Raw genomic sequence first — 55,797 nt, forward strand, 5'->3', positions numbered from 1 at the left:
CAGCGGCTTTGCGTTCGGTGCGCCGCCGGAGGACGTTGTTTCCGAACTGGACGCATTGCGTATCGACTGCGTCGTTGTCGCGTCCGCCTCCTTCTTCATCGCGCTTGTCCTGTGGGTCTTTAAGCGTTTTGGCGGAAGTCTCTGAATATGGCCATCTTGGTGGAAGGTCAGTGCCTCGACGACCAAGCCGGCCGCGTACTGATGGCGGCTTCCGCGCCTCGTGTTTCCTCGGTGTCTGCGTCTGGTGACTTGGTTCAGTGGGAACTGCGGCACGAGGACCCGGACGGCTTTTCCGGCGAGCAGTGGCTATATGTCAAGACCATAAACGGCGATTTCGATGCCTTTGTCTATGCCAATGTGCTCGAGGTGCCGTGTGATCCGGCGGAGTCCGTGGCGGATGGTGTAGCCCTCGGCTGGCTGGTCGGCTCGGCGCTTATCGGAGCCGCGATTTTCAAACTCATGCAAAGGGCAATGTCATGACACCCGATCCTTATTTCGTCGCCGGCTTTTTCGCCGTCGTCGGCGCTATCTGGCTGATCGTCTCATGATTCGCCGGCTCTTTTTTTTTGCGTTCGGTCTGCTCTTGGGGTCTTGGTGCGTGATCTCGTTCGCAGCGCCTACCGCCGCGGGTAGCCGCATCAATCTGAATCTCACGCCTTCCGCTCCTTCTGGCGTCACCCTTTCCGGCGCGTGGGATGCCGTCGTGCCCGGCCTCGAAGATACCGGTTATGGCGGATATCGCCCAGGCACTGCCGGGGCTGGCAGCGCCGAGATATACCGAGGTGTCGCGACGCGTGTAGATGGCATCCCGCTGGCGCTTGAAGCCAAGCGAGGCATCACAGCGCGAAATCTAGCGAAGGGCGCTCTCAATTTCGCAAAGCGTGGCGGCCCGGCGGGTTTGATTCGGGGCGCTCTGGTTGGCGCTGGCCTTCAGTGGGCGTCTGAGCAGTGGCTTAAAGAGATACCCGCGCCGGGTTCGCCGATTTCTGTTCCCGAGAATACGATCACACTCGCTAACGTATGTCAGATCGTTGGTCTTGGTCAGACAGTTGTCGAACAAAATGACGTTGATTTATGGACTTACTGGACTGTCGTGCCGGGGGCTCAGAATCTGGTGCCTAGTGGATGGTTCGGCGAGCACTCATGCACGAATTATCCGGCCGTCCAAGGTGCCTATCCGCGAGCTTGGCGTCGCACAGTCGGTGTCCCGCCCGACTTTCAGACTCAGACTGTACCCGCGACAGATCAGGACATCGAAGACCTTCTAACTGATAACCTCGTCGATGGCGACTTGACGCCAGAACAAGCGCTGCAGGAACTCATCGAGCAGGGCAACGCTGCTGACGGTGATGCGTTGAACGGCTATCTAGAGCCGGTGCAGGGTTCTGGTCCGTCTTCGCTTCCGGGTGGCACCTCGACCAGCGTCAGCAGTTCGCCAGCCGGTCAGACCACGACAACCACGTCCACCGGGTATGACATCGCATACGGCCCAGCCGGGGCGGTTGGCATCACGAAGAACCAGACCACGACCACGACCACGCCGGACGGGCAGACCACTACCACGGAGAACACCGAAACGCCCGCCAACGGCCAGAACAATAAGCCCGCCGACGAGAAGCCGTTCTGTGAGTTGTATCCCGATGCCATGGCGTGCCAGCCGCTCGGCACACCGTCGCCCGTTGAACTTCCGACCGGGACAATCAACGTGCCCGGCCTCAGCTATGAATCCGTGACTGCCGCGTGTCCTGCGCCCTATACCTTCACGCCGGCCGCAGGCGGCAGCTACGAAATCTCTTGGCAGCCAGTCTGCGACGGTGCGGAAGCTGTCCGGCCGGTCGTGATCGTCATCGGCCTGTTGACTGCCGGTGTGTTCGTGTTCGTTGGCATGCGCAGGGGGCAATCATGAGTCTTGCGGCCTTGATCGGTGCCGGTGTCGGGATGTGGGCACGTCAGGTGCTCGTTTCGCTCGGGGTCGGCGTGATTACTCTCGTGGGCCTGACGGCGTTGCGTGACCAGCTGGATGCACTCGTTCGCGGTGCGCTCGGCGGCTTGACCGGAGACCTGTATGCCATCGTTGCGATGGCTGGTTTCATCGACCTAGTCAACATCTGGCTGAGTGCCTTCGCCATCGTCGTGACCATGATGGCCGTCAAGCGCTTCGGTTTCACGTCATGAGCGACGGCGCACAGATCACGCTTTTCACTGGCCTTCCCGGTGCCGGAAAGACCGCGCTCGTTGTGTCCATGCTTCGCAAGGAAGTAGAGCGGGGCAGGCTGGTCTATTGCCTCGGCATTCCGGGCTTGAAGCTGGAACACCTGCAGCCGCCGCCGGTCGCCGAGTGGTGCCACTCTGTGCCGTTGCCGGAAGATCCGGCCTTGAAGGAATGGCGCCTTACGCTGCCGGACGGCTGCTTGCTGCTGATCGACGAGGCTCAGAAGATTTTCCGGCCTCGGCCGACTGGCTCTCAAGTCCCGCCGCTTGTTCAGTCGCTGGAAACGCACCGTCATAAAGGGATTGACATCTGGCTGATCACGCAAAGTCCTACGTTCGTTGATTCGAACGTCCGCAAGCTGGTCAATCGTCATATCCACGTGCGCAACCACTGGTCCGGGCGTTCGCTCTTCGAAATGCCGCGCGCATTCGATCCAGATTCGAAGGCCGAGCGCGACATATCCGCCAAGCGCAAATATCGGCTCCCTAAGGATGCGTTTGCGCTCTACACGTCGAGCAGCAAGCATGTCAAGAACGATCGGCGCATTCCGACTTTCGTCTATGCGGCGCCGCTGATTCTGTTCGTCGTGGCTTACCTCGGATGGACTTTCTACTCTTCGAGGTTCGCGGAACAGTCGGAACCTGTCGTCGCATCCGTAGAGAAGGGCGCGCCCGCCAATCGAGCGACGGCGCAGCCGGCGCTGATGGGGGGCGAGTCCCGCACCTCACCCGGACAAGCTGACCCTTTGGCCGACTGGCTCCCGCGCATCACGACAAGACCGGAGTCCGCTCCGATGTACGACAAGCTTCGACAGGTCAAGGCGCTGCCATACGTCGCCGGGTGCGCTGCCATTCGAGACCGCTGCACTTGCTACACGCCCCAGGGCACCGACGCTTTCTTGACGGCCGATCAGTGCCGGGAGTGGATGCGCAAGCCGCCCTTCAATCCGTGGTTGGAGGCTCCCGCCCCGACTTCGATTCCTGCCAGCCAGAAAACAGCCTAGTCCGGAAGGGCACCGAAGGGCACCGCCCCGGACGGACACCACTCGACTCACGTTATACGGGCGGCCCGAGGCTGAGGGGGGACCCGCGAATTGATCCGTCTTGCACGCTCATGAGGACCGGGCTACATTGCGCGCCCGGCTCGTGACGCGGGGTGAGAAAGGGCCGCTCCGCTCACGCACCGATGCAACCATGTGCGCCCGCAGCAAAAAATGACGGACGCAAGCGCGAAATATTCCGCGAAACGCTCTTGACAATCGACGAGAGCAGCGCCAGCGCTCGCAATCCAACTTCTGAAAACAGTAATTTTCAGAACTATCGATATCGGGTGTATCCGTGCGTCCGATTCGTCTGAAGCAGCTATACCGCCTCGATCGAGTGCCGTTCCCGTCCGGTCCTTGCGGCCTCGCGACTACGGCCGGAACGGCTGGATTCCGCTGCCGACGTAGATCTGCGTGACCTGTCCGTCCTCACCAGCCGAAAAGCTGACCGGCACATTGGGCGGAATGTCGGCCAGCTTCAGCGCCTTGCGCACGTTGCCGCGACCGTCGTCGATGAAGATGACGGTGTTGGCGTTCGCCTTGTAGCGCTTGCCGCCGATCATCAGCGTGCCGGACGCGCTGTCCACGGTGCCGACCGTGCCGCGCGATTCGTACAGCGACGGATTGGCGATCGGCGACAAGGGTTCGGCGGCGTACGCGCCGCCCGCGGCCACGCACATCAGTCCGGCAATCAAGGCTCTCATCGTCAGTCCCTCAGTATCTCTTTCCACGACACGCGCCCGGAGCGCAGTCCGTCCGACACGCGGCGTGTCTGCGAATTGCCGTCAGATCCACCGACGACCTGCTGCTTGCCCAGTTGCAGCGGACTGCCCGGCAGGCTGTCCGTGCTGTAGCCGCTGCCGACCACCTTGCGGTTGGTGCCGTTGCCACCGGTCAGATTGACCTGGTCGCCGGCATCCACGCCGCCATCGCGGTTGAAGTCGAACACATCGAACTCCTGGCGACCGCCGGTGAATGGATTGACGCCCAGCACCCAGCCGCGGCCACCCGGTTCGCAGGGGTCGCTGCTTGGAATGAGGGTACTGGCGAACAGCGTGGTCGCGCCCAGCACCGGCGCGAAAACGATGCGCTCGCCCTCGGGGCCACCGGTCGGTGAAGTCAGGTCGATGTACCAGCCCCGCTTGTTGGTCATCGTGCTGCCGCCGGTCGGGTCGCCGGGCTTGGAAATGACACGGTAACGGTCGCCCTGCCCCGTCGCCCCCTCTTGCAGAATGATGCGCTGGGCCAGATCGCTGCGGCTGGCGATGGTGCTGCCGGTGTCGTTCAGCCCGTACCAGGTCTGTGTTGCCGTGGTGGACAGGTCGCCGGTCGACAGATAGCGGCCGGTGCCGAAGAACACCCACAGCTTGCGGTCGGCCGGATTGAAACCGACGCTCACGCCGCCGGTGATCGGCTGCACCACGTTGCTCGCGCTGCGCGCAGTGAAGAGTGGATCCGGGGCCGCGGTGGTTCCGTAGGCGATCCGCCACTGCGCCGGGGCGGCGTTGCTCAGGTCGAACTTCCACAGATTGCCGAGCAGATCGCCGCCATAGACGAAATCGGTGTCGCCATCCCGATCGACATCTACACCCTCCACGGTCGCCAGACCGTTCGGCGCGGTGCCCGAGCCGCGCAGCGTGTCGATGCGTGCGATCAGCGCACCATTCGAGATATTCAGCACGAAAAGCTCGGCGCGCTCGTTGCTGCTGTTGTAGCCGTTGCCGACGACCACCGCCCAGTTGCCATCGTTGAGCCGCGTGATGACGGGTGTGCCGGTCGTCTGGCCAAGGCTGGTGTGCGTGTATTCCCACAGCACCTTGTTCGCGGCGAAACCGTCCGGGTTGGTGATATCCAGCGCGTACACGCTTTTGCCGCCACGCCCCTGAGTGCCGACCAGTACCGTGCGCCAGGCGCCGCCGAAATACACCTCCCCCACGACGACTGAGCCGTCGTTGATGAACTTGTGTGCGTAATCGGTATTGGCCAGCGTTCTCATTGTTGCCAGCGCACCGCTGGGCACGAAGGCGAAACGTTCGTCGCCGGTGCGCGCGTCGAAGGCATGCAGCATGCCGTCGTTGGCCGCGACATAGACCATCTCGCGCCGCGCGGCGACGGCCGCCCGGTGGTCCTGATAGGTGCTGGCGCCAGTCCAGCTGAAGCGGTCAAGCCGCAGATCGGTGACCGCGCCAACATAGAGCGGCGCCGAATTCACGATGTCGCCCAGTACCGATGACCGGTTGCGATAGCTGCCGCCATTGCGCGCTTCGCCACTGGTGACGCCGCGCAGGTAGCTGACGATGGCCGACGATCCGAGGGTGGTGCGCTGCGCAGCCGTCAGATTGGCCCACTGGAAAGGGATGCCGGCCGTGCCTGACCACGTGTAGATCGAACGATTGGCAGGCGTCGGCAGGTGTTCGGACGCTTTCCAGCTCGGCGTGGTCGCCAGCGTGCCGTCGGTCAGGATGCGCGTGGCCCACAGGTCGCCGGTCCAGTCGCCGCCAACGAAACGGGCCTGGAACAGCAGGGTGTTAGAGGTGATCGATGTGCTGGTCGCCGCCACCGTGCCGCTGGACGCCACCCGCTCGCCGATGTCGGTCAGCATCGCCGACAGGCCATCGACGAACTGCGTCGGATTGGTCGCATTCACGAAGCCGCCGCGGCCGTTCAGGCTGGCGTGCCAGAGGTCGTCCAGCTTGGCGGGCGAGCTCAGCGTCGGATTCGGCCAGCTCTTGGTGCCCGCGGTCAGCGCCGGCAGATCGGTGGCCGGGTCCAGCGTGCCGCTGGTGCCGAGCGACAGGCCGAAGGTGACCATGTGCTGCCAGTCCGCCGGGTCGCGGCTGCTGGTCGGCACGTTGTTGGCGATGCCGGTACGCAGATCGCGCTTGTAGTAGTGCATCGCCACGTCCGCCAGCGTGTTGCTGTGCGTGTCACGGTATGGCCGCGCTTCATTGCCGTCAGCGTTCTGGCTGCCCACCGGCAGCGAAAAAGTGTCACCCCAGTAGCCGTCGGTGGTCAGGATGGTGAAGGACTGCCGGCAGGCCAGCGGATTGGTGTAGGCCGCGTCCTTCCACGGGTCGTCGGTTCCCGTCTTGGTCTCGAAGTAGTTGCCGGCCCAGTTCAGCGCGGTGCGCAGCGGCGTGCCGCTGGTGCCGATGTCGGTTTCGAGCAGGCGCTGGAACCAGGTTTCGCGATTGCTGCCGCTGAAGGTTCCACTGGTCGGTATCAGCAGCTGCCCGTCGCCGTTGATGGTGCGGAAACCAACCCGGTAATTGGTACCGAGCTGGCCAAAGGCGATCGACGCGCCAGCGCGCGCCGCGAGGATGCGACTGCGGTAGTAGCTGAACCAGTTGGCGAAGTTCTGCGTTTCCTGCGCAACCGTGCGGGTGACACCATTGGGCCAGCTGAAGCTGGTGATCTCGACCTCTGCCGTGGTGACCGGGTCGCGCTTGTAGGCCCGCGTGCCGCGGATCTGGTACTTCGTGTAATTCGCCGCACTGACCCGCGAGCCGCTGCCCCGATAGATGAAGAAGGTGATCGGCTGGAAGGTCTGGTTGCACGGCGGACCGCAGGCGTAGCTCGCGGAATTCTGGTTGGTGTTCGACGTGTTGGTAAACCAGTACGCCGATTGCGTCTGCGACGCAGTGAGGTTGAGCGTGCCGCGAGAGGTGTCGGACGGGTTGTAAGGTGCCGCCGTCGGCGACACGTCGCCGAAGCTGACGCCGGTGTGGCGTATCCAGGGCTTGTAGGTTGTCTGCGGGTTGTAGAACACCGCGTTGTTGTCCGGCGACCGGCTGAAGAAGTTGTGGATGTTGTTGTCCTGAAAGGTCGGCACCTGCGAGGTATAGGTGCTGCCGCCATACAGCCCGAAAGGGACCGGGAACAGGTAGTAGGCGGAATAGAGGTTTTCGTCCGGCATGACCTCCCACTGCATGGAGCCGGAATCGTCGAGCAGGAACATCAGGTTGGGCGCGACCGCGCTGCCCACCATGATCGGTGCGTCAGCGATATCGACCGCCGCGCGCAAAGGCTGCCCTGCAAGGCAGGCCAGCAGCAGCGCAGCGAGGAAGCGGTAGAGGGCGGGAAGCGGGTGCATGGTCATGGCCGGTAAGTGGTCTGCAGCAACACCGAAGGTCGACCGGACACCGGTGCGCTGCGCGCCGTGATGCGATAGCGCGGTTTCAGGCAATCGGCGGCGATGGTGGTGACCGTATCGCAGTCGGGCGTGGACGGCCAGATGCCGAGATCCTCGATGATGTATTGCGGCGCCCCGGCCGCCTTGGCGCGCGTGTCGGCGTCGGCCCCCTCCCACCACACCGAGGCGTTGGCCCACACGGTGGCAGCCGCCTCCCAGCGATTGGCGAAATCCTCGGCACCCGGCGCCGGCTTCGGATAGAGGCCGCTGACCGTGCCGTCGAAGGGCCCGGCGGTGCCGGTGGCGAGCAGCGCCTCCGCTTCGCGCAGCGCCGATTCGGCGGCCTGGAAGGCGATCGCGCGGTCGTAAAGATTGGCGCTCATGCGCTCCTGCATGCCGGTGCCGCGCATGCTGGCCAGACCGAGCAGCGTGATGGCGATCAGCAGCATCAGCGCCACCACCAGGGTGACGCCACGTTGCGCATGCGGTAGATGGACGCTCATGACATCCGGTTCCTGAGCGTGACGACGTGCGTCATCGTCCGGCGCACGCGGTCGGTCACTGCTGCGGGGCGATCCGGTTCCTCTATCGTCAGACGCATGCGGACACCGGTGACCGCATTCCAGTCGGTGACCGCCGATGCGGCGACGTAGGCGCTGCCGCCTTCGATCAGGTAGTCGAGCTGCAGGTCGATCACGCCGTCGAGCACCTCTTCGGTCACCAGCGACAGCGTGCCGGCCTCGTTCTGCGGGGCCACGCGATAGAGCGAACGCGATGTCGTCGATGTGCGGCCGGTGTTTCCCACGTACCAGGCCAGGGACTCCAGCCGCATCACCACGGCATTCGCCTCGAAGCGGTAGGTCTGACCGGTTTCGCTGCAGTCGGGCGGATTGGCGAAGCCGAGACCGCGCGAGCAATTGCCCGGTGTGCCGCCGGTGCCGTGCGACACCGTGCTTGCGTCGGCCGCCGACACCTGGAAAAGGCTGGCCTGGCTGAAATTGCAGACAATGGCCAGATCGCCGGCCGACAGCGCGCTGTTGCGCGGACTCAGCGTCAGCAGCTGGCTGCCGGTATCGTGACTGGCCACCGTCTGCGGCTGGCTGCCGCTGCGCATGATGTGCAGCGCCGCAGTACCGGCCACGCGCTGACCGACGCCCGAGCCGAAGGTGGCGCCAGCGAAGGCGTCGCTGCCGCCGTAGCCGCGTACGCCGCCGTTCCACTGCGTCCACCACAGCGACGACGAATTGGTCAGCACATTGACGAACTGCAGCGCGCCGCCGCAGGAATTGAGCCCGGCTTCGCGGATGTCGCGCGCGAGCAGCTCGAACGCAGTGCGTGTCGATTCCTGGATGCGCGACAGACCTTCGGTCGTGTCGTAGGTCTGCCGGTTGCTCAGCATCAGCGCGATGGCGGCACCGATGATGAACAGCCCGAGCGTGAGCGCGATCATCAGTTCGATCAGCGTGCTGCCGCCCTGCCCCCGCGTACTCACAGCCGCGCCTCGATGCTGAAGGTCTGATTGCTCAGGCCACCCTGCACCCGGCTGTCGTCCCAGCGCACGCTGATGACGCAGCTTGCGGCCGCCCCTGCGCTGCAGGTCACGCCACCACAGGCGGACGGTCCCATGCTGGTCTGCAGATCGGCCAGCCAGGCGGCGAGCTGGACTTCCGGAAAAGTGGAGCCGCCCGGCGACGCGCAGTCGTCGTCGAGGGCGAGGTTGTAGCTGCCGGCGCGCGCCGCGGTGACGTCGGCGCGCAGGCGATCGATCATCGTATAGGCGGCCATGACGGCCGCACTGCGCTCGTAGGAACTCTGATTGGAACGCAGCGAGGCCATCTGCAGCGCAGCCATGCCCAGCATGCCGATGGCCAGCACGAAAATGGCGACCAGCACCTCGATCAGCGAAATGCCGGACTGCCCGGAAGGCGCGCGCATCAGACGTCCTCCGGCGCCGCACAGGCGGCCGAGGTCGCGCGCGCCACGCTGACGCGGCTGCCACCGCCCAGCCTGACGTCGCGCGCGTTCTGCTGGATTGTCGCCGACGCCTCGCACAGCCGCAGCGTGGCCGTCTGCAGCAGGGTCTGGCCGGGCGCGCGGGCCAGGCCGTCCGGCCGAAAAACGATGCGGTTGCCGGCGCCGGCCAGCGCATTACCGGCTACGGTCTGAAGAAGGTTGCCGTGAAAGGCGTGCGTGCGGATGAGCACCTCGTCCGGGTTGCTCGCCGCGTTCGGGTTGTAGGTGCCACTGGCGTCGGCGTCGACGAATACCATCCAGCCGGCCCAGCGCCCGGCGCCGGCCACGCAGCCGGTGGCCGCGGCGACCGTGCCGCCGTCGGTCGCTGCGCGGCAGAGGATGACGCGCCGGTTCACGCGTATCGCTTCGGTGCGCGTCTGCCCGAGTGCGGCGACCAGTTCGTTCGCCTCGCTGGCCAGACGGTTGAGCATGATCAGCGACTGGAAAGACGGCACCGCAAAAGCAGCGATCACGGCCAGGATGGCGACCGTGATCATCAGTTCAAGCAGCGAAAAGCCCGTCTGTGGATGGGGGCCGGACATGAGGGACGCAATGAGGGACGATCAGTCGTCTACGGCCTTTCCACCTTGCAGCTTGAGCGCCCCCTGGCCGGCGGCACGCCGTTCCGTGTCAATTTCGGTGTCTGCCACTCACTTCCAGCAGGCCGACACACCAGCCGCGGTCGAACAGCGCGCAGCCGAACCGGACGCGCCCTTGGTGCCGGTCTGGTTCAGCGTCAGCACGCACCCGCACTTGCTGTCGTTGTTCAACTGGGCGTTGAGCGGCGTCGCCGTGATACCGAATGCGCGTGGCGTGTCCTCGTCGATGTTGGATGCGAAGGTGTAGAAGCCGGCCAGGTCGGTAACACACTGCCGCGTGTTCAGGTTGGTGCCGCCGCCGGTATACCTCAGATTGGTGGTGAAAAAGCGCTCGAGCGCCTGCGCCTGTTCGGAAAGACACGCCGCCGCCGTCGCGCGCCGGCTGTCTATCACGTACTGCGTGTAGTTCGGGTAGGCGATCGCGGCGAGGATGCCGATGATGGCGACCACGATCATCAGTTCGATCAGCGTGAAACCGCGCTGCAGGCGAGTGTTGTGTGCAGTGTTCATCTGTGTGTATTCCGTGTCAGTCGGCGATCAGTTCGCGCCAGGAAATCCGGCCGAAGCGGTCGGGCAGGTTCAGGCGCTCGCGCAGGATACCGAGATCGGACGTATTGACCAGTGCGTCCGAACGCCCGACCGTTGTGCCGCCGGTCGAGCCACCGCTCTGGTTGCCGGACCCTCCCTCGTTGCGAACCAGGATGGGGCTGGACGGCATCGATCCGGTGCCCACCGCGCTGACGTAGTAATTGACGCTCGAATCGCCCGAGGTGACGGTCACCTGGGTACGGTTGGCGAACAGGTCAGCGTCGAGGCGACCACCGGTGTAGGGGTCGATCGCCATCAGCCAGCCAGAGCCGCCCGGCGTGCAGGGATCGTCGGCGGGAATTGCACTGGTCGCGAACAATGCGCCACCGAAGGCCTGCACGCCATAGATCATGCGTTCGCCCGCCGCCGTTCCGGTGGGAGGAACCAGATCGAGATACCAGCCCTTGCGGATGTAGGTGCCATCCGCATCGATGACCCGGTCGCCACCTGTCGTGTCGCCCTGGGCGGAGATGACCCGCACCTTGACGCTTTCGCTGGTCGTTTCGGTCTCGCCTTCGGCGTTCTCTGTCTCCGTGGTCGTCGTCTGTGTGGTTTCGACAAGCACCACGCGCTGCGCAAGATCTGAGCGGCCGCTCACCGGAGAGGTGGCCGCATTCGCGTAGTTGTCGTAAAGACCGTACCAGGTCTGCAGCGCGGTACTGGAGCGATCGGTATCGCCAAGGAACTGGCCAGTACCGAAGGACACCCAGCGCGTGCCGGTGGAGGGGTCGAGCAGCACTTCGACCTTGGAGGTGATCGGCTGCGGCGTACCCGACCCATTGCGCGCCCGGAACAGCGGCAGCGGCGATGTGTCGGTGCCGAACGACACCTTCCACTGGGACGGCGTGCTTGAGGTGACATCGAAACGCCACAGATTGCCGCGCAGATCACCGGCATAGACGTAGTCGATGTCGCCATCGCTGTCCTCGTCCCAGGTCGTCACTTCGGCCAGACCATTGCTGACGCAGGGGTCATCGGTTTCCGGGCAGGCGCCGGTGTCGATCTTCTGGATGAGCGCACCGGTCGTTGCATTGACGACGAACAGGAAGCCTTTGTACTCGTTGCTGTTGTAGCCATTGCCCACCAGCACCGCCCAGTCGCCGTTGTTCATCCGGCCGACGACCGGCTTGCCGGTGAACTTGCCGAAATCGGCGTCCGAGAACTCCCACATCACGCGCCGACCGGCCGGGTTGTCCGCCGGGATGGTCGGGTCGCTGACATCGAGCGCATAGAGCTGACGCCCGCCGCGACCGGTGGAACCCACCAGAAGCGTGCGCCACGCGTTCGCGGTACCGGCGTCATAGACGTCGGCCACGGTCAGTGCGCCGTCGTTGATGAACTGGTGGGTGTAGCTGGGCCGCGTCAGCTGATACATCTGCGCCAGCGACGATGACGGCACGTAGGCGAAGCGCTCCGCACCCGTACTCGCGACGAAACCGTGCAGCATGCCGTCGTTCGCTGCGACATAGAGCATCGGTGTGCGGTCCGCACGCAGCGTCCGGTGTGTCTGGTAGGTCGACGCGCCGGGCCAGGAAAAACGTTCGTAGGCAAAGTCGTCTGGTTCCGCCACATAGACCGGTGACGAATGCACGATGTCGCCGATCAGCGACGAGCGGTTGCGGAAGGTGCCACCTTCGCTCGACTCGCCGCTGCGCACGCCGCGCAGGTAGTCGAGCACGGCGCTGTTGTTGCCCAGCGTGGTCTTCTGCGTGTCACTGAGTTGGTCCCATACGAAAGGGACCGCAGTGCTGCCGTTACGCGTATAGATGTTCCGGCTGGCCGGCGCCGGCACCCGCTCCGAGGCCCGCCATTCTGGATCCGTCGGGATCTGTCCGTCGCTGCCGATCAGGAAGGACCAGATGTCGCCGGTCCACACTTCGCTGGTGAATCGCGCCTGGAACACCCGGCTGCCCTGCCGCAGCTGGGCCGACGAAACGCCCAGGTTTGACGACGACGCGGTGCGCGCGACGATGGAGTCCAGCGCGCCCTTCAGGCCATCGGCAAATTCCTGCGGGTCACCCGCATTGACGAACTGGCCGCGGCCATTGATCGTCGCGTGCCACAGATCGTCGAGCTTGCCGGCATCAGTCGAGATGCTCGGCCAGGAAATTTCGCCGGAGGTCAGGCGTGGCAGATCGGTTGCGGTGTTCAGCGACCCCGTCAGGCCGAACGAAACCCCGAACGTGTTCATGTGCTGCCTGTTGTTGCCGTCCTCCGGGGTGGTCGGCACGTTGTTCTCGATGTCGGGCTGCAGATCGGTGTCGTAGTAGTACATCGCAATGTCTGCGAGCGTGACCGACTGCGTATCCGCGTAGGGCCGGCCCTTGGTGCCGTCGGCATTGCCCGCGGTGGAGTACACCGTGCTGTTGTCGTTGTAGTAGCCATCGGTGGTCAGGATGGCAAAACTCTGACGACAGCTGAGCGGCGCGCCGCCCACGTTCGGCCCCCAGGGCGCAGCCGTCGAGAAGTAGGCGCCGGCATTCCACAGCGAAGTACGCAGCGGCGTATTGCCGTCGGCGACGGCATCGAACAGGCTGGTGAAGAAGTTGCTGCGATTCGTGTCCGAGAAGGTGCCGTCGGTCGGGATATCCAGCCATCCCGTCGTGCTGTTGATGGTACGGAAGCCGACCCGGTAATTCTGTCCGAGGGTCGAGAATGCGTAGCTCACCCCCCCCTTGGCTGCATTGATGCGGCTGCGGTTGTAGGTGTACCAGTTGGCGAAATTCTGCTTTTCCTGGTCCAGCGTGCGCGTAATTCCGCCCGCCCAGCTGAAGCTGGTTACCGCGGTTTCGGTGCCATCCGCCAAGTCCTTGCGCGTGGCGGCAGCGCCGACGATGCGGTAGCGGTAATAGTTCGCCCGCTCGTAGATCGATCCCGTGCCCTTATGAACAAAGAAGGTCATCGGCGCGTAGGTCTGGGCGCAGGTGTCGTCGGGTTGCGTATTGCCGTCCGGGCCGTCCGGGCAGGAGAAGGTACGCGGGACCGAGGAAGAGCTCGCGGAAAACGTCGTGGCCGTCGTGTTTGTCCGCCAGCGGAAGGTGTGCGTCTTTTCCGTGGTCAGATCTATCGTCGTGGTCGAGCCTGGACGGATCGGCGCGGCTGTCGGCGAAGACTGGGCATAGCCGGTTCCGTCCGCGTTCGTCCAGGTGCGGTAGGTGACGTTGGGGTTGTAGTAGATGCGGTTCAGCGACGACGACCGGAGCGCCAGATTGAAAATGTTCAGGTCGTCGTAATCCGGCATGTAAATGCTGGTGCTGCCGGTGTGGCGCATCGCCAGTTCGAAATCCCAGATGTCCCGGAAGTAGTCCGGCAGCGACTCGTAAAGCATCGACCCCGAGTTGTCGAGAATCATCATTACATTCGGCGCAGCGGTGACGTTGAGCACCAGCGGCAGATTCGACATCTCGGTCTGCGCCTTCACCGGCGCCGACGCAAACGCAGCCAGCAATGCGGCACTCAGTGCGCTTTTGCGCCAGCCGAAGCGGGAGGGGATTGCGCTCATGATGCGTACTCCGAGTGAATTCACGGCCGGTAGTTGGTCTGAAGAACAACGTTGGGCAGGCCGTCGATAGGCGGCATGCGTGCGGTCACGCGATAGCGCGGTCCGCGGCAGCTGGTGTCTCCGCGCTGGCCGCAGCCGGTGCCGTCTTCCGACATGCCCATGTATTCGATGATGTATTGCGGCTGCCGGTTGGTTCCGCCCAGCCGCGCTTTCATGTCGTCGTCGACGCTGCCCCACCAGGTGGTGGCGCTTGCCCAGGTCGTGGTCGGATCCTTCCAGCGTTCGACATAGGTTGCACTGGAGGCCGAGGGCGTCTCGCTCTCTGTGGCCGACTCGGTTGCGGACGGCCCGGGAGCCGCGCAACTGGGCGGCACACCGTTGGGCGGGCAATACAATCCAGTGCTGTTGGTGACCGCGGTATTGATGCTGATCCGTGCTTCCGCCTCACGCAGCGCCGACTCGACGGCCTGGAAGGCAAGACTGCGGTCATACAGATTGGCGCCCATGCGCTCCTGCATGCTGGTGCTGCGTATGCTGGCAAGGCCGAGCAGCGTCATCACGACCAGCATGACCAGCGCGATCAGCAGGGTCGCACCACGCTGACGGGCCCTGGAATGAATATGGAATGTCATGGCACACGATTCCTCAGATTGACCACGTGCGTGAGCGTGCGCGTCAGCCGCGGCTGCGTCGTGCTGGTGGTCGTGCCGGATTCAGGTGATTCGATGGTTAGAGTGATCTCGACGCCGGTGACGAGGCGCCAGTCCGCCACCGTACCGGCGAGCCGGTACTCGTCATCGCGGTCGTACATGTAGCGGAGCTGCATGTCGCGCACCCCTTCGACCACCTCCTCGACGACTGGACCCGCGTTACCGGCGCCATCATTGACGACGCGGATGCGGTACAGAGAGGTGGGGCTGCTCTCGCTGCCGGTGCGACCGTTGTTGCCGACAAACCAGGCGACAGGCTCAAAACGCATCAGCTGCGAGCCCGGCTGGAAGGACCGCGTGACCACGGAAGCGCAGCTCGGACGGAAACCCAATGTGTTGGCGCAATTGCCGGGCGTCCCGGGCGAATCGGTCACCGATGCGTGCGCGACGGAGTTGGCATCGGCATTGACGCCGGTGGCCTGGAATATCGTCGTATCTTCGTAATCGCAGACCACGAGCAGGTCTCCGGCCACGAAGCTGTGTCCCTGGCCACCCGGCTTCTCCAGTGCGATCGATCGCGCCGGCACGGTCAGGCCGGCGAGCGTCGCATCCGCCGCAGATGCGTTGTGCACCTTGACGGGCAGCGCATTGGTCGAGCCGTGCATCAGTTCGATCATGTCGGTGTTGGCGACCCGCGAGCCTGTTCCCGAGCCAATGGCCACGGCCCCGGAGACGTCGGTGTTGTCGAAGCCGCGCAGGCCGCCACTCCAGTCGGTCCACCAGCGCGTCGTCGGGTTGGTGAGCAGGTTCATCACCCGCACACCGCCACTGCAGGCGTTGATGCCGGACGCCCTCAGATCGCGCGACATCAGGTCGAAGGTGATGCGCGTTGCCTCCTGCACCCGAGCCAGTGCCTCGGTCGTTCGGTAGGACTGCCGGTTGCCCAGCATCAGTGACAGTGCGCCGACCGACACGATCAGCCCCAGCGCCAGGGCGACCATCACCTCGACCAGCGAGATACCGCGCTGCGTGTTTGTGAGCCGCCTCATATGCGTACGTCCACCTCGAAAACCTGCGCCGCTGCGCCCCCCTGCACCCGGCTGTCGTCCCAGCGGACCGAGATGCGGCAGAAGACGGGGCTGCCCGCACAGTTGATGCCACCGCAGGCTGCGTCACCGAGGTTGTTCCTCAATTCGGTCAGCCAGGCATTGATATCCCGCGACACCCGATCCAGCCCTTCGGGGGCGGTACACGCGCCAGTTGGCAGTGCGCGGTTATAGCTGCCGTCGCGCGTCCATTGCTGGTTGCTGCGTATGCGTTCGACGATGGAATTGGCGGAGATCACCGCAGCATTCCGTTCGAACGCACTCTGGTTCGCTTTCATCGCCATGGTCTGCATGCCGGCAATGCCGAGCATGCCGAACGCGAGAACGAACAGCGCAACCAGCACTTCGATCAGCGAAACACCGGATTGCCGATGTGTTCCGACGGGCCCGTTCATGCTCCTTCCTCCGTTGCTTCCGCCGGCGCAGTCACACCGCAGCTCGCATTGCCTGCACGCGTGACCGCCACACGGCTGCCCGACAGCAGCGTCACGTTGCGCGCATTGGCGGTCACCTCGAGCGCACCGCTGCTGTCGCAGACGCTGATCACCGCACCCTGCAGCGCAAGCGAGCCGGGCGCCCGCGCCAGACCATCCGGCCGGAACGCGATGCGGTTGCCCGCTGTGCGCAGCGCCTCATCGGACACCAGGTTCAGGGAACTGCCGGTGATCACCTGCTCCCGGAGCACGACTTCCGACGCGTCGAACACTCCATCGGCGTCCTCATCGACAAAGACGAACCAACCCTGCCAGGGCTGAGTGTCGGCGGTCGTGACGCAGCCGGACGCAGTGGCCACCGTTCCGTTCGACGTCGTGGCGCGGCAGAGTACGCTGCGGCGCTGCGTGCGTACCGCCTCGGAGCGCGCCAGATTCAGTCCGGCGAGCAGTTCGTTTGCCTGCGACGTCAGCCGGTTCGACGCAATGAAGCTCTGGAACGCAGGCAGCGCGAACGCTGAAATGATGGCCAGCAGCAACACCACGATCATCAGTTCGATCAAGGTGAAGCCGTGCTGGGCTGACCTGGCAGGAATCATGAGCTGCACGTCCATGCGGAGAATTTGTGACTTGAGGTTAAATCAGCGCGGCGGCAATCTCGACCCGACGATGACGAACGGCAGAAGTCATCACCCGAACGGCGCGGCGCCGACCGCTTGCGTGAAATGCGTCACGCGCCCGCACCGCCCTGCTCTGCTGCACAATGCGCACCGGACATCACACGCTCCCTCTTCATGACGACGCCCGACCACGCCACCGCCGGCAAGCTGACCGAACATCCGCTGCGCTACAAGCTGAACAACGAACTGCACGCGCGACCACCGGTGCCGGTCGCGCATCCGCAGCTGGTGTCCTATGTGGCGCTGATGCATGACGGCGTGCGCGAGGACGACGAACTTCGTCACCTGCAGGCGCTGGCCGACGCCTACGCCCGCCCGCTGCCGCTCGCCGAGGGGGGGCACCTTCAACTCGATCTCGGCGACTTCAAGCTGAAGTGGGAGCGCCACAACGAGTTCTCCAGTTACGCCTTCTTCCGCACGCCATCGGAAGGTGAGGACTGCGCCCGCGGCGCACTGGCATCCGTGCCGGCGCACTGGTTCGACGGCCTGCCGGGCTCGCTGATGGTGGCCACCCATATTGAATTGCGCTCCACCGCCGAACTGCCGCCGCGCAGCGTGATGGACAGGCTGATCGCCAGCGGGCGGCAGGCGGTCGGCGCCCAGGTGTCGGACGGTGCCGCCTGGGTGTTCACCGATTTCATGCTGACCGACGGCTGGTCGCGCTACACGGTGCTCGACGAGCGGCTGACGCCGCGGCAGGCCGGGCGCACCGTGCAGCGGCTGCTGGAGATCGAGACCTACCGCATCATCGCCCTGCTCGCCTTTCCGGTGGCCAAGGACGTCGGTCGACTGCTCGGTCGCGCCGAGGGCGAACTGGCCAATCTGATGGACGGCATGGGCAGCGCATCCAGTGCCGAGGACGAACGCAGCGTGCTGTCGCACCTGACGCGCCTCGCGGCGGAAGTCGAGCACTCGGTCGCCCGCACCACCTTCCGCTTCGGCGCTGCCCAGGCCTACTACCGGCTGGTACGGAGCCGCATCGCCGAACTGCGCGAACAGCGCATCGAAGGCTTCCCGACCATAGGCGAGTTCATGGACCGCCGCCTTGCGCCGGCGATCTCCACCTGTGAGGCGATTGCCCGGCGCCAGGACGATCTGTCCGGCCGCGTCGCGCGCAATTCGCAACTGCTGCGCACCCGGGTCGACATCGAACTGCAGCGGCAGAACCAGGAACTGCTGGCGCAGATGAACCGGCGCGCGCGTCTGCAGTTGCGTCTGCAGGAGACGGTCGAAGGGCTGTCGATCGTCGCCATCACCTACTACGCCTCGCAGCTGGTGCAGTACCTGGCCAAGGGTGTGAAGCATCTGCTGCCGCTGAGTCCGGAGGCAATCACCGCGATCTCGATTCCGGTCATCGCCGGTCTTGTCGCGCTCGGCCTGCGGCGCATGCGCCGCAAGCTCGCGGCGGAAGAAGGCGCGCACTGAGCGACCGCCCCCGGGTCGTCGAACGCTAGCCGAGCCGGCGGCGGCACCATGCCGACGATGCGCTCGGCATCGGTGCGCGCGCACCGACGGTGTGCGTCGCGCCACGGGCGGCGCAACATTTCCCGCGCGGGAATGCGGAGGCGGCGGGTGGCCTGCCTCTTGCATGAGCGCGGGCATGAATATGCTTACGCTCCCAGACACGAGCTCGCAGACGACCGTCCGTCTGCGTCTTCCGCTCTCGACTTCGCTGCACGGCGCGCTTGCCATCGTGCTGGCCTTTGCCGCCGGCTGGCTCGCCAGCCTGTCGGGCTGGGCGGCGTCCGCTGCGCTGCCAGCGCTCGCTGCAAGCGTGTTCTGCCTGGCACTGCAACGCCGACGCGAAGCGCGCGCCCAACAGGCCCTCACCTACTTCGCCATGGCACTCGAAGGCGGTGAACTGACCGCCCGTCTGCAGCCCGGCAGCATCGACGCGCCTGCGTTGCTGGAGAGCATGAACAGCATGGCGCGCTCGTTCGTCCGTCTGATGACTCGCCTGTCGCGCGCGGTACGCGAGCTGGAGCACTCGGCGCGTGAGAGCAGCGCCAACGCCGAGGCCGGCGACAGCGGCGTGCGCTCGCAGCGCGAAGTCACCGTCGGATCGGCCGCCACGCTGGAACAGCTGTCGACCAGTCTCGCCCTCAGTTCCGAACAGGCCGGCGACGCCGCCGCAATGGCGCGCGCCGCGCACGAGGCAGCTGGCGACGGCATGCGCACAGGCAGACAGCTGGGCCTGCGCATGGACGACATCGCCGCCGACATGCAGACAGCCGGTGAACGCATGGCCCAGCTTGATACCTGTTCGATCGACATCGGCGGCATCGTCGGCACCATCGCCTCGATCGCCGAGAAGACCAATCTGTTGGCACTCAACGCAGCGATCGAGGCGGCGCGCGCCGGTGAGGCCGGGCGTGGCTTCGCCGTGGTCGCCGACGAAGTGGGCAAGCTGGCCGGCCTGACCCGGCAGGCCACTGACGAGGTTCAGGCGCTGATCGAGCGCCTGCAGGGTGAAGTGTCGGCCGCCAGCCAGGCATTGCGCGCTGCCGGTGACGAAGTCGCGCTGGGCTCCGCTGACACGGCCACTGTGCTCGCCGGCCTGCAGCATATCGCGGCACAGATCGACACCACGCTGCACGCGGTGACCGAAATCGCCCAGGCCAGCATCGAACAGAGCCGTGCCGCCGAAGCTTTGGCGCGCGACGTCGAACAGGTCGCCGGCCTTGCCGAACGGAACGAGCATCTGGTGCATGACAACCAGGAACTGTCGGGCTATCTCGAACAGATGGCCGGACAGCTCGGCGACACACTCAAAACCTACCGCTTCGAGCCGACATGCTGAATGCAATTTTCATCTCCACCGCGCTGATAGTGGCCCTGGCGCTGCTGTCCTGGCACCGGCGCAGAACGGCCTCGCAGACTGCGCACACGGCACTGCGCGCGCTCGACGACTGTGCGCTGCTGCTGCAGCTGGTGCGCACGCTGCAACAGCACCGTGGCATGAGCGTCGCATGGCTGGCGGGCGATGCCAGCTTCGCCCCGCAGATGCGGCAACGGCAGCTGGAGATCGATCGCTGCATCGCGACACTCGACGGCACCGTGCGCGCCGAGGAGGCGATGCCGCGTGCCTGCCTCACTCACAACGAACTGATGGTGTTCCGCTTCCAGTGGCGCGAACTGACCGAGCTGCTCGGCAATGGCGGACTGTTGCCCGAACAGAGCCTGAGCCGCCACGGCCAACTGGTGTCGCGTGCGCTTGAGTGGCTGGACGCGCTGGGCGAAAGTCGGGTCGAACTGGGCGCGGCCGGTCGCGTCGACGCGGGCCGCGTACGCAACCACGTCGCCAGTCTGCCGGCGCTGGCCGAATACCTCGGTCAGGCCCGCGCCATCGGCACCGGCGTCGCGTCGCGCGGTCAGTGCGCACCGGTGGCGCGCGTACGCCTGATGTTCCTCGCCGCACGCATCGATGCGCTGGTCCGGCAGGCACTGGCTGCGGCCGACGGCAGCCGCGCCGCGATCGAGGCTGGACGCAATGTCGGCGGCATGATGACGACGCTGCGCCGCAATCTGCTGGGCGAGACAGGCGGCATCACTGCCCAGGCCTGGTTCGCCGAAGCGACCCGCGCCATCGACAGCGTGTATGCGTGGGTCGATGAATGCGGTGTCGAACTGCGACGGGAACTGCAGGCGCCGACTGCGCTGCTGCAGCCCGCCATGGCGGCGCACTGAGCGTTCGTGCGCGTGGACAGGCCGCGGATGTGCTCGAAGTCGTCCCTCGGCAGCTAGATCAGGCGCGATTATTGTGGGAGCGGCCTTGGCCGCGACTTGGCTGCCGTCGTCCGCAGGCTTCGATGCAGGCTGCCGTCGGGGTCAAGACCCCTCCCACAGAACCCTTGCCAAGCCTCCTGCTGCGAGTCTGGCGCCCTCCCTGTGGGAGCGGCCTTGGCCGCGACGCGGCGTATGCAGGTCGCCGGTTTCGTTTCAGGTCTCAGTCGCGGGCAGGAGACCGCTTCCGCAACCTTCGTCAATCCAGCTCGCGCAGCCGCGCGAATGCTTCCTCCAGCCGTTCCACGGGTATGACGGTCAGCCCGTCGATCGCCTGCTTCGGTGCGTTGGCGCGCGGAATAAGGGCATGGGTGAAGCCAAGCTTGGCCGCCTCGCGCAGACGTTCCTGACCACGCGGGGCTGGCCGGATCTCGCCGGCAAGACCGACTTCGCCGAAGGCGATCAGCTTGGCTGGCAGGGGCCGGTTCTTCAGCGACGACACGATGGCCAGCAGCACGGCCAGATCGCCGGCCGGCTCGCCGATCTTGACGCCACCCACCGCATTGACGAACACGTCCTGGTCGGCGCAGGTGACGCCGGCGTGCCGGTGCAGCACCGCCAGCAGCATCGCCAGGCGCGCGCTGTCGAGCCCGACGGTGAGCCGGCGCGGATTGCCGTGCGCGCTGTCTACCAGCGCCTGTATCTCGACCAGCAGCGGTCGCGTACCTTCCTGCGTCACCAGTACGCAGGAACCCGGCACCGGCTGCGCGTGCTGCGACAGGAACAGCGCCGACGGATTCGACACGCCGCGCAGCCCGCGCTCGGTCATGGCGAACACGCCCAGTTCATTGACCGCGCCGTAGCGGTTCTTGAAGGCGCGGACCAGACGGAAGCTCGATCCGGTTTCGCCCTCGAAATAGAGCACCGTATCGACGATGTGCTCGAGCACGCGCGGCCCCGCCAGCGTGCCTTCCTTGGTCACGTGACCAACCAGGATGAGGCTGTGCCCGGCCTGCTTGGCCGCACGCGTGAGCTGAGCCGCGCATTCGCGCACCTGAGCGACTGAACCGGGCGCCGACGTGAGCTGTTCGGAATAGACGGTCTGGATCGAGTCGATCACCACGACGCGCGGTCGCGTATCGTTCAGCGCGGCGCCGATCTTCTCCAGATTGATTTCGGCCAGCAGCTGCATGCCGGCCGGGTCGAGCGCCAGCCGCTGCGCGCGCAGCGCCACCTGTTCGCCCGATTCCTCGCCGGTCACGTAAAGCGCCGGCACGCGCGGCGCGAGCTGGGCTAGCGCCTGAAGCAGCAGCGTCGACTTGCCGATGCCGGGGTCACCACCGATCAACACCACGCCGCCCGGCACCAGGCCGCCGCCCAGCACACGGTCGAATTCGTCGAGCCCGGTGGGCAGGCGCGGTTCCTCGCGCGGCCGGATGTCGGCCAGCGCCTGTACCTTTGCGGTGCCGGCCAGCGAGGCGAAGCGGTGCGCGCCGGTGCCCTGCTCCGGCACCGTTTCGACCAGTGAATTCCAGGCCTTGCAGTCGGCGCACTGGCCAGCCCATTTCGGGCTGACCGCACCACATTCATTGCAGACGTAACTGGTTTTCGGCTTTGCCATCGATGTCAGCGGGCGAGCGCGACAGTCGGCTGCGGCTCGGTCAGTTCGGCCGCACCGATCTCGACCGCCGGCACGCGCAGCGCCAGCGCGCACACCAGCTCGTAATTGACCGTGCCCGCGCGCAGCGCCACTTCGTCCAGCGACACATGCTCGCCCCACAGTTCGACCACGCTGCCGAGGCCGGCCTGCGAGATGTCGGTCAGGTCGACGGCGATCATGTCCATCGACACCCGGCCAACCAGCCGGCTGCGCACACCATCGACCGCCACCGGCGTGCCGCTCGGCGCGTGACGCGGGTAGCCGTCGGCGTAACCGCAGGCCACGGTGCCGACGCGCATCGAGCGCTCGGCAGTGAACATGCCGCCGTAGCCGACGCGGTCACCCGGTTGCAGGTGCTGCACCGCGATGACCCGCGCCTCGAAGCGCATGACCGGCTTCAGGCCGATGTCGGCTGCCGTGGCGTGGGCAGTGGCCGGACTGGCGCCGTACAGCAGGATGCCGGGGCGCACCCAGTCGGCGTGCGTCTGCGGGAAGCGCAGCAAGGCGGCGGAATTGGCCATCGACACCGGACCGTCGAACTGGGCGGCCAGCGGCGCGAAACGCGCGAACTGGGCATCGACACCGCGCTCGCCGTCGGCGTCGGCAAAATGGGTCATCAGGCCGATCTGACCGGCGTGCGGCCAGGCGCGCAGGCGCGCCAGCGCCGCGGGCACCTGGGCCGGCGTAATGCCGAGCCGGTTCATGCCAGTGTTCACCTTGAGGAAGAGCGGAATGCGCGCGCCGGCCGGCAGTTGCGCCGATTCGAGCCAGTCGAGTTGCTCCAGCGTGTGCACCACAGTGGACAACCTGCGCGCGGCGATTTCAGGCAGGTCCTTGGCGCCGAAGAAACCTTCGAGCAGCAGGATGGGCTGCGTGATGCCGGCTTCGCGCAGACGGACGGCGTCCTCGAGGTCGAGCAGTGCGAAGCCGTCGGCCAGCGTCGCCAGGCCGCGCGCAATGCGCATGATGCCGTGACCGTAGGCGTTGGCCTTGATCACCGCCCACATCTTCGCGCCGCCGGCGAGTTCGCGTGTGCGCAGGTAGTTGTGGCGCAGCGCATCGAAATCGATGCAGGCGTGGATGGGTCGGAAAAGCGGAAAGGGTTCGGTGTAGTGCGGGCGCGACATGAGGGGCGTTCGGCGGGAACGGCGAGCTGCGAAGCCCCGGATTGTACTATCGGCGCTGGGACAGCCGGGTTGCAGCGAACTCGCCAAACTGTTTCGCCATATAGGTGCGGAAGCGTTCCGACGGGTACAGCAGCGTCATGTGCCGCACCAGCCGAGGGCGCAGCGGTATCGCCACCAGAAGCCCGAGGCTGGTTTCGTGGCGGATGGCCGCCTGTGACAGGATGGCGTAGGCCAGTCCGCGCTCGAGCACGCCCTTGACCGAAGACAGTCGATCGAGCTCGAACGCCAGCGGCAGCTTGGCCGGATCGACGCCACCGCGCGACAGGTAGTTCTCGAGCAGCGCACGCACGCTGCCCGCGTCGCGCCCGGCACAGGGGTGCAGCAGCAGGTGTTCGGGCGTTACTTCCTTCAGCTTGGCGAGCGGAAAATCGGGTGAACAGACCACCACCAGTTCGTCCTCGGCACAGGGCTCGACCATCACCTGCGAGCCGCCGCGTCCGAGGCCTTCAACGATGCCGATATCGAGCACGCGCTGATCCACCATGTCCTCGATCACGTCCGGATTGTCGACGGTCAGGCGCGGCACCACGTTCGGATGGGCGATACGGAATTCCGCCAGCACCGGCGGCAGGTGGTACTCGGCGACGGTGGGCGTGGCACCGATCAGCAGGTGGCCGCGCAGGTCGGTGGCCATCGCCTGCAACTCGTTCTCGAGACTGGCGAACAGATCGAGGATGCGGTCGGCGTAGTCCTTCACCTTGACGCCTTCGGGCGTCAGCGACACGCGGCCGTGGGCGCGCTCGAACAGGCGGGTGCCGAAATGCTCCTCCAGCTGCTTGATCTGGAAAGTGACCGCAGGCTGGGTCATCTGCAGCAGTTCCGCCGCGCGCGTGAACGACATCTGGCTCGCTGCTGCGTGAAAGACTTCCAGCCTTCTATCGGGCATTTTTCCCTCTATATAAGTGACGCCTGCCCTCGTGGTTATAGACCAAGTCGGGGTTGGCGGGTAAACCAAAATGCGTCAGTGGACGCGATGCGACAGCAGCGCTGCGGATGCCGAAATCGTGTTGCGGCGCGACAGGATACGCTTTGTGACACGAAGCGCGGGGGCGGCAAGGGCGTCAAGGGGTTCATGGTATAAAGGCGCACTTTTTTCGCCCGGCCGGCGGCCTGATCCGGCCGCAGACGTTCGATGCCTTTTGGCTTCTACATCATCATGGCGGCGCAGTTTTTCTCCGCGCTCGCCGACAATGCCCTGCTGGTCGTTGCCATCTATCTGCTGAAGGACATGCAGGCCCCGGGCTGGCAGATTCCGCTGCTCAAGCTGTTCTTCACGATTTCCTACGTGGCGCTGGCCGCTTTCGTCGGCGCCTTTGCCGACTCGATGCCGAAGCGACGGGTCATGTTCATCAGCAACATGATCAAGGTGGGTGGCTGTGCGCTGATGTTCGGCTGGGTGCACCCGCTGTTTGCCTATGCTGTCGTCGGTCTTGGCGCGGCCGCCTATTCACCGGCCAAGTACGGCATCCTGACCGAATACCTGCCACACCGTCTGCTGGTCGTCGCCAACGGCTGGATCGAAGGCCTGACGGTCGGCGCCATCATCCTCGGTGTGCTGATGGGCGGACTGCTGATCGATCCCTCGCTGAGCGCGCGCCTGCTTGCCATCGACCTGCCGCTGATCGACACCGGTCTGGACACCACGGTCGAGGTCAGCCTGATCATCGTCGGCGGACTGTATGCACTTGCAGCATTCTTCAACCTCTACATTCCGGATACCGGCGTACCGATGAAGCCGCTGCACGCCAGCCCGCTCGCACTGCTCGTCGACTTCGGCCGCTGTTTCACCGGTCTGTGGCGGGACAAGCTGGGGCAGATTTCGCTGGCGGTCACCACGCTGTTCTGGGGAGCGGGCGCCACGCTGCAGTTCATCGTGATCGACTGGGCCGACCGCGCCCTCGGCATGGGGCTATCCCAGGCATCCAAGCTGCAGGGCGTGGTGGCGGTGGGCATCGCCATCGGCGCGGTGATGGCGGCACGCCGCATTTCCCTGCGCGCCTCGGTACGGGTGATTCCGCTCGGCATCGCGATGGGCGTACTGGTGCCGCTGATGGTGCTGGTGAGCAATCTGTGGCTGGCGGTACCGCTGCTGGTGCTGATCGGCGCCTGTGCAGGTTTCTTCGTGGTGCCGATGAATGCGCTGCTGCAGCACCGCGGCCACATGCTGATGGGTGCCGGCAATTCGATCGCCGTGCAGAACTTCAACGAAAACCTGTCCATCCTGATCATGACCGGGCTCTACGCCGCCCTGCTGGCGGCCGGCCTGTCGGTCTACATCGTCATGATCCTGTTCGGCGCTTTCGTCGCGGCGACCATGTACGCGGTGCGCAAATGGCACCACGCCAATCAACGCCGGCACGACGACGTCGCGCAGCTGGACGACGGCGCGATCCACTGACCGGCGCCGTCGGATCGCCGTCTAGGGTCCGTTGCCTGTGATTATTCGCGCCCTTCGCGTTCCAATGGCAAGAGACCCTAGCCGCGCGGCACCCAGGCGCCGTCATCACGGCGACAGGCCGTCCCTTTCGACGTGTCGCTGCGGCCGTTCGCCTCGCCGCGCAGCGTGTAGCTGCGGCAGCCATCCCCGCTTGCCTTGCCCGGTGTCAGCGTGTAGCTGACGCCTTCCGACATCCAGTGCACCGGCTTGCCGTTGTCGGCCAGTTCAAGTGCGTGACCGATGCAGGCGCGGTCCGCCTCGTCGAGGTCACGACCGATGCGGGCACCAATCAGCGCGCCTATCGTGGTGCCGAGCACGATGGCAACGAGGCGGCTGTCACGGTCCGACACCGCCGATCCGACCAGACCGCCCACCGTCCCGCCCAGTGCCGCGCCGACCGCTTCGCGGTTGCAACGGCCGGAGCGGATGCCGTAGTCGTCGTTCCACTTGTAGCCGGTATAGCCGACGTAGTGCGGATCGTTCTTCTTGCGCCAGCCGTGCGCCGGCGCATGGGCCGGCGGCTGGGCAAGAAGCGGCGCCGCAAACGCGGTCAGACTGAGGGCGATTGCGAAGTTTCTGAGGGTGTACACGTAGGGACTCCGGATGAAAGTGGCGCGATGCTAGCGCCGGTCAGACACCGGCGCTGTCAGACGACGCTGGCACGCGCGAAACACAGATCTTCCCAGGCCCGCGCCTTGTCCTGCGGGTTACGCAGCAGATAGGCGGGATGATAGGTCACCACCACCGGAACGCCCTTGCGCTGGAACAGACGGCCACGCGCAGCGGCAATCTTGATCTCGCCGCCGAGCAGCGTCTGTGCGGCAGGCCGGCCGAGCGCGACGATGATGCGCGGCCGGATCAGTTCGATCTGACGATCCAGATAGGGGTGACAGGTCGCGATCTCATCCGCCTCGGGCGTGCGATTGCCTGGCGGCCGGCATTTCACCGCGTTGGCGATGTAGACCTTGTGGCCGCGCGCCAGCCCGAGCGAGGCCAGCATCGCATCGAGCAGCTTGCCGGCCTGGCCAACGAAGGGCTCGCCGCGCGCGTCCTCTTCTGCGCCCGGTCCTTCTCCGACGAACAGCCAGTCCGCTTCGCGGTCGCCCACGCCGGGCACCGCCTGCGTGCGACGCTCGCCCAGACGGCAAGCCTGACAGGCGCGGATGCACTGTTCCAGTTCGTCCCAACCCAACCCCTCGGCTGACACGGTGGAGGACGGCGCAGCGATTGGCGTCACCTTTGGCGTCACCACTCGCGTGACAGCTCGTGCAGGTGCAGCTTCGACGCGCACCGGTGCAGCCGGACGCGACGCCTCGGCCGGTGCCTGCGCATCCGGCAGCGCCTCGACCGTGGCCTGCTGCGGCGACGGCGAAGCGCGATCGCGCCACAGCGGCGCGATACCCATTTCGCGCAGCATCGAATCGCGGCGGCTCATCGCGGTGACCTCATTGCATCCATGTGTCGTCCAGTTCAGCGCTCATCACGATGGCATCCTCTCGACCGTCCAGCGCCGGGTAATAGCGTGGGCGCCGCCCTATCGGCTGAAAGCCGGTACGCTCGTACAACGCACGCGCGGCCACGTTGGACGGCCGGACCTCAAGAAACATGCGTGCCGCACCATGATTCTTCGCCTCGCGGCCGAGGTGGGCGAGCAATCGCCGGCCGAGTCCGTGGCATTGATATTCGCGCGCCACGCTGAGATTCAGCAGGTGAGCCTCGTCGAGCACGCACATCATGACCGCGTAACCCGCCATCGAGCGTCCCTGCCACATGGTGCGGCAGCAGTACCCGGCACTGAGGGAGTCGGCGAAATTGACGCGCGTCCATGGGAAATCGAACAGCGTGCGCTCGATGCGTGCCACCTCGTCGAGGTCTTCGTCGCGCATCGGCGCGAACGAGGTGACCGTGCCGAAGCTGACGCCGGCCGCCGCCATCAAGCGCGGCCTCCCGCGGCCAGTCGTTCGGCCGTGGTCTGCGCCACCTTGTCGCGCACATACAGCGGCGCCGCCAGCGCTGCATCGACGGACAGGCCCGCGGCCAGCCGGATCGCACCGAGCCGGGCGATATCGCGCGCATGCACCGCGGCGGCGGCATCGATCGAAGCGAGATGTGCCGTCCACGCCAGTTGAGCGAGCGGCGCCAGTGCGAAACCGCTGCCGCAACCGTGCCAGTGCGCCGGGCCGTCCGGCGGTGGCGGCAGGCTGTCGGGCGGTCCGACCCGGATGTCGGTGCGCGCCTCGACCTGCCCGTCCCGCACCTCGCAGGCCACACTATAGACCTCGCTCATGCGCGCATCGACGCAACACAGATGCAGCCCGTCGCCACGTCCCAGCGCGAGTGCATCCAGTGTCGGCACCGGCACCAGCGGCAGCCCGGCACCGAGCGCCAGTCCCTGCGCCACCGACACGGCCAGCCGCAGGCCGGTGAAGCTGCCCGGGCCGGCGCTGAACGCGATCGCATCGAGCTGGTTCAGCGTCAGGCCCGCCTCGTCCAGCAGTTCGCCCACCCAGCCGAGGATGAACTGCGCATGGGTGCCCGGTGTTCCCCCTTCCCTCGACAACATGCGGTCATCGAGGCACAGCGCGACGGAGGCGGTTTCAGCGGACGTTTCGAGAGCAAGCAGCTTCATGCAGTGCAGCAACAGGGGACAAAGGCGAATTGTAGGGGCTTCTGTTGCCCGCCGCGCGGGCGGATACTTCAAGTTCGACGCGGGTACCGCCGTTACACCTGACTGTGCCCCAGTGTCCGGAGTCCGTCACACCTCATGTTCCTGCCGACCGAAGTCCTCGACAAGATGCGCGTGGTCATCGCCGACGCGAATCAGGTCGTGCGTACCTGGGTGCGCACGCAGCTGTCGCAGGCGGGCGTCAAGCACGTGGGCATGGCCGGCAGCTCGGCCGACCTGCTGAGGCAATGCTCGGCAGCTACCCCCGACGTCGTGCTGTGCGACTACAACTTCGGTGAGAAGCAGGACGGACTGCGAGTACTTGAAGAACTGCGCCTGAACGACATCCTGCCGCTGTCCTCGGTCTTCATGATCGTGACCGGAGAGCGCGTCCGCAAGCGCGTCGTCGCGGCCGCCGAGTTCGCGCCCGACGACTATCTGCTCAAGCCTTTCACGTCCGGTCAGCTCGGCGAACGCCTGGTCAAGGCAGTCGAGAAGAAGCACGCACTGAAGTCGATCTACGAACAGATGGCCGCGCGCAATCTCGAAGCGCTGATAGAAGAGTGCGACAAGGTGCTCGCCAGCCAGCCGCGCTACTCAATGGACGCGCTGCGAATCCGGGCCGAGGCCTTGATCGCCCTCGGTCGCCTCGACGAGGCCACCGAGATCTACAAGGCAGTGATGGCCCGCAACACCGTGCCCTGGGCGCGCATCGGTTATGCGATGGTGCTGCGCGAACGTGGAGACGTGGCCGAGGCCGCACGCCACGCTGCCGAGATCAACGAGGAATTTCCCGAGTTCATGGGCGTGTACGACTTCCTCGGTGAGCTGCATGAGCGCAATGGCGAACTCGAACAGGCGCGCACCTATTACGAACGCGCCGACTCGATCGCGCCGGACAATCTGCGTCGGCTGCGCAGCATCGGCGAGATCTGTCTCGAGTCAGGTGACGTCGAGCGTGCGGCAAGCGTGATGCGCCGCGTGGTCGAGCGTACCGAAGGGACGTCACTGGCCAGCGCCGAGGACCATCTGACGCTGATCAAGAGTCTGATTGAACTGCCCGAAGCGGCGGAAGAACTGAATGCCCGCTTCGAATCGATGCGTGGTCTGCTCGGCGGCAGCGATACGGCGGCGGTGCTGTCGGACGTGGTCGAGGCGCGCATGCTGTCGCAGCGCGGAGACGAGGGCGGCGCGCGCGAAGCGATCAACCGGGCACTGCAGGCGCACGCGCGGCTCAGCAAGCCGGACACGCTGGCGACCAGCGAACTGGCCGAAGCCTGTTTCGCCACCAATAACGAGGACGCCGCAGCCGGTCTGGTCGACAAGATCCAAGCCGCCGGCGGTACGGTGTCCAACCGCCTGAAACGCCAGAACGCGCGCTCGGCCCGCGAGCGCGCGCAGGCAGCCGCAGCAAATCTTGCCGAGGAAAGCGCAGCCGGTCCCGACCTCGACCACGTCGACGCCGAACTGGCTCGACTGGCCGAACTGATCAGGCAGCTCGACCCGCGCTGGGACGACGCCGTCGCCGAGGACGCGCGCAACATCCTGATCGACGTGTTTACGCTCGCGCCGCGCGAGCGCCGCGTGATCGACGCGCACATCCAGTACAACCGCGTCGCGCAGAAGCACGGCTACGACCGCCACAAGCCGACCGCCCGCGCCGTCTGATCGCGCCTCAGGCGTGCAGCAATCCGGGCAGCGGCGGCGTTGCCGCCAAGGCGGCAACCGGGCTGACACCGAGCCAGTCGCGCGAGATCGATGCATAGACCGACCGGAAGTCGACCGCCGGCACGAAGGCGCCGCGTGCATCGAGCGCATCGAAGCTCAATGCGCGGCCATGCAGTCCGCCGACGACGCGACCGCCGGTGAGCAGCTGGATGCCGGCATTGCCGTGGTCGGTGCCAGCGCTCAGATTTTCGTGCGCCAGTCGCCCGAACTCGCTGCGCGTGAGGACCAGCGTATCGCGCCAGCGCCCCATGGCGCTCAGCGCGCTGCGCAGCGCCGTCATCGACGCGGCGAGCGAAGCCAGCAAAGGGGCGTGGGCCGAAGGCTGGTTCTCGTGCGTATCGAAGCCATCGAGCGCCACCCGCACCACCGCGGCATCCGAGCCGGACAGCAGTTCGGCGCAGGCCTGCGCCAGTGCGCATCCGAGCACGTCCTGCGGAAAGCCGAAGCGCCCGGCGACATTCTCCGGATACTCGTCGGCCAGTCGGCGGCAGCGCGGCAAGCCGTGTACAGGTCCCGGCAGGTCGGACGACACCGTCAAGGCCTGCGTCGCCGCGTGGCGGATGCCGTCGTGCAGCGACAGGCAGCGCGCCAGCCAGCCGGTCTGCAGCGGCGCGTCTTCGAGCAAGGCACTGTCGAGAATTTCGGTGGCACGGTGATGCGACACGCTGCCGCCCGTACAGCCCACCCCCTGCACCAGCGCAAGCTCACCGGCATCCCACAGCGGCATCAACGGACGCAGTGACGGATGCAGGGCCTGACCCGGTGCGATCGGCAGGACCGTGCGGCGGTCGAGTGCAATGGTCGGACGGGCGCGGTAGTAGGCGGGGTCGGTGTGCGGTGCCAGCGTATTCAGCGCGTCATTGCCGCCGGCCAGGTCGATCAGGAACAGCAGTCGTGGAGCAGGCGCAGGTTCGCTCGCGCGAAGTTCGCTGGCCAGCGCCAGCGACGCGCTTCCGGCGGTCAGCAGAAAATGCCTACGGTCCATTCAGGCCCCCGAAAACAAAAGACCTGCCCCTGGGGGCAGGTCGCAATGCCGCTGCGCGGCAACCCACGAAGAGGAGGTGTGGGCCGAAACTGCTGTAGCGGACAACGGGCGAAACTGGGAAAAGCGAAGCGGGAGGCCGAAGCCGGTCACGGCCGAGGTGCATCGCGATAGAGCTCGCGGGCCGCATCGCGGATGTCGCGTCGCAGCTGGCGACGTTCTTCAGGCGTCATGCGGTTTCCGCGCTGGTCACCGAAGTCGAGACGCCGGACCGGGCTCGCTTCCTCGTCGAAACGGCGCATCGGCTGCAACGTCGCCCCGGCCGGAATCACACGCTCGAAGCGCTGCGGCTCGACGAAATCCCGACGCCCGCCCGCTTCACCGGGGCCTGCCAAAGCCGGTGCAGATGCGAACAACACCGCACCCACACAGGATCCGGCAAGGATGCCGTACAGTCGCGAGCCGGCAAGGTCAGCACACTTCATCCGATTACGCTCCTCAAATCGCTAGTGTTCAACAGTCTCCAGGAGGCCGGCCGCGCCGGCCAACTGTGCGCCGTCGCCCGGATTGTAGAGGTAGCGACTGGAGCGGTGTAGCGCGTACTGCAGCAGCAGGTGCGAATCCGCAACACTGTTGCCCGCCGTCTCCGGTCTGTCGTTCGCGGGGGCGGCGGCCTGAACGGCCGACCCCACCCCTCCCGGCGGCGTCTGCACAGCCGGCACAACCGCTGCCATGACGAAGGCCGGTGCCGCGCAAAGCGCTGCAATGCCCATCAGTCTGCATCTGCTCACCCTGTCATCCCCCTGAAGCCCAGCGTCCGATATCCTTGGGCTCAATGCTGTGCAGCGGCTGTAAGCCTTGTGTGAGGGGGTGGCGGCGCTTTGTAAGCGCGGGTAACCACCCTGCAGGTGCGTTACATCCGCTCACGGCGCAATTGAATTGCGCCAATGCGCTCGGGTAGCATCGGTCCATGGAAGAAAAAAAACGCAAGATACTTGTCGTCGATGACGACGTCCGCCTGCGCGCGCTGCTCGAACGCTATCTCGGCGAACAGGGCTTCACGGTCAAGGCGGTAGCCGACAGCACACAGATGGATCGCGCGCTGGCTCGCGAACTGTACGACCTGATGGTGCTCGACCTGATGCTGCCGGGCGAGGACGGCCTCGCCATCTGCCGACGACTGCGTGCGCAGGACAATACGATTCCGGTGGTCATGCTGACCGCCAAGGGCGACGAGGTCGACCGCATCGTCGGTCTCGAAATGGGCGCCGACGACTACCTGCCAAAGCCCTTCAACCCGCGGGAACTGGTCGCCCGCATCAACGCGGTACTGCGTCGCCAGGCGCCGAAACCGCCGCCGGGCGCGCCGACGCTGGACGAACGCGTGGTGCGCTTCGGCCAGGTCGAGGTCAATCTGGCGGCGCGCACGCTCACCCGCAACGGACAGGAGCAGGTGCTCACCACCGGCGAGTTCTCGCTGCTGCGCGTGCTGCTCGAGTCGCCGCGCGTGCCGCTGTCGCGCGACAAGCTGATGGAACTGGCGCGTGGCCGGGAGTACGACGCCTTCGACCGCTCGATCGACGTGCAGATGTCGCGTCTGCGCAAGCTGGTCGAGGACGATCCGGCCAAGCCGCGCTATCTGCAGACAGTGTGGGGCTTCGGCTACGTGTTCGTGCCCGACGGCACCCGGCATGGCTGACGCGCGCCCCGGGTACGCCCCGACGTGGTGAAGCGGGCACGCCGGCGCGGCAGCCTGACGCGCTGGACCGGACAGAACCTGAGCCGCCCGCTGCGCAGCTTCACGCTGCTGCCGCGTTCGCTGCTCGCGCGCACCTTCCTGCTGCTGGCGGGTCTGCTCACCGCGTCGGTGCTGGCCTGGTCCGGCATCTACAGCTGGCTCGAACAGGGGCCGCGTGCCCAGCAGGCGGCGCAGATCGTCATCAGCGTGATCAACCTGACGCGCGCCTCGCTGGTCAGCGCCGATCCGCAGCGCCGGCTCGAACTGCTGACCGAACTGTCGATGCGCGAAGGCCTGCGCATCTATCCCGACGGCGACATTCCGGGCTTCCAGCCGGTCAGGGGCGACAGCACGCTGCGCGCCATCGAGCAGGAACTGCGCAAGCGGCTCGACCCGCGCACGCGCATTGTCGTCACCAAGGGCCTGCAGAGCGGACTGTTCGTCAGCTTCAGCATTGCCGACGAGGAAGGCGTGGACGACTACTGGCTCATGCTGCCGCGCAACCGCATCGAGCGCCCGCTGGCGCTGGAGGTGATCGGCTGGGGCACGGCGGCGCTGCTGCTCGCGCTCGGCGGCGCCTATCTGATCGTGCAGCGGGTGACGCGACCGCTGGCGGCGATGAAGCGCGCCGCGCGGGCCATCGGACGCGGCGAGCGCCCTGCCCCGCTGGCCGAGTGCGGCGCCGAGGAACTGGCCGAAGTGGCGCACGCCTTCAACCAGATGGCGGACGACATCGCTCGCAACGAGGACGAGCGCGCGCTGATCCTGGCCGGCATCTCGCACGATCTGCGCACGCCGCTGACCCGTCTGCGGCTCGACATGGAACTGGCCGGGCTGGACCCCGAAACGGTGCGCGACATGAGCGCCGACATCGACGACATGGACAAGATCATCGGCCAGTTCCTCGATTTCGCGCGCATCACCACCGGCGAGGAGCCGATAGACGGCGATCTGGCCAGTCTGGTGCTCGAAGCGGCGCAAGCCTACGCGCGCCACGACAAGCCGGTCAGTACCGGTCATATCGATCCACTGCCGGCAATGCGCTTTCGCCCGCTGGCCATCCGCCGCTGCCTGAACAACCTGATCGACAATGCGCTGCGCCACGCTGGCGAGGACCAGCCGATAGAGCTGAACTGCAGTCTGGATGGCAACGAGGTCCGGATAGACGTGAGCGACCGTGGCCCGGGTATTCCGCCGGAACAGGTGGAGCGGCTGAAGCGTCCGTTCACCCGGCTCGACAACTCTCGCACCGGTCAGAGCGGCGCCGGACTGGGGCTGGCCATCGTCGAGCGCACGATGCGCGCGCACGGCGGGCGCTTCGACCTGCTGCCGCGCGAGGGCGGCGGGCTCATCGCCCGCCTGACCCTGCCGGTGACGGCAAACGCGGCAAGCGTGAAAAGTTAGTGCTTGGTCGCTTCTGCCGCCTCGGCGGTCGCCGGCGCGTCGGCCGCGCCGCGCGCTGCGGTGCGGTCGAGCAGGATGCGCAGGTGGCCGAGTGACAGCAGTTGCGCATAGACCAGACCCATCCAGCCGCGACGGAACAGATCGACGGCCGCTGCCGCCGACAGCGCCTGCAGCTTGGCTTCGTCGATCACCCACAGGCCGTCGAGGCGGAACTTGCGACCGTCGTTGAGCTCCGCCATCGCGCTCATCTCGTTGAGCAGGCCGAGCTGCTCGACCTCGCGGCAGAACTCGGCGGTACGCTGCGCCTCGTTCTGATAGCCCTGCACGAAGGCGAGCGCATTCTTCAGGAAATCGGTTTCCGCACCGTTCTCGTCGAACAGGCGTTCGCCCTCTTCCGTGTTGAAGCCGGGGAACTTGTCGTCCATGCACACCAGCAGCTTGTCCGGCGCGTTGTTGTCCTGCACCGCGACGAAGGGGTAGCGGCGGACGAAGGCCGGAACGTAACGCGCGTCCCATTTGCCTTCCGGCGTGACATAAAGGTTTTCGGCGTCGCGCAGGCCAAGCAGCGCGACCGGCACCAGACCGCCGGGCAGGCGGGCGAACACGATGGGGTACTCGCGGGCGACGTCGCCGAACTCGACCAGGGCCAGCGGGACGCAATTGGTTTCCGCCGCGAACTTCAGGTTGTCCTGAGGCTTCAGGCGCAGGTCGCGGTGGGTGTCGCGGTTCAGCACGACCACGTTGTCGTAGAAAAGCAGGGTCTTCATGGCAGTCCTCGGTTCGGCTCGGGTCATGTAAGCGACGCGCAGCGCCGCGATTCTATGCCGGCAGCGATGACGTCCCTGCGAAAAACGACCGCCGTCCACGCGATGTAGCCGTCCCGCAACGCGATAAAATCACGCCTCGACGCAGAATCACCACGCCATGACCCAGACTGCCACCACCTTCTACGAACACATCGGCGGCGAGCCGACCATACGCCGCCTGGTTGACCGCTTCTACGAACTGATGGACACGCTGCCGGAGGCCTACGGCATCCGCAAGCTGCATCCGGCGGACCTGTCGGGCTCCAACCAGAAACTGTTCATGTATCTGTCGGGCTGGCTCGGCGGCCCGCAGCTGTTCGTGCAGGCCTATGGCCACCCGCGCCTGCGCGCGCGTCATCTGCCCTTCACCATCGGCGAAGCCGAGCGCGACCAGTGGCTCATGTGCATGCGCATGGCGATGGACGAAGTGCTGCCGCCGGACGAAGCCAACGCGCAGTTGTTGAGCGCAATCGAGGACCTCGCCGACCACATGCGCAATCGCGAGGGCTGATCTCGTCAGCCCAGGTCGCGCGTGACCGACTGCAGGCGCAACCGGCGCGCGTGGGCGTGCCGGGCGTGAAGTCGCGGATCGGAGGCGACGATGCTCACCGTTTCGCCGATCACCATCACGACGCCCAGCACCGGCAGCACGAGCAGCAGGCCAGCCACGCCGGCGACCGCGCCACCGACGAAAATCATCAGCACGGTCACCAGCGGATGCATCTTCAGGCTGCGTCCTATGGTCAGCGGCATGAACACGAAATCGTCGAGCAGACGGACGCAGACGAACAGCCCGACCGCCGCATAGGCGACCGACGGCGACCCCGGAAAGTCGGTCGCCGCCACCATCACCACCACCGCGCAGCCGAGTATCGAGCCGACGTAAGGCACCCAGGCCAGTACGGCGGTGATCAGCCCCAGCATCAGCGGCGACGACAGCCCGATCAGCCACAGGCCGGCGGCCAGACAGGCAGCGTCGAGCACGGTGAGCTTGATCAGCCCCTGGAAGTAGGCGCGCGTCGTGCGATCGACCTCGTACAGCAGGTGCAAGGTGCGCTCGAAAAAGGCGTTCGGCACGGCGCGCGCGAGGAAACGCTGGAAGCGCCGGCCGTCGCGCAGGAAGAAGTAGGCGAGGAAAGGCGCCAGCAGGAAGGACGGCAGCCAGGCAGCGATGCCCAGCATCAGCGCCGGCAGGCGTTCCTGGGCAAAGCCCTCGCCCGCCGCGGCGATGTGCGAGCTCACCGCATCGGCCACGTGCGCGTCGCGCATGAAGCGCGAACGGGCCTCGAGCGCGCGCAGCGTATCGTCGAGCAAGGCCAGCCCGCCCTGCAGATAGCGCTGGCCGGTGTCCTGCACGCTGACGGCGTGCGCGGCAAACCAGGGCAGCACCAGCACGAAACAGATGACCAGCAGCACGGCGAACACGCCGACCGTGATGTTGGCCGCCGCCGCCTGCGAAAAGCCGGCGAACATCAGCCGCTGCATCGGCGGGTAGAGAAAGTAGTAGGCGATCAGCCCGAACAGGAAGGGCAGCACCAGCCACAGCACGTGCTGGAAAAGATAGAGCGCAAGTGTGGTCGCCAGCAGGATGCCGCACCAGGCGACGGGACCGGCGCCCGAGGGCTGCAGCCGCCTCACAGATGCCCTTCCTGGCGGGCGCCGGCATTGGCCTGGCGCAGCCGGCCGCCCAGATGACGGGCCAGCGCCAGTGCGATCTTGGACGCGATCTTGGGATGGGTTTCCAGCAGGCTCATGAAGTCGGCGCGGAAGAAGACCACGAGCCGGCAGTCGCTGTATGCCCTCGCCTGCGCCGCCCGCGGCGCCTGATCGAGCAGCGCCAGTTCACCGAACACCTCACCGCTGCCGAGCAGCGCCAGCCGCAGCTGGCGATTGCCGTCGGCGCGCAGTATTTCGACCTCGCCCTCGACCACGGCATAGATGGCCTGCCCTTCGTCGCCCTCGTCGAACACGATTTCGCCGGCCAGATACTGGCGTTCGTGGCGGAGTGCCTGTACCACCTTCAGCTCGCGCGCGGTCAGCGACGAAAAGAGCTTGATCTGGCGCAGCGGCTGCAGCGCTGCGCGGTCGTCGTCGCGGCCGAAAAGACGCACTTCTGGGCTCCTGGCGTAGGTGGGCGGTCAGCGCGCAAGCATACCGGCTTTCCGCCGGCGCTTTCGCCACGGCACACGGAATTCCCCCTATCCTTGCCGGTCACAGGCGCGATCGCCAAAACAAGAACAGACCATGACATCCCGACTGCTGCGCTGGATCGATCTGAACATCCTTTCCCTCGGGCGCGAAATGCGCCTCTCCTACCTGCCGCCGCTGATGGTCTACATGGCCGCCGGCATACAGGGCCTGACCGGCATCGTCGGCACCTTCTTCGTCAAGGACTACCTCGGGCTGTCGGCCGAATTCCTGGCGATGCTGGGCTTCTGGGTGGGCATCCCATGGGCTCTGAAGATGCCGATGGGCCATCTGGTCGATCTGCTGTGGCGGTTCAAAAGTCTGCTCATATACCTCGGCGCCGGCCTGATCGCGGCCAGCCTGCTCATCATGGCCGGCCTGATCGCCGAGCGCGACGCGATGGCGGCGGTGTTGCCGGTCAATACCTGGTTCGTCATCAGCGTGCTGCTGAGTCCCATCGGCTATGTACTGCAGGACGCGGTGGCCGACGCGATGACGGTGGAGGCGGTGCCGCACGTCGATGAGCAGGGGCGTCAAGTACCGCCGCATCAGCTCAAGCTGATGCACACGACGATGCAGACGCTTGGCCGTGTCGCCATCATCGGCGGCAGCGTGCTGGTGGCGCTGATCAACCTCTACGTGTTCGCCGGCACCGAAAAACTGCCGGAGGCGGAAAAGGTGCTGATCTACCGCGACATCTACCTGATGGCGCTGGCCATTCCCGCCATTTCGGTCGCCGGTGTCGCCTTCGCCGCCTGGCTCAAGCGCGGTGCCATCGCGGCCCACATGGCGCGCGGACTGTCGCGCGCCGAGGCTGCCGCGCTGCTGCGCGACCCCGACAGCCACACCGAACCGAACTGGTGGATCCTCGGCGGCAGCCTGGTGTTCGTCGTGTTCACGCTGGGCATGGGCCTTTCCAACCTGAAGTGGAACCAGGAAATCATCTTCGTCGGCTCCTTCACCATCATCGCCTTCCTGATGACCCGGCTCACCCGCGAGCTGGACGCCAGCGCACGCAACACGCTGATCGGTACTGCGCTGGTCATCTTCATGTTCCGCGCCACGCCCGGCACCGGCCCCGGCGTGTCCTGGTGGACCATAGACGTGCTCGGTTTCGACCAGGCCTTCTTTTCGGTGCTGTCACTGATCGGCTCGACGCTGACGCTGATCGGCATGTTCATGTTCCGCCGCTTCATGGCCGAGCGCTCGATCACCTATGTGGTCGGCTGGCTGACCGCGGCCGGCTTCATCCTGTCGATGCCGACGCTGGGCATGAGCCTGGGCCTGCACGAATGGACCGCCCGCATGACCGGCGGCGTGGTCGACGCACGCTTCATCGCGGTGATTGATACGGCGCTGGAATCGCCGCTGGGGCAGATTTCGATGATCCCGATGCTGGCCTGGATCGCCAACTCGGCACCCGCCCACCTGAAGGCCACCTTCTTCGCGGTGATGGCGTCCTTCACCAATCTGGCGCTGTCGGCCAGCCAGCTTGGCACCAAGTACCTGAACCAGATCTACGTGCTGTCGCGCGAAGTGAAGGACCCGGCCACCGGTGCGGTCACGACCGCCGCGAACTACGGCGACCTGACCCCGCTGCTGCTGACCGTGGTGGCCATCGCCGTCATCATGCCGGTCAGCGCCATCCTGGTGGCGCGCTGGCTTGGTTTGCGCAGTGCCTGATCTGCCAGCGGAGTCAGCGCTCCGTGGAGCGAGCTTGCTCGCGATGGCAACCTGAAGCGAAGCCGGCGGCCGGCGATCGCCGTATCGCGACCGGAGGTCGCTCCCACAAGAGCTGCGCCTGCCCGTCATGGGAGCGGTTCTCTGTGGGAGTGAGCTTGCTCGCGATTGCCGCCAGAATCGAAGCCGGCGGTCAACGATCGCCCAGCCGTGGTCGGAAGGCCGCCCCCACAGGGCGGTCAGCCCTCCAGCCAGCGCTCGACCAGCCGCGTCCAGTAGGCAACGCCCAGCGGAATGATGCGATCGTTGAAGTCGTAGCGCGGGTTGTGCAGCATGCAGCCGCCGCCTTCGGCATGCGCCGGGTCGGACGCTGCGTCGGGTCCGCCGCCGTTACCCAGCCAGACGTAGCAGCCGGGCTTCTCCTGCAGCATGTAGGCGAAGTCCTCGGCACCCATGCTGGGCGGGTAGTTCGTATGCACTGAGCCGTCGCCGAACACTTCCCGCGCGACCGTCGCGCAGAAGGCGGCTTCGCTTTCGCTGTTGATGGTCGGCGGATAACCACGACGGTAGGTCGTCGACGCGGCGACGCCGTGGGCGGACGCCACGCCCTGGACCACGCGCGCGATGCCGGCTTCAAGCTGGTCGCGCACTTCGGGCGTGAAGGCGCGCGCCGTGCCGCGCAGCGTCGCCGACTGCGGAATCACGTTGTAGGCCTCGCCGGCGTTGAACTGGGTAATGCTGACCACGCCGCATTCGACCGGCGGCACGTTGCGCGACACGATGGACTGCAACGACTGCACGATGGCCGCGCCGGCCAGCACCGGGTCGGCGCCCAGGTGCGGCATGGCCGCGTGCGCGCCGCGTCCGTCTATCGTGATGTCGATCGAATCGCTGCAGGCCATCGCCGGGCCGGTATGCACCGCCATCTGGCCGACCGGCAGGCCGGGCCAGTTGTGCAGGCCGAACACCGCCTGCATCGGGAAGCGCTCGAACAAGCCGTCGGCGATCATCGCCGGCGCGCCGCCCATGCCCTCCTCCGCCGGCTGGAAGATGAAGTACACGGTGCCGTCGAAGCCCCGCGTCTCGGCCAGGTACTCGGCCGCCGCCAGCAGCATCGCGGTATGCCCGTCGTGGCCGCAGCCGTGCATGCGTCCCGGATGCGTCGAGCGATGAGCGAAGGTGTTCTGCTCGGTCATCGGCAGCGCGTCCATGTCGGCACGCAGGCCGATCGCGCCGCGGCCCGAACCGTTGCGGAGCACACCGACCACACCGGTGCGACCGATGCCTTCGTGCACCTCGATGCCCGCTGCGCGCAGCGTCCGCGCCACCACTTCGGCGGTGCGATTTTCCTCGAAGGCAAGTTCCGGATGGGCGTGCAGATCACGCCGGGTATGTGTCCAGCGCTCGACACGCGCGTCCAGCGCCTCGATCAGCGGGTGCGTGCTGCTCATTGCAATTCCTCGATATCGGAAAACATCGCCGCCTGACCGCGCAGCACGCCGTCGGCGTCGATCACGTTCCACACCGTGGCACGACTGATGCGGAACAGCGTGCCGTCGCTGCGCACGCGGATGCCGCAGTAGTCTGCGATATAGCCCTGTCGTGTCACCAGATCGAGCAGGCGGGCACGTTCGTCGCGCTCCGGCGCGCGTGCAGACAGACGCGACGGCAGCGTAACGAAGGTGGCCCAGTCGTAGCCGAACAGTTGCTGCGCGAACGCATTGGCGTAGTTGAACACCGGGTCGGCTTCCGTGCCGTGCGAAACCAGCGCGAACGGCGCGTGATACAGCGTGTGCGGATCGGACGGCAGCAATTGTCCGGTCACACGGTGAAAGCTGTCGGCCAGCAATGCGCTGTGCTCGCGCAGGAAGGTGTCGTCGGGCGGTGCACTCATGGCCCAAAGATACCATCGCTCGCCGACGAGCCGGGCCGGTTCCGCCACGCGGCCGGCGCCGCCGGGAGGCGATACCCCGTTCGGCAGCTTTCGGTGCGCGTAGTCCGGACGGACTATCGTTCGTCATGCGCGCGCAACGCGCGCCACGCATGGTTGCGGCTGAAACGACCTTCACGGAGCCGCAACATGAAATTCACATTGGGCGCAGCAGCGCTGGCCCTCGCCTTCATCGCCCCGGTGCAGGCGCAGATCACGAGCCTGGATCTGGCGAACTACAGCCTGGTCGCCACCTACGACCTGCCCGCTGCACGCGCGTCCGAAGCCTCGGCCGTCACCTGGAACTGGGACAGCGACACGCTGTTCGTCGTCGGCGACGAAGGCGACTACGTGGTCGAGGTGAACAAGCAGGGCCAGATGATCAGTTCGATGAACCTGTTCGGCTTCGACGACACCGAAGGCCTCACCTATGTCGGCAATGGTCAGTTCGCCATCGTCGAGGAACGCCTGCAGGACGTCTACCTGTTCAGCTACCAGGCCGGCGGCGCGATCGGCCGCAACAACCTGCCTTCCGTGTCGGTCGGTCCCACCGTCGGCAACATCGGTCTGGAAGACATTTCCTACGATCCGCTGAGCGGCCGCTTCGTGCTGGTGAAGGAGAAAGTGCCGCAGGCCGTCTATGACGCGGCCCTCGACTTCGCCAACGGTTCCGCAGCGGTCACCGAACTGGTGCCGCCGGCCAATCCGTTCGCCCAGATCTTCGGCACGCTGGACCTGTCCGGCGTGCAGGTGCTGAACACGGTGCAGTCGCTGCGCGGCACGACCGACGAGGACAATCTGCTGGTGTTCAGCCAGGAAACGCCGCGTCTGATGGAAGTGAACCGTAGCGGACAGATCCTGAGCAGCTTCGATTTCTCGGCCATCGCCGGCGATGCCGAAGGCGTCACCATCGACGGCAATGGCGTCATCTACATCGTCGGCGAAACGCCGCGTCTGTATGTGCTGGCGCCCACTCCGCCGGTGCCGGAACCCGGGATGGCCGCGCTGATGCTGGCGGGCCTCAGCCTGATCGGTGCCACCGCGCGTCGTCGCATGTCTTTCTGATCCCTCTCATTCACAACGGAGACAACAATCATGAACAAGCTCATCGCTCTGCTGTTCGCAGCTGGCCTCGCCCCTCAACTGGCCCATGCCGAAGTCCGCATCACCGAATGGATGTACTCGGGCGGCAGCGGCGAGTTCATCGAATTCACCAACCTCGGCAGCAGCGCCATCGACTTCACCGGCTGGAGCTATGACGACGACAGCCGTCTGCCGGGCGTGTTCGACCTGAGCGGCTTCGGTCTGGTCGGCGCCGGAGAATCGGTGGTCATCACGGAAATCGATGCCGACACCTTCCGCCTCGACTGGAACCTCGACGCTGGCGTCAAGGTGCTGGGCGGCTACACCAACAACATCGGCCGCGCCGACGAACTGAATCTGTTCGACGCCTCCGGTTCGCTGATCGACCGCCTGACTTACGGCGACAACAGCACCGCCGGTGGCCCGCGCACCCAGGGCGTCAGCGGCCGCGCCTCGTCGGAAGCCGCGCTCGGCGCGAACGACGCAACACAGTGGGTGCTGTCGTCGGTCGGCGACGCCGAAGGTTCCTACGTGTCGCTCAGCGGTGCCGTGGCCAGCCCGGGCGTCACCGCCTTCGCCGCCGCCGTACCGGAACCCGAAACCTACGCCCTGCTGCTGGCCGGCCTGGGCATGATCGGCTTCGCCGCCCGCCGTCGCGCCTGATCGACATTGCTTGACGCCACGCAGGCCCGACGGGCTGCGTGGCCCACCGGCAACACGGAAAACAGCAGACAGATCGGGAACATCAACCGAACTGCATGATCGCCCCTTCGGACGATGGCAGAGGACAGGACATATGCGTAAAGATGACGGCGCACATACCGTCGCCTGCCGACAGACGTCCCGAGGAGCTCATCCGATGCGCACGCCGTTTGCCATTGCCTTGCTGATTGGCGCAGTTCTGCTCAACCCGGTCGCACACGCCACGTCCATCGCGGGAAACGTATCCTGCAGCGGCGAGCTGAGCAGCTTGTCCGCGACCTTCGGCCACCTGTCGTGTGCCGGCAACCTTTCTCTCAGCGACGCCGTGGTCGCGGACCCGATCAAACTCGTGCTGGAGGCATCCGGCAGCCTGACGCTGCTGCGCTCGACCCTGGAAGCCCCCGAAATCGTGCTCGTCGCGCCGCATATCGACATCGACTCCGATTCGACAGTGCGCCTAGGCGGCCCACTCGATAGCATCGCCCCGACGCCGCGCCCCGTGTCACCTACCCACCCGTCGTCACTGACCGGAAATGGTCCGCTGCCCACCCTTCCGCTCAATGGGGCGGGTGGCGCAACGCTGACGCTGTCCGCCGGAGGCGGCCTGCCCGGCCCGCGGCCTTCCCCCCAGGGCGGTTCCGTCCAGCTGGGGCGGGACGGCGACGCTTCGGGCGGCATCAGCCAGAATTCGGGCGGCGATGGCGTACCTCCGCTGTCGATCGCAAGCACCGTGCCGGAGCCGTCGGCCGCCCTGCTGCTGGCCGCAGGCCTGGGGCTCATCGCGCTGCGGCGCAACATAGGGGCAGACCGCCGATAGTCAGAATTTCGCCCTTCGGGCGTATGCTGCGCCCATGAGCACGCTGTACGGCATCGATTTCACGTCGTCGCCCTCGGCCCGCAAGCCGATCACCGTCGCCCGCGGCACGGTGGTGGCAGATCGCGGGCTGGTCCTCGAGGGCATCGAGCGCTTTCCGTCCTGGGACGGATTCGAGGCGTTCCTGAATCGCCCGGGCCCGTGGCTCGGGGCTTTCGACTTTCCTTTCGGCCTGCCGCGCGAATCAGTGCTCGAGCACGGCTGGCCGACCGACTGGGCCGGCATGGTGCAGGCCGTCACGGCGCTTTCGCGCAGCGAATTCAAGAACCTGGCCGACGCCGAGCGCGCGCAGCGCCCGGCGGGCCAGAAGTATCCGCACCGCGTGACCGACCGTCCTGCCGGATCGCACAGCCCGCTCAAGTTCGTCAATCCACCGGTCGGGTGGATGTTCCAGGAGGGCGCGCGCCGACTGCTCGCCGCCGGTGTCCACATCCCCGGCATGCACGGTGGCGACGCCCGTCGCATCGCACTGGAGGCCTATCCGGGCTGGCTGGCGCGCAGCATCGTCGCCGGCTCCTACAAGAGCGAAGCCGCCACCGGCCAGACACGCGAGCGCCTGGCCAACCGCATGCTTCTGGTCGAGGCGCTGCTGCGTGGTCAGCATCCGCTGGGCGTGCCGCTCTGCTGTGACGATGCGCCGCTGCTAGAGGCGATGACCACCGACGGTACCGGCGATACGCTCGATTGCGTGCTCTGTCTGGTCGAGGCCGCGTGGGCGTGGATGCGACGCGATGCCGGCTACGGCCTGCCGCTGCACATCGATCCGGTCGAGGGCTGGATCGTCGGCGTAACCGCGTCCGAACGGGTCGCCGTGACGACGCACTGAGTGGGTCTATCGGGTCGCGTCAGTGCCCCGCCAGCAGCTTCTGCACCAGCGGATGCTGTACACGCCGTTCGGCGGAGATCGCGTAGAAGTGTTCGACCACTTCGGTACAGCGGCCGAGTAGCTGCAACTGGCGGTGGTGCGTGAATTCCTCGTGTGACCACTCTGTCGCCGGAAAGGCGCCGAGCCCGCTTTCGCCGAAGGTGGCGAGCAACGCACTGTCCTCGAATTCGCCGGCGACGTGCGGATGCAGCCCCTTGCGTTCGAACCAGTCGTCGATGCGCGCGCGCACTGCCGAGTGACGCGTCGGCAGCAGCAGCGGCATGCGGTCGAGGCAGGCCGGAAAGCCCTCTCCGGACTGTGTCGCTAGTGCGGCCGGCGCGTACCAGGCGAGCGCCGCGTCACCGACCGCGTGACTGTAGACCCGCAGATTCGGATTGACCGGTGCCGGGCGGTCGGCCAGAACGACGTCGAGCTTGTGCAGGGCGAGATCGGCCAGCAACTCATCGAACTTGCCCTCGACGCAGATCAGATGCAGGCCCGGCGTATCGGTAGCAGGCGCCAGCAGATGGCGCGCCGCCGGTTTTGGCAGGCCGTCGGAAATGCCCACCGACAGACGCACGCCCTGCGCCTGAGCCGCTTCGCGCACCGCCAGCGGCAGTTGCTCGCCGAGCTGGAAGATCTGTTCCGCCAGACGCAGCGCCGCGCTGCCGGCCGGGGTGAGCTCCACGGTGCGGCCGGACGGCTTGAACAGCGCGTGACCGAGCGCGCGCTCCAGTTCGCGGATCTGTGTGCTCACCGTCTGCACCGCCATGTCCAGCCGCTCGGCTGCACGGGCGATGCCGCCCTCCTTGGTGGCGACCCAGAAGTAATAGAGGTGGCGGTAGTTCAGCATGGATGCCTTTGACTTCGTAATTTACGAAGTAAAGCTACTACAAACATCTATTTTTAGGAAACGCACACGCGCGTAAGGTGGCGCTTCCATCCCACACAGGAGGTCCGCCATGGAAGTCATCGTCGAATCACGGAATCCGGAAGTCAGTGCCCTGCGCAGCGTGGCCGAGAACCGGCTGCGCTTCGTGCTGCGGCGACTCGCCTGGCGCGTGCCGAGAGCGAAGGTGAAGCTCGACGACACCAATGGTCCGCGCGGTGGCGTCGACAAGGAGGTGCGCGTCGAACTGCAGATGATAGGCAGCGAACCGGTGGTGGTCAGCGCGCGTTCGCGCGACTGGCGCGGTGCGCTCGACGCCGCCCTCGCCCGCGCAGCGCAGCGCCTGCTGCGCACCGTGCGCCGCGCCCGGCAGCAGCCATCCGCCCGGACACTGAATTTCCAGACCGAATGAGCCAGCACGATCAGGCGCATCCGTTTCAACGCTTTCAACGAATGGAGTAATACAGACATGGAACATCGATATCCCCGTACCACCCCGCTCGGCCTGCGCGCCGAGGTCGCCGACGCAGTCGTCATCGACGGCGCCGGCCGCAAGGTGCTGCGCAATACCTATATGCTGCTCGGCATGAATCTGGCGTTCAGCGCCCTGATCGCCTACGTCGCCATGGCGGCGCGCTGGCCTGCACCGGGCATTCTGCTGACGCTGGCCGGCTACTTCGGCCTGCTGTTCGCAGTCAACAAGTTCCGCGACAGCGGCGCAGGCGTGCTGCTCACCTTCGCGCTGACCGGCTTCATGGGCTACACCATCGGCCCGCTGCTGAATGCGGTAATGAGCCTGCCCGGCGGCAGCCAGACCATCACGCTGGCGCTCGGCGCCACCGCGGGCGTCTTCCTCGCGATGTCCGGCTGGGCGACGGTGACGAAGCGCGACCTGTCGGGCATGGGCAGCTTCCTGTTCATCGGCATGGTGGTGGCGGTGCTGGCCGGTCTGGGCGCCATGTTCTTCCAGATCCCGGCGCTGTCGCTGACCGTGTCCGCTGCAGTGGTGCTGCTGATGGCCGGCATGATCGCCTTCGAGACGCAGCGCATCGTGCGCGGCGGCGAAACGAACTACGTGATGGCCACCACTGGCCTGTTCGTGTCGATCTTCAACCTCTTCACCTCGCTGCTGCAGTTGTTCGGCTTCATGGGCAGCAGCAACGACTGACACTCCTCCGGTGCGATCCCGGTTGTCCGCGCGCGGCGCCCGCCGCCCGCGGACTTTTTTTCGTCCCGCAACGCGACCGCGCCGGCTCAAGAAACCGGGAAATGCACCCGTTACCCTGCAAGACGGGTAGCCGCGGCACCCGGGCAACAGACAACACACGCCCGCCGGAGGAGCCATGTTGAAGAATCTGAGTGTGCGCAAAGCCTTTGCACTGTTCGGCGCCTCGTCGGCGCTGGTCTGCTGCGTCGTGCTGAACGTCGCCTCTGGCTGGGAGAACTGGCCGCTGCAGATCGGTGCTTCGCTGGTACTGCTGATCGGCGGCGCAGTGACCGGTGCGATGATTGGTCGCTTCTACGGCCAGCGCGCCGAAGTGATCGTCGGCGGCCTCAATGCGCTGGCCAAGGGCCACCTCGACTGCAAGCTGAGCCTAGACGGCAAGGACGATTTCGCTTGGCTGTGCTACGAGTACAACGCGGCCCGCAAGGCGGTGAAGCAGCTGGTCGAGCGCGTGCAAGGGCTGTCGGGCACGCTGACCAGTGCCGCGGTGGACCTGTCCACCTTCTCCGGCGCTGCGCGCGAGAACGGTACCCGCCAGCTCGATTCGATCCGCGCCGTCGGCAGCGCGATCGAACAGATGAGCGGCAACATCCGCGAGGTCGAGTCGCTGTCGCACGAGGCCAGCGAACTGGCGCGCAGCGCCGGCGAAGCATCGCAGGCGGGCAAGACGACGCTGCAGGCATCGCTGACCAGCGTACATGCCGCCTCCGACAAGATGGCCAGCTCGCTCACCGTGATCGAGCAGTTGGTCGAAGACTCGCGTGCGATCAACCGCATCAACGAACTGATCAAGGAACTGTCCGATCAGACCAATCTGCTGGCGCTGAACGCCGCCATCGAGGCCGCCCGTGCCGGCGAACAGGGCCGCGGCTTTGCGGTGGTGGCCGACGAGGTGCGCAAGCTCGCGCAGCGCAGCCAGGCGTCGGCAAACGACATCAGCCAACTGGTGGTGCGCATCCGCGACGACGCCGAACAGACGATCGCGCTGGTCCGCAGTTCGAGCGAGGAAGTGAATGGCGCCACGCAGAACACGGCGGCCGCGGTCAGCGAGTTCGACGACATCCTGCAGCGTCTGCTCGAACTGTCGGGCAAGTCGACCACGATCAGCAGCAGCCTCAGCGTGCAGAACGCGGCGGTGAGCGAGATCGTGCGCAACAACGACGTACTGTTCGCGCTGTCGGAAGAGAGCGCGCACGGTGCGCAGGAAACCGCCCGGCAGGGCAATGAAGTGGCCAGCGCGGCACAGACACTGCAAGCCGCGGTGCAGGCCTTCAAGACCTGATCACCTCCGCCACCCCGCGGACGGCGTCGCCTGCACCCGTCGGCAAATCCGACTCCAAGTACGCAGCAAGGCAGGCATCAGAGATAAATGGCAAGCGGCATCCGCACACTGTTCAGTCCCGCCATCCGACTGATGAACCGGCTGGACTACCCCCGCAAGTTCGCGGTGCTGGGCTCCATGGTGCTGTTCGCCTTCGCGGTCGTAGTCTACAACCTCTACAGCAGTCTGAGCGCCGATATCCGCGCGGCCCGGTACGAGCTTGAAGGCATCGCGCGCATCCGCACGCTGACGCAGGTCGTGCAGTCGCTGCAGAAGCATCGCGGCCTGATTGCCGGCGAACTGGGGGGCGTCGTGGCGATGCGGTCGGAGCGCGAGGCGCGCGAGGCGGAGGTCACCGCCGCTTTCGACGTGCTGGTGCACGAACTCCCGCGCGATCTGACCACCAGTCGTGACTTCTTCGACATCCGCACCGAGTGGGAACGTCTGCGCATGCAGGGGCCGGGCTGGTCGCCGGAAATCAATTTCGAGGTGCACACGCGGCTGATCGAGCACATGCTCAATTTCGAGGCCGACGTCGCCGACCGCTATCTGCTGACGCTGGACCCCGAGCCCGCTTCCTATTATCTGATCGACAGCAGCGTGAGCAAGCTGCCAGCGACGATAGAGCGACTGGGCAGGGTACGTGCCTTCGGCACCGTCATCCTTGCGGCCGGGTCGGCGACGCCGCAACAGCTGATCGAAATGTCAGCGCTGGTCGCCGAGCTCGATGCCGCGCGCAAGAGCGCCAGTTACAACATCGAGAAGACCGGCCGCTACAACCCGTCGCTGCAGGAGGCGGTATCGAGGTCGGCGGTAGATATCGCCGACTCGCTGGGCAGCATCGTGCGTCAGGTCGAGACGCAGTTGCTGGCGTCTTCCGGACAGACCGCGCTGTCACCGCAGGTGTTCTACGACGGCACGACGGCGGCCATCGACCGCATCTATCGTCAGATCGAACAGTCGCTGCTGCCGACCGCCGAAGACCTGATCCGCCAGCGTATCGACCGGCTCGACCAGGCGTTGTACACGACCCTCGGCGTCGCCCTGCTGCTGCTCGTCGGAGCGGCCTACTGTGCCATCGGCGGCTATTTCGCGATCACGCGGACCGTGGCCGGACTCGCCGCGTCGGCACACGCGCTGGCCGGCGGTGACCTGAAGGTACGCATCCGCCCGGACAGCCAGGACGAGCTGGCGCAGGTCGCGGCCAGCTTCAACGAAATGGCCGACGGCCTGACCGGCCTGATGGCGGCGCGCGAAGAGGACGATGCGCGCATGCGCGCCATCATCGAGTCTGCGCTCGACGCGGTCGTGCAGATGAACGCTGACGGCCTGATCACCGGCTGGAACCCGCAGGCCGAACGGATATTCGGCTGGTCGCGAACCGAGGTGCTGGGCCGGCCGATGCACGACGTGATCATTCCTCCGGAATTCCGCGACGCTCACGTGCGCGGCCTGAAACACTTCATGGCATCGGGCGTCGGCCCGGTGCTGAACAAGCGTGTCAAGATCAGCGGCCGTCATCGTCACGGACACGATCTGCCGATCGAACTGACGATCTCCGCCAACATGCATCGCGGCACCTACGAGTTCAGCGCTTTCATCCGCGACATCACCGAACAGAAGCGCACCGAGGAGCTGATCTGGACGCAGGCGAACTACGACGTGCTGACCCAGCTGCCGAACCGCCGCATGTTCCGCGACCGGCTGGAGCAGGAACTGCGCAAGTCGCACCGCAGCGGTCGTCCGATGGTGCTGATGTTCATCGACCTCGATCGCTTCAAGGACGTGAATGACGCCTTCGGTCACCAGACCGGTGACCTCGTGCTGATCGAGGCCGCGCGCCGCATCACAGCTTGCGTGCGCGAGTCCGACACGGTGGCGCGGCTGGGCGGCGACGAGTTCACCGTCATCCTGTCGGAACAGGACGACGCCGCGGGGACCGAACGCATCGCCGGCGACGTGCTGCGTGCGCTGCAGGCACCGTTCGAACTGGGCCACGCTCATGCCCACCTGTCGGCCAGCATCGGCATCACCGTCTACCCGCAGGATGGCACCGACGCCGACAGCCTGATCCGCAACGCCGACCAGGCGATGTACGGCGCCAAGGATGCCGGGCGCGACCGCTTCAACTACTTCGTCAGTTCGATGCAGGAGGCGGCGCTCAGGCGCCAGCAACTGGTGCAGGACCTGCGCACCGCGGTCGACAACGACCAGTTCGTGCTGCACTACCAGCCCATCATCAGCCTGAGCAGCGGGCGCATCCACAAGGCCGAGGCGCTGTTGCGCTGGATGCATCCGGAGCGCGGCCTGGTCAGCCCGGCCGATTTCATCCCGCTGGCCGAGGAAACCGGCCTCATCGTGCCGATCGGCGACCGCGTGTTCCGCGACGCGACCCGCCAGCTGCTGCACTGGCGTGCGCACTACGCGCCGGAACTGCAGATGGGCGTGAACATGTCGCCGGCCCAATTCGCGCGCAGCGAGGGCCACGCCAACTGGGTGGCCCACATCGAAGCGCTCGGCCTGCCGGGCGACAGCGTGGTGATCGAAATCACCGAAAGCCTGCTGCTCGACGCCAGCAGCAGCGTGTCGCGACAACTGCAAAAATTCCGCGAGGCGGGCATGCAGATTTCGATCGACGACTTCGGCACCGGCTATTCGGCGCTGTCATATCTGAGCAAGTTCGACATGGACTACCTGAAGCTCGACCAGTCCTTTGTCCGCAACATGACCGTGGATCCCTCCGGCACGGCTCTGCCGGAGGCCATCGTGCTGCTGGCGCACAAGCTGGGCATCGAGGTGGTGGCGGAAGGCGTCGAAACGGTGGCGCAACGCGACATCCTCGACGGGCTGGGCTGCGACTACGCGCAGGGTTACCTGTTCGCGAAACCGCTGCCGGCTGCGGAATTCGAGGCCTTGCTGAAAATGCAGCAGGCGTCACCGCACGGCTTTGCGCACATGATGGGGGTGGGATAGAACATGTTCGCTGCAGGACGCATTGCATCGCGGACTACCTGACCCGCGACGGGCACTACGTCGCCGTGCGGTCAGGCAGCAGTCTGTCGTATTCCTTCTTCACCACCGCGTAGCACTCGCAGGTACGCGCCTCCAGCCCTTCCCGGTCGAGCACGTGGATATGCCCGCGCGCATAGCGGATCAGGCCGATCTTCTGCAGTTTCAACGCCGCCTCGGTCACCCCTTCGCGACGCACGCCCAGCATGTTGGCGATCAGTTCCTGCGTCATCGTCAGCTCGCTGCCCTGCAAGCGGTCCAGGCTCAGCAGCAGCCAGCGGCACAGCTGCTGGTCCAGGGTGTGGTGGCGGTTGCACACCGCCGTCTGCGCCATCTGTGTGATCAGCGCCTGCGTGTAGCGCAGCAACAGATGCATGACTGGGCCGGCGCGGTTGAATTCTTCCTTGATCGTCTGCGCGCGCATGCGCACGCCCCTGCCGGCACTCTGCACGACCGCGCGGCTGGGCGTCGACTCGCCGCCCATGAACAGCGAAATGCCGACTACGCCTTCGTTGCCGACCACGGCGATCTCCGCCGAGGCGCCGTTCTCCATTACGTACAGCAGCGACACGATGGCGCTGGTCGGAAAGTAGACATGGCTGAGGGTGCGGCCGGATTCGTACAGCACCTCGCCCAGCGGCATATCGACCCATTCCAGGAGGGGCTGCCATCGCAGCCAGTCGGCCTCGGGCAGGGCGGCAAGCAGACGGTTGCTTTTCGGGTCTGCGGCGTTCACGTTCAGCGCCCTCCAGCGACTTTGGGTAATCGAAAAAAAAGCGTGCTGCAAGCACGCCGGAGAACTACTGAACTAACTATAGCAAGCGATCACCCAGGCGCTATGTGCGTTACCGTACATAGTGCCCGGGCCGGGCAGGACTGCCCGGAAATATCCATTGCGTCAGCGGCGACCGTCGCCCGCGGTGTTGATGATGATGTCGACGCGGCGGTTCTGCTGCCGCCCGTTGGCGGATTCGTTGCTGGCGATCGGTGCATGTTCGCCCATGCCGGAGGCGACGATGCGCGACGACGAAACGCCGCGGGCCACCAGATAGGCCTTCACCGAATCGGCCCGTCGCTGCGACAGGCCGAGATTGGCGTCACCGCGGCCCACGTTGTCGGTGTGCCCCTCGACTGTCGCGGTGCGCTCCGGATAGGCCTCCATGAACGCCGCAAGCTTGTCCAGGTCCGGTGCGACGCCTGCGATCAACCCCGCTTCGCCGCTGCTAAACAGCACGTCACCCAGCGTGATGACCAGACCGCGATCGGTCGGACGGGCTTCGAGCTCATCCATCCGTGCCTGAGCGTCCGCATTCGCCTGTTCCGCCCTGGCCGCATCCGCGCGCGCAGTCTCGGCCTGACGGCGCGACAGTTCGGCGTCGCCGCGGGCGTCCTCGGCGTCGCTGCGCGCCGATGTGGCATCGTCCCGAGCGACGTCGGCCTCACGCGTCCGGGCATCCAGTCGCGCGCCTTCGCGCTGCGCGGCGAGCTGGCTGCGCTGGTCTTCCGCCAGCCGCGCTTCGGCCAGTGCCCGCGCGATATCAATCCTGCGTTCAGCCATCACGACGCGATGTGCCCCCTGCTCGCTGTCGCGCGGCGGCAACTCCGCCTCGCGCACCGCCGCTTCGGCATCGCGGAGCGCCTCCGGAGCGCGGCGCGCCAGCTGCGGGTCGGCCTGCAGTTGCGCCAGCCTGTTGCGTGCCGCGTCGGCACCGGGTGAAGAGTCAGGCAGTGTCGAACAGGCGGCCAGTGCGAGCGTGCTCAGAACGGCTGCCCCCAGTCGGGTTGCGGCGTATCGGGTGGTGTCCATCAGCGGTCTCCGGTGTTGCGCTGCATTTCCTGCTTCAGCGTGTCGGTGCTGCGACTCATGTCCGCATTCACCGCGCGGGCCCGTGCCAGAGCGGCACGGGCGGAGGCCAGTTCGGCGGCGGCGCGGGACTGTTCGGCCAGTCGATACGCACGCCCCATGTCCTCCTGCCGCACGGCGTCACGGGCGGCATTGAGCTTGTCGCGAGCCTCGCCCAGTTCGTTGGCGGCAAAGTCGGTCACGCGTGCCTGCTCGGCGCTCGCGATGGCCCGCTCGGCCGCCTGCAGTGATGCGGTGGGCGGTGGTGTCGACGCACAGCCGACGAGCGCAATCAGCACCGCCACTGCGGCAACACCCTGCCGGCCTGCCCGGTACGGGCTGGAATGCTTGTTCATATCGTGTTCCCTGTTGAAGCCGCCGGCGACACCGGTCGCCGTACGGTCACGGCGCGATGCGCGCCCCAGGGGTGCGCTGCCGCCGCATCGTTCGGACATCAGTGTCGCGCCGCCGCACCCGCAGGTCGGTACGCTGGCGTACCCAGCCCCCTCAGCGCAGCGGCATACCGTGCGCAAGAAGGCCGGCGAACGCGTCGGCGTCCACCGGTCGGCCGAGCAGATGTCCCTGCACCGACTCGCACTGGCGGATACGCAACAGGGCAAGCTGCTGCTCGGTCTCCACCCCCTCCGCGATCACCTTCTGCCGCAGATGGGTGGCCATGCCGATGATGGCGCCGACGATGCCGTCGTCGCCCTCGTCGCTGTCGAGGTCGTGCACGAAGGACTGGTCGATCTTCAGGGTGTCGAAGGGAAAGCGCCGCAGATAGCTCAGGCTGGAATAGCCGGTTCCGAAATCGTCGATCACCAGCTGCACGCCGATGCACTTGAGCGACTTCAGTACGCTCATCGACGATTCGGCGTCCTCCATCAGCCGGCTCTCGGTCAGTTCCAGCTCCAGCAGGTGCGGCGGCACGCCGGCTTCACCGAGGATGCCGGCAACGCTGTCAGCGAAGCCCGGTCGCCACAACTCGACCGCCGAAATGTTGACGGCGACCGGCACCACGCGCAGCCCTGCGTCCAGCCAGGCGCGTATCTGCCGGCACGCCTCGCGCATCACCCACTGTCCGATCGGTGCGATGAGCCCGCACTCTTCGGCGATCTGTATGAACTGCGCTGGCGGGATCAGCCCGTGGACCGGATCGCACCAGCGCAGCAGCGCCTCGGCGCCGGTCATGCCGCCCGACGCAAGATTCATCTGCGGCTGATAGTGCAGCCGGAACTCGGTGTTCCCCAGCGCCCGGCGCAGACCGCTCTCGATAAGCAGGCGATGCACCGCGCGCGCGTTCATTTCGGGGGTGAAGAACTGGCAGTTGTTCCGGCCCTGCGCCTTGGCGTGATACATCGCGGTATCGGCGTTCCGCATCATGGCGTCGGCCGTGTTGCCGTCGTCCGGATAGACGCTGATGCCGATGCTCAGCGTGATCTGCAGCGCGTGCCCGGCGACCTGCTGCGGTTCGATGAACGCCTGGTGCAATTTGTCGGCAACGCCGGCGGCATCCTGCGGCTGTTCGATCTCGGCCAGCAGGATGACGAATTCGTCGCCGCCTTGGCGACACACCGAGTCTGTCGTGCGCACGCAGCCCACCAGCCGCTCGGCCACGCACTGCAGCAACTGGTCGCCCACGGCATGGCCGAGCGAATCGTTGATGCGCTTGAAGAAATCGAGGTCGATGAAAAGCAGCGCGACCTGCTTGTGATGGCGCGCCGCCTGGCCAATCGCCTGCGCCAGCCGCTCGGTCAGCAGGGCCCGGTTCGGCAGCCCGGTGAGAAAGTCGTGCTGCGCCATGTGCGCCATGCGCAAGGTCATTGCGCGCGACTGGCTGACGTCGTGAAACACGATCACGGCGCCGGTCACCCGGCCATGGCGGTCGTGTATCGGAGCGGCGGAATCCTCGATCGGCAGCTCGACGCCGTCGCGCCGGATGAGCAGGCAATCCATCGCCAGACCCACCGTCCTGTCCTCGTCAACGGCACGCTGCGCCGGGTTGGCGGCCACGGCGCGGGTGGTGCCGTCGATGATGGCGAATACCTCGGTGAGCGGCTGCCCCAGCGCCTCGCGCGCCGTCCAGCCGGTCATCGACTCGGCCACCCGGTTCATGTAGCTCACGCGGCCCCCGATATCGGTGGCCAGAACCGCGTCGCCGATCGAGTTGAGCGTGACCTGCGCCCGCTCCTTCTCGTCGAACAGCGCCTCCTCGGCCCGCTGCAGCACGGCCTCGGCAGCCTTGCGGCCGGTGATGTCCTCGATCGTCTGGACGCATCCTCGGGGCAGGCCGTCATCCGCCATGAATGCCGCATGCAGTCGCGCCCACACGACGCCGCCATCGCTGCGCAGAAGACGCATCTCCGCGCTGAAGGCGACAGCACCCTGCAGCGCTGCTGCCCATTCCCGCTGCACGCGACTGCGGTCGTCGGGGTGGACGAAGCTGCTCCAGTGCATGCCCTCGGCCTGTCCGAAATCGAGCCCGCAGATCGTGCGGTAGGCGGCATTGGTGTAGGTGCAGTGACCCTGTGCGTCGGTCACCAGGATGCCCAGCGGCGACGCATCGCTGATCGCGCGAAAGCGCGCCTCGCTGAAGCGCAGCGCCCGCGCGGCTGTGCGTCTTTCCATGGCGTGGTCCACCGTGCGCGCCAGCCAGTGCGCGTCGGTGTACCCCCGGAGCAGGAAGTCGTGAGCGCCGCGCAGCAGCGCGGCACGGGCGCGTGCCTCGCCGCCGGCCTCGGCCAGCACCAGCACGAGTGCGTCGGGGGCCAGCGCGCACAGCTGTTCGCAGGCATCGAGCGCGTCGAGGGCGGGCGGCCCCAGATCCAGCAGCACGACAGCAATGCCGCCAGCGGCCAGCCGTTCGCGCGCATCGGCAAACGCGCTTACGCACTCGACCAGATA

54 protein-coding genes (2 of these 54 cut by a window edge) are annotated in these 55,797 nt (G+C 66.2%); 22 read left to right on the forward strand and 32 right to left on the reverse strand.

The window, feature by feature from the left end:
• The 5 genes from WJU27_RS05190 to WJU27_RS05210 all read left to right on the forward strand — a co-directional run.
• Positions 1-145 carry the 3' portion of a hypothetical protein gene (locus tag WJU27_RS05190; RefSeq protein WP_341421337.1) on the forward strand. It extends 35 nt beyond the left edge of the window, so the window shows 145 of its 180 coding nt (coding positions 36-180); its start codon lies off the left edge, out of view; it ends in the stop codon at positions 143-145.
• A gap of 2 nt (positions 146-147) precedes the next feature.
• Positions 148-480 (forward strand): hypothetical protein, encoded by a 333-nt coding sequence (locus tag WJU27_RS05195; RefSeq protein ID WP_341421338.1) that lies wholly within the window; start codon positions 148-150, stop codon positions 478-480.
• A gap of 64 nt (positions 481-544) precedes the next feature.
• Positions 545-1,906, forward strand: a complete 1,362-nt coding sequence (locus WJU27_RS05200; RefSeq protein ID WP_341421339.1) for a virulence factor TspB C-terminal domain-related protein — start codon at positions 545-547, stop codon at positions 1,904-1,906.
• Positions 1,903-2,175, forward strand: a complete 273-nt coding sequence (locus tag WJU27_RS05205) for a DUF2523 family protein (protein ID WP_341421340.1) — start codon at positions 1,903-1,905, stop codon at positions 2,173-2,175. The genes WJU27_RS05200 and WJU27_RS05205 overlap by 4 nt, the downstream gene beginning before the upstream one ends.
• A complete protein-coding gene (locus WJU27_RS05210; RefSeq protein ID WP_341421341.1) occupies positions 2,172-3,215 on the forward strand; it encodes a zonular occludens toxin domain-containing protein in 1,044 nt (347 codons plus the stop codon). The genes WJU27_RS05205 and WJU27_RS05210 overlap by 4 nt, the downstream gene beginning before the upstream one ends.
• A gap of 410 nt (positions 3,216-3,625) precedes the next feature.
• On the opposite strand, the gene WJU27_RS05215 is transcribed toward WJU27_RS05210, so the two are convergent.
• From WJU27_RS05215 to WJU27_RS05270, 12 genes are all read right to left on the reverse strand, one after another.
• Positions 3,626-3,958: a hypothetical protein gene (locus WJU27_RS05215; protein WP_341421342.1), complete on the reverse strand. Its 333-nt coding sequence runs from the start codon at positions 3,956-3,958 to the stop codon at positions 3,626-3,628.
• A 2-nt stretch (positions 3,959-3,960) separates the two neighbouring features.
• The gene (locus tag WJU27_RS05220; protein WP_341421343.1) at positions 3,961-7,347 is read right to left on the reverse strand and encodes a pilus assembly protein; all 3,387 of its coding nucleotides are present in this window, start codon (positions 7,345-7,347) and stop codon (positions 3,961-3,963) included.
• Positions 7,348-7,349: 2 nt separating this feature from the next.
• Positions 7,350-7,889, reverse strand: coding sequence for a pilus assembly PilX family protein (locus tag WJU27_RS05225; protein ID WP_341421344.1), 540 nt, complete (start codon positions 7,887-7,889; stop codon positions 7,350-7,352).
• Complete coding sequence (locus WJU27_RS05230) at positions 7,886-8,878, reverse strand: prepilin-type N-terminal cleavage/methylation domain-containing protein (RefSeq protein WP_341421345.1); 993 nt, start codon at positions 8,876-8,878, stop codon at positions 7,886-7,888. Before WJU27_RS05230 ends, WJU27_RS05225 begins: the two co-directional genes overlap by 4 nt.
• Entirely contained in the window at positions 8,875-9,321 is a 447-nt protein-coding gene (gene pilV, locus WJU27_RS05235) for a type IV pilus modification protein PilV (RefSeq protein WP_304003655.1), read from the reverse strand. Before pilV (WJU27_RS05235) ends, WJU27_RS05230 begins: the two co-directional genes overlap by 4 nt.
• The gene (locus tag WJU27_RS05240) at positions 9,321-9,941 is read right to left on the reverse strand and encodes a GspH/FimT family pseudopilin (protein ID WP_341421346.1); all 621 of its coding nucleotides are present in this window, start codon (positions 9,939-9,941) and stop codon (positions 9,321-9,323) included. Before WJU27_RS05240 ends, pilV (WJU27_RS05235) begins: the two co-directional genes overlap by 1 nt.
• A 108-nt stretch (positions 9,942-10,049) precedes the next feature.
• Positions 10,050-10,508, reverse strand: coding sequence for a type IV pilin protein (locus WJU27_RS05245; protein WP_341421347.1), 459 nt, complete (start codon positions 10,506-10,508; stop codon positions 10,050-10,052).
• 16 nt (positions 10,509-10,524) lie between these two features.
• Positions 10,525-14,088, reverse strand: coding sequence for a pilus assembly protein (locus WJU27_RS05250; protein WP_341421348.1), 3,564 nt, complete (start codon positions 14,086-14,088; stop codon positions 10,525-10,527).
• A gap of 20 nt (positions 14,089-14,108) precedes the next feature.
• Positions 14,109-14,720, reverse strand: coding sequence for a pilus assembly PilX family protein (locus tag WJU27_RS05255; RefSeq protein ID WP_341421349.1), 612 nt, complete (start codon positions 14,718-14,720; stop codon positions 14,109-14,111).
• Positions 14,717-15,787: a PilW family protein gene (locus WJU27_RS05260; protein ID WP_341421350.1), complete on the reverse strand. Its 1,071-nt coding sequence runs from the start codon at positions 15,785-15,787 to the stop codon at positions 14,717-14,719. Before WJU27_RS05260 ends, WJU27_RS05255 begins: the two co-directional genes overlap by 4 nt.
• A complete protein-coding gene (pilV, locus tag WJU27_RS05265; protein ID WP_341421351.1) occupies positions 15,784-16,239 on the reverse strand; it encodes a type IV pilus modification protein PilV in 456 nt (151 codons plus the stop codon). Before pilV (WJU27_RS05265) ends, WJU27_RS05260 begins: the two co-directional genes overlap by 4 nt.
• Entirely contained in the window at positions 16,236-16,874 is a 639-nt protein-coding gene (locus WJU27_RS05270; protein WP_341421352.1) for a GspH/FimT family pseudopilin, read from the reverse strand. The genes pilV (WJU27_RS05265) and WJU27_RS05270 overlap by 4 nt, the downstream gene beginning before the upstream one ends.
• Positions 16,875-17,069: 195 nt before the next feature.
• On the opposite strand from WJU27_RS05270, the gene WJU27_RS05275 reads away from it, so the two are divergent.
• The 3 genes from WJU27_RS05275 (at position 17,070) to WJU27_RS05285 (ending at position 20,642) form a co-directional block, all read left to right on the forward strand.
• Complete coding sequence (locus tag WJU27_RS05275) at positions 17,070-18,380, forward strand: DUF3422 family protein (protein WP_341421353.1); 1,311 nt, start codon at positions 17,070-17,072, stop codon at positions 18,378-18,380.
• A 175-nt stretch (positions 18,381-18,555) separates the two neighbouring features.
• Complete coding sequence (locus tag WJU27_RS05280; protein WP_341421354.1) at positions 18,556-19,755, forward strand: methyl-accepting chemotaxis protein; 1,200 nt, start codon at positions 18,556-18,558, stop codon at positions 19,753-19,755.
• A complete protein-coding gene (locus tag WJU27_RS05285; RefSeq protein WP_341421355.1) occupies positions 19,749-20,642 on the forward strand; it encodes a nitrate- and nitrite sensing domain-containing protein in 894 nt (297 codons plus the stop codon). The genes WJU27_RS05280 and WJU27_RS05285 overlap by 7 nt, the downstream gene beginning before the upstream one ends.
• A 295-nt stretch (positions 20,643-20,937) precedes the next feature.
• Here the strand turns inward: WJU27_RS05285 and radA are convergent, their stop codons facing one another.
• From radA to WJU27_RS05300, 3 genes are read right to left on the reverse strand one after another with little or no spacing between them, the layout of a single operon-like run.
• On the reverse strand, positions 20,938-22,299 hold the full coding sequence (gene radA, locus WJU27_RS05290) for a DNA repair protein RadA (RefSeq protein ID WP_296811373.1): 1,362 nt from the start codon (positions 22,297-22,299) through the stop codon (positions 20,938-20,940).
• Between the two features lie 5 nt (positions 22,300-22,304).
• Entirely contained in the window at positions 22,305-23,465 is a 1,161-nt protein-coding gene (gene alr / locus WJU27_RS05295) for an alanine racemase (protein ID WP_341421356.1), read from the reverse strand.
• Positions 23,466-23,511: 46 nt separating this feature from the next.
• The gene (locus WJU27_RS05300) at positions 23,512-24,411 is read right to left on the reverse strand and encodes a LysR family transcriptional regulator (protein WP_341421357.1); all 900 of its coding nucleotides are present in this window, start codon (positions 24,409-24,411) and stop codon (positions 23,512-23,514) included.
• A gap of 246 nt (positions 24,412-24,657) precedes the next feature.
• On the opposite strand from WJU27_RS05300, the gene lplT reads away from it, so the two are divergent.
• On the forward strand, positions 24,658-25,923 hold the full coding sequence (lplT, locus tag WJU27_RS05305) for a lysophospholipid transporter LplT (protein WP_341421358.1): 1,266 nt from the start codon (positions 24,658-24,660) through the stop codon (positions 25,921-25,923).
• 77 nt (positions 25,924-26,000) lie between these two features.
• Here lplT and WJU27_RS05310 read toward each other — a convergent pair whose 3' ends face one another.
• Genes WJU27_RS05310 through tsaB form a run of 4 tightly spaced genes read right to left on the reverse strand, consistent with a single transcriptional unit; the run spans position 26,001 to position 28,591 of the window.
• Entirely contained in the window at positions 26,001-26,552 is a 552-nt protein-coding gene (locus WJU27_RS05310) for a glycine zipper domain-containing protein (protein WP_341421359.1), read from the reverse strand.
• A gap of 56 nt (positions 26,553-26,608) precedes the next feature.
• Entirely contained in the window at positions 26,609-27,397 is a 789-nt protein-coding gene (locus WJU27_RS05315) for a uracil-DNA glycosylase (protein ID WP_341421360.1), read from the reverse strand.
• Between the two features lie 10 nt (positions 27,398-27,407).
• A complete protein-coding gene (gene rimI, locus WJU27_RS05320; RefSeq protein ID WP_341421628.1) occupies positions 27,408-27,896 on the reverse strand; it encodes a ribosomal protein S18-alanine N-acetyltransferase in 489 nt (162 codons plus the stop codon).
• Complete coding sequence (tsaB, locus tag WJU27_RS05325) at positions 27,896-28,591, reverse strand: tRNA (adenosine(37)-N6)-threonylcarbamoyltransferase complex dimerization subunit type 1 TsaB (protein ID WP_341421361.1); 696 nt, start codon at positions 28,589-28,591, stop codon at positions 27,896-27,898. The genes rimI and tsaB overlap by 1 nt, the downstream gene beginning before the upstream one ends.
• A 135-nt stretch (positions 28,592-28,726) precedes the next feature.
• On the opposite strand from tsaB, the gene WJU27_RS05330 reads away from it, so the two are divergent.
• Positions 28,727-30,295: a response regulator gene (locus WJU27_RS05330; protein WP_341421362.1), complete on the forward strand. Its 1,569-nt coding sequence runs from the start codon at positions 28,727-28,729 to the stop codon at positions 30,293-30,295.
• Positions 30,296-30,302: 7 nt separating this feature from the next.
• On the opposite strand, the gene WJU27_RS05335 is transcribed toward WJU27_RS05330, so the two are convergent.
• The 3 genes from WJU27_RS05335 to WJU27_RS05345 form a co-directional block, all read right to left on the reverse strand.
• Positions 30,303-31,340, reverse strand: coding sequence for a DUF1501 domain-containing protein (locus WJU27_RS05335; protein ID WP_341421363.1), 1,038 nt, complete (start codon positions 31,338-31,340; stop codon positions 30,303-30,305).
• A 146-nt stretch (positions 31,341-31,486) separates the two neighbouring features.
• On the reverse strand, positions 31,487-31,765 hold the full coding sequence (locus WJU27_RS05340) for a hypothetical protein (protein WP_341421364.1): 279 nt from the start codon (positions 31,763-31,765) through the stop codon (positions 31,487-31,489).
• A gap of 78 nt (positions 31,766-31,843) precedes the next feature.
• Positions 31,844-32,110: a hypothetical protein gene (locus tag WJU27_RS05345; RefSeq protein ID WP_341421365.1), complete on the reverse strand. Its 267-nt coding sequence runs from the start codon at positions 32,108-32,110 to the stop codon at positions 31,844-31,846.
• 197 nt (positions 32,111-32,307) lie between these two features.
• On the opposite strand from WJU27_RS05345, the gene ompR reads away from it, so the two are divergent.
• Together ompR and WJU27_RS05355 are read left to right on the forward strand one after the other, a co-directional pair.
• Positions 32,308-33,036, forward strand: a complete 729-nt coding sequence (ompR, locus tag WJU27_RS05350; protein ID WP_341421366.1) for an osmolarity response regulator transcription factor OmpR — start codon at positions 32,308-32,310, stop codon at positions 33,034-33,036.
• 24 nt (positions 33,037-33,060) lie between these two features.
• A complete protein-coding gene (locus WJU27_RS05355; protein WP_341421367.1) occupies positions 33,061-34,479 on the forward strand; it encodes an ATP-binding protein in 1,419 nt (472 codons plus the stop codon).
• On the opposite strand, the gene WJU27_RS05360 is transcribed toward WJU27_RS05355, so the two are convergent.
• Positions 34,476-35,246: a SapC family protein gene (locus WJU27_RS05360; RefSeq protein WP_304025987.1), complete on the reverse strand. Its 771-nt coding sequence runs from the start codon at positions 35,244-35,246 to the stop codon at positions 34,476-34,478. The two genes, WJU27_RS05355 and WJU27_RS05360, sit on opposite strands and share 4 nt — an antisense overlap.
• A gap of 157 nt (positions 35,247-35,403) precedes the next feature.
• Here WJU27_RS05360 and WJU27_RS05365 point away from each other — a divergent pair, with 157 nt between their 5' ends.
• Positions 35,404-35,796, forward strand: coding sequence for a group II truncated hemoglobin (locus WJU27_RS05365; RefSeq protein ID WP_019918310.1), 393 nt, complete (start codon positions 35,404-35,406; stop codon positions 35,794-35,796).
• Positions 35,797-35,801: 5 nt separating this feature from the next.
• Here the strand turns inward: WJU27_RS05365 and WJU27_RS05370 are convergent, their stop codons facing one another.
• Positions 35,802-36,923, reverse strand: a complete 1,122-nt coding sequence (locus WJU27_RS05370; RefSeq protein ID WP_020164602.1) for an AI-2E family transporter — start codon at positions 36,921-36,923, stop codon at positions 35,802-35,804.
• Positions 36,920-37,396: a Crp/Fnr family transcriptional regulator gene (locus WJU27_RS05375; protein WP_020164601.1), complete on the reverse strand. Its 477-nt coding sequence runs from the start codon at positions 37,394-37,396 to the stop codon at positions 36,920-36,922. Before WJU27_RS05375 ends, WJU27_RS05370 begins: the two co-directional genes overlap by 4 nt.
• A 133-nt stretch (positions 37,397-37,529) precedes the next feature.
• Here WJU27_RS05375 and WJU27_RS05380 point away from each other — a divergent pair, with 133 nt between their 5' ends.
• A complete protein-coding gene (locus tag WJU27_RS05380; protein WP_341421368.1) occupies positions 37,530-39,155 on the forward strand; it encodes a hypothetical protein in 1,626 nt (541 codons plus the stop codon).
• A gap of 236 nt (positions 39,156-39,391) precedes the next feature.
• Here the strand turns inward: WJU27_RS05380 and WJU27_RS05385 are convergent, their stop codons facing one another.
• Both WJU27_RS05385 and WJU27_RS05390 read right to left on the reverse strand, forming a co-directional pair.
• A complete protein-coding gene (locus WJU27_RS05385; protein WP_341421369.1) occupies positions 39,392-40,603 on the reverse strand; it encodes a M20 aminoacylase family protein in 1,212 nt (403 codons plus the stop codon).
• Positions 40,600-41,046, reverse strand: coding sequence for an MEKHLA domain-containing protein (locus WJU27_RS05390; protein ID WP_019918315.1), 447 nt, complete (start codon positions 41,044-41,046; stop codon positions 40,600-40,602). The genes WJU27_RS05385 and WJU27_RS05390 overlap by 4 nt, the downstream gene beginning before the upstream one ends.
• A 186-nt stretch (positions 41,047-41,232) precedes the next feature.
• Between WJU27_RS05390 and WJU27_RS05395 the strand changes: the two genes are divergently transcribed.
• From WJU27_RS05395 to WJU27_RS05410, 4 genes are all read left to right on the forward strand, one after another.
• Positions 41,233-42,147, forward strand: coding sequence for an SdiA-regulated domain-containing protein (locus WJU27_RS05395; RefSeq protein ID WP_341421370.1), 915 nt, complete (start codon positions 41,233-41,235; stop codon positions 42,145-42,147).
• Positions 42,148-42,177: 30 nt separating this feature from the next.
• Complete coding sequence (locus WJU27_RS05400) at positions 42,178-42,828, forward strand: lamin tail domain-containing protein (RefSeq protein WP_341421371.1); 651 nt, start codon at positions 42,178-42,180, stop codon at positions 42,826-42,828.
• 196 nt (positions 42,829-43,024) lie between these two features.
• Entirely contained in the window at positions 43,025-43,684 is a 660-nt protein-coding gene (locus WJU27_RS05405) for a PEP-CTERM sorting domain-containing protein (RefSeq protein ID WP_341421372.1), read from the forward strand.
• A gap of 34 nt (positions 43,685-43,718) precedes the next feature.
• Positions 43,719-44,567, forward strand: coding sequence for a hypothetical protein (locus WJU27_RS05410; protein ID WP_020164595.1), 849 nt, complete (start codon positions 43,719-43,721; stop codon positions 44,565-44,567).
• A 19-nt stretch (positions 44,568-44,586) separates the two neighbouring features.
• Here WJU27_RS05410 and WJU27_RS05415 read toward each other — a convergent pair whose 3' ends face one another.
• Positions 44,587-45,459 carry a LysR family transcriptional regulator gene (locus tag WJU27_RS05415; protein WP_020164594.1) on the reverse strand — a complete coding sequence of 291 codons (873 nt, stop codon included), beginning with the start codon at positions 45,457-45,459 and terminating at the stop codon, positions 44,587-44,589.
• A gap of 109 nt (positions 45,460-45,568) precedes the next feature.
• Here WJU27_RS05415 and WJU27_RS05420 point away from each other — a divergent pair, with 109 nt between their 5' ends.
• The 4 genes from WJU27_RS05420 (at position 45,569) to WJU27_RS05435 (ending at position 51,014) form a co-directional block, all read left to right on the forward strand.
• Positions 45,569-45,907, forward strand: coding sequence for a hypothetical protein (locus tag WJU27_RS05420; RefSeq protein WP_020164593.1), 339 nt, complete (start codon positions 45,569-45,571; stop codon positions 45,905-45,907).
• 57 nt (positions 45,908-45,964) lie between these two features.
• The gene (locus tag WJU27_RS05425; protein WP_020164592.1) at positions 45,965-46,663 is read left to right on the forward strand and encodes a Bax inhibitor-1/YccA family protein; all 699 of its coding nucleotides are present in this window, start codon (positions 45,965-45,967) and stop codon (positions 46,661-46,663) included.
• 175 nt (positions 46,664-46,838) lie between these two features.
• A complete protein-coding gene (locus tag WJU27_RS05430; RefSeq protein ID WP_341421373.1) occupies positions 46,839-48,002 on the forward strand; it encodes a methyl-accepting chemotaxis protein in 1,164 nt (387 codons plus the stop codon).
• Between the two features lie 87 nt (positions 48,003-48,089).
• Positions 48,090-51,014: an EAL domain-containing protein gene (locus tag WJU27_RS05435; protein ID WP_341421374.1), complete on the forward strand. Its 2,925-nt coding sequence runs from the start codon at positions 48,090-48,092 to the stop codon at positions 51,012-51,014.
• A 55-nt stretch (positions 51,015-51,069) separates the two neighbouring features.
• On the opposite strand, the gene WJU27_RS05440 is transcribed toward WJU27_RS05435, so the two are convergent.
• From WJU27_RS05440 to WJU27_RS05455, 4 genes are all read right to left on the reverse strand, one after another.
• A complete protein-coding gene (locus tag WJU27_RS05440; protein WP_445928427.1) occupies positions 51,070-51,693 on the reverse strand; it encodes a Crp/Fnr family transcriptional regulator in 624 nt (207 codons plus the stop codon).
• A 255-nt stretch (positions 51,694-51,948) separates the two neighbouring features.
• A complete protein-coding gene (locus tag WJU27_RS05445) occupies positions 51,949-52,857 on the reverse strand; it encodes an OmpA family protein (RefSeq protein ID WP_341421376.1) in 909 nt (302 codons plus the stop codon).
• The gene (locus WJU27_RS05450) at positions 52,857-53,249 is read right to left on the reverse strand and encodes a DUF4398 domain-containing protein (protein WP_341421377.1); all 393 of its coding nucleotides are present in this window, start codon (positions 53,247-53,249) and stop codon (positions 52,857-52,859) included. Before WJU27_RS05450 ends, WJU27_RS05445 begins: the two co-directional genes overlap by 1 nt.
• Before the next feature lie 151 nt (positions 53,250-53,400).
• Positions 53,401-55,797, reverse strand: partial view of an EAL domain-containing protein gene (locus tag WJU27_RS05455; RefSeq protein ID WP_341421378.1) — the 3' portion only. 126 nt of this gene lie beyond the right edge of the window; only the last 2,397 of its 2,523 coding nucleotides appear in the window; its start codon lies off the right edge, out of view; it ends in the stop codon at positions 53,401-53,403.

It is taken from the genome of Methyloversatilis sp. NSM2 (genome assembly GCF_038066675.1).
Classification (GTDB): Bacteria; Pseudomonadota; Gammaproteobacteria; order Burkholderiales; family Rhodocyclaceae; genus Methyloversatilis; species Methyloversatilis discipulorum_A.

Bases quoted from the DNA above. Each gene is read 5' to 3' on its own strand.
- WJU27_RS05195 (WP_341421338.1), top strand. From the start codon at position 148: ATGGCCATCTTGGTGGAAGGTCAGTGCCTCGACGACCAAGCCGGCCGC.
- WJU27_RS05200 (WP_341421339.1), top strand. From the start codon at position 545: ATGATTCGCCGGCTCTTTTTTTTTGCGTTCGGTCTGCTCTTGGGGTCT.
- WJU27_RS05205 (WP_341421340.1), top strand. From the start codon at position 1,903: ATGAGTCTTGCGGCCTTGATCGGTGCCGGTGTCGGGATGTGGGCACGT.
- WJU27_RS05210 (WP_341421341.1), top strand. From the start codon at position 2,172: ATGAGCGACGGCGCACAGATCACGCTTTTCACTGGCCTTCCCGGTGCC.
- WJU27_RS05215 (WP_341421342.1), bottom strand. From the start codon at position 3,958: ATGAGAGCCTTGATTGCCGGACTGATGTGCGTGGCCGCGGGCGGCGCG.
- WJU27_RS05220 (WP_341421343.1), bottom strand. From the start codon at position 7,347: ATGCACCCGCTTCCCGCCCTCTACCGCTTCCTCGCTGCGCTGCTGCTG.
- WJU27_RS05225 (WP_341421344.1), bottom strand. From the start codon at position 7,889: ATGAGCGTCCATCTACCGCATGCGCAACGTGGCGTCACCCTGGTGGTG.
- pilV (WP_304003655.1), bottom strand. From the start codon at position 9,321: ATGCGCGCGCCTTCCGGGCAGTCCGGCATTTCGCTGATCGAGGTGCTG.
- WJU27_RS05240 (WP_341421346.1), bottom strand. From the start codon at position 9,941: ATGTCCGGCCCCCATCCACAGACGGGCTTTTCGCTGCTTGAACTGATG.
- WJU27_RS05245 (WP_341421347.1), bottom strand. From the start codon at position 10,508: ATGAACACTGCACACAACACTCGCCTGCAGCGCGGTTTCACGCTGATC.
- WJU27_RS05250 (WP_341421348.1), bottom strand. From the start codon at position 14,088: ATGAGCGCAATCCCCTCCCGCTTCGGCTGGCGCAAAAGCGCACTGAGT.
- WJU27_RS05255 (WP_341421349.1), bottom strand. From the start codon at position 14,720: ATGACATTCCATATTCATTCCAGGGCCCGTCAGCGTGGTGCGACCCTG.
- WJU27_RS05260 (WP_341421350.1), bottom strand. From the start codon at position 15,787: ATGAGGCGGCTCACAAACACGCAGCGCGGTATCTCGCTGGTCGAGGTG.
- pilV (WP_341421351.1), bottom strand. From the start codon at position 16,239: ATGAACGGGCCCGTCGGAACACATCGGCAATCCGGTGTTTCGCTGATC.
- WJU27_RS05270 (WP_341421352.1), bottom strand. From the start codon at position 16,874: ATGATTCCTGCCAGGTCAGCCCAGCACGGCTTCACCTTGATCGAACTG.
- WJU27_RS05275 (WP_341421353.1), top strand. From the start codon at position 17,070: ATGACGACGCCCGACCACGCCACCGCCGGCAAGCTGACCGAACATCCG.
- WJU27_RS05280 (WP_341421354.1), top strand. From the start codon at position 18,556: ATGAATATGCTTACGCTCCCAGACACGAGCTCGCAGACGACCGTCCGT.
- WJU27_RS05285 (WP_341421355.1), top strand. From the start codon at position 19,749: ATGCTGAATGCAATTTTCATCTCCACCGCGCTGATAGTGGCCCTGGCG.
- radA (WP_296811373.1), bottom strand. From the start codon at position 22,299: ATGGCAAAGCCGAAAACCAGTTACGTCTGCAATGAATGTGGTGCGGTC.
- alr (WP_341421356.1), bottom strand. From the start codon at position 23,465: ATGTCGCGCCCGCACTACACCGAACCCTTTCCGCTTTTCCGACCCATC.
- WJU27_RS05300 (WP_341421357.1), bottom strand. From the start codon at position 24,411: ATGCCCGATAGAAGGCTGGAAGTCTTTCACGCAGCAGCGAGCCAGATG.
- lplT (WP_341421358.1), top strand. From the start codon at position 24,658: ATGCCTTTTGGCTTCTACATCATCATGGCGGCGCAGTTTTTCTCCGCG.
- WJU27_RS05315 (WP_341421360.1), bottom strand. From the start codon at position 27,397: ATGAGCCGCCGCGATTCGATGCTGCGCGAAATGGGTATCGCGCCGCTG.
- rimI (WP_341421628.1), bottom strand. From the start codon at position 27,896: ATGGCGGCGGCCGGCGTCAGCTTCGGCACGGTCACCTCGTTCGCGCCG.
- tsaB (WP_341421361.1), bottom strand. From the start codon at position 28,591: ATGAAGCTGCTTGCTCTCGAAACGTCCGCTGAAACCGCCTCCGTCGCG.
- WJU27_RS05330 (WP_341421362.1), top strand. From the start codon at position 28,727: ATGTTCCTGCCGACCGAAGTCCTCGACAAGATGCGCGTGGTCATCGCC.
- WJU27_RS05335 (WP_341421363.1), bottom strand. From the start codon at position 31,340: ATGGACCGTAGGCATTTTCTGCTGACCGCCGGAAGCGCGTCGCTGGCG.
- WJU27_RS05345 (WP_341421365.1), bottom strand. From the start codon at position 32,110: ATGGGCATTGCAGCGCTTTGCGCGGCACCGGCCTTCGTCATGGCAGCG.
- ompR (WP_341421366.1), top strand. From the start codon at position 32,308: ATGGAAGAAAAAAAACGCAAGATACTTGTCGTCGATGACGACGTCCGC.
- WJU27_RS05360 (WP_304025987.1), bottom strand. From the start codon at position 35,246: ATGAAGACCCTGCTTTTCTACGACAACGTGGTCGTGCTGAACCGCGAC.
- WJU27_RS05365 (WP_019918310.1), top strand. From the start codon at position 35,404: ATGACCCAGACTGCCACCACCTTCTACGAACACATCGGCGGCGAGCCG.
- WJU27_RS05380 (WP_341421368.1), top strand. From the start codon at position 37,530: ATGACATCCCGACTGCTGCGCTGGATCGATCTGAACATCCTTTCCCTC.
- WJU27_RS05385 (WP_341421369.1), bottom strand. From the start codon at position 40,603: ATGAGCAGCACGCACCCGCTGATCGAGGCGCTGGACGCGCGTGTCGAG.
- WJU27_RS05390 (WP_019918315.1), bottom strand. From the start codon at position 41,046: ATGAGTGCACCGCCCGACGACACCTTCCTGCGCGAGCACAGCGCATTG.
- WJU27_RS05395 (WP_341421370.1), top strand. From the start codon at position 41,233: ATGAAATTCACATTGGGCGCAGCAGCGCTGGCCCTCGCCTTCATCGCC.
- WJU27_RS05400 (WP_341421371.1), top strand. From the start codon at position 42,178: ATGAACAAGCTCATCGCTCTGCTGTTCGCAGCTGGCCTCGCCCCTCAA.
- WJU27_RS05405 (WP_341421372.1), top strand. From the start codon at position 43,025: ATGCGCACGCCGTTTGCCATTGCCTTGCTGATTGGCGCAGTTCTGCTC.
- WJU27_RS05410 (WP_020164595.1), top strand. From the start codon at position 43,719: ATGAGCACGCTGTACGGCATCGATTTCACGTCGTCGCCCTCGGCCCGC.
- WJU27_RS05415 (WP_020164594.1), bottom strand. From the start codon at position 45,459: ATGCTGAACTACCGCCACCTCTATTACTTCTGGGTCGCCACCAAGGAG.
- WJU27_RS05420 (WP_020164593.1), top strand. From the start codon at position 45,569: ATGGAAGTCATCGTCGAATCACGGAATCCGGAAGTCAGTGCCCTGCGC.
- WJU27_RS05425 (WP_020164592.1), top strand. From the start codon at position 45,965: ATGGAACATCGATATCCCCGTACCACCCCGCTCGGCCTGCGCGCCGAG.
- WJU27_RS05430 (WP_341421373.1), top strand. From the start codon at position 46,839: ATGTTGAAGAATCTGAGTGTGCGCAAAGCCTTTGCACTGTTCGGCGCC.
- WJU27_RS05435 (WP_341421374.1), top strand. From the start codon at position 48,090: ATGGCAAGCGGCATCCGCACACTGTTCAGTCCCGCCATCCGACTGATG.
- WJU27_RS05440 (WP_445928427.1), bottom strand. From the start codon at position 51,693: ATGCCGCTGGGCGAGGTGCTGTACGAATCCGGCCGCACCCTCAGCCAT.
- WJU27_RS05445 (WP_341421376.1), bottom strand. From the start codon at position 52,857: ATGGACACCACCCGATACGCCGCAACCCGACTGGGGGCAGCCGTTCTG.
- WJU27_RS05450 (WP_341421377.1), bottom strand. From the start codon at position 53,249: ATGAACAAGCATTCCAGCCCGTACCGGGCAGGCCGGCAGGGTGTTGCC.